Origin of the sequence: Rhodococcus sp. Eu-32 (assembly GCF_003336925.1) — a bacterium.
Lineage (GTDB): Bacteria > Actinomycetota > Actinomycetes > Mycobacteriales > Mycobacteriaceae > Rhodococcoides > Rhodococcoides kyotonensis_B.
This window is the reverse complement of sequence record NZ_QGNK01000011.1, coordinates 1-56,797: the sequence shown is the minus strand read 5'-3', so window position 1 is coordinate 56,797 and position 56,797 is coordinate 1. Positions and strand designations below refer to the sequence as shown.

56 protein-coding genes, 1 pseudogene and 1 riboswitch (1 of these 58 cut by a window edge) are annotated in these 56,797 nt (G+C 65.6%); of the genes and pseudogenes, 29 read left to right on the top strand and 28 right to left on the bottom strand.

Translation table 11 applies throughout. From position 1 onward, the window contains the following. The 3 genes in view from DK926_RS14845 to DK926_RS14835 are tightly spaced (at most 14 nt apart) and all read right to left on the bottom strand, a layout consistent with a single transcriptional unit that may run on beyond the window. Positions 1-188, bottom strand: partial view of a class I SAM-dependent methyltransferase gene (locus DK926_RS14845; protein ID WP_114331063.1) — the 5' end (the start) only. Its footprint begins 547 nt before the window's first position; 188 of the gene's 735 nt are visible here — the first part of the coding sequence; the start codon lies at positions 186-188; the stop codon falls past the left edge of the window. Beyond that, positions 185-418, bottom strand: coding sequence for an RNA-binding S4 domain-containing protein (locus DK926_RS14840; protein WP_068429806.1), 234 nt, complete (start codon positions 416-418; stop codon positions 185-187). The genes DK926_RS14845 and DK926_RS14840 overlap by 4 nt, the downstream gene beginning before the upstream one ends. A gap of 14 nt (positions 419-432) precedes the next feature. Then, positions 433-2,616, bottom strand: coding sequence for a heavy metal translocating P-type ATPase (locus DK926_RS14835; protein ID WP_114331062.1), 2,184 nt, complete (start codon positions 2,614-2,616; stop codon positions 433-435). Positions 2,617-2,924: 308 nt separating this feature from the next. Between DK926_RS14835 and DK926_RS14830 the strand changes: the two genes are divergently transcribed. The 5 genes from DK926_RS14830 (at position 2,925) to DK926_RS14810 (ending at position 6,271) form a co-directional block, all read left to right on the top strand. Continuing rightward, complete coding sequence (locus DK926_RS14830) at positions 2,925-4,607, top strand: cutinase family protein (protein ID WP_114331061.1); 1,683 nt, start codon at positions 2,925-2,927, stop codon at positions 4,605-4,607. A gap of 124 nt (positions 4,608-4,731) precedes the next feature. Then, positions 4,732-5,118: a helix-turn-helix transcriptional regulator gene (locus tag DK926_RS14825; protein WP_068430095.1), complete on the top strand. Its 387-nt coding sequence runs from the start codon at positions 4,732-4,734 to the stop codon at positions 5,116-5,118. A gap of 19 nt (positions 5,119-5,137) precedes the next feature. Beyond that, complete coding sequence (locus tag DK926_RS14820; RefSeq protein ID WP_114331150.1) at positions 5,138-5,545, top strand: VOC family protein; 408 nt, start codon at positions 5,138-5,140, stop codon at positions 5,543-5,545. Between the two features lie 40 nt (positions 5,546-5,585). Then, on the top strand, positions 5,586-5,885 hold the full coding sequence (locus tag DK926_RS14815; protein WP_114331060.1) for a helix-turn-helix domain-containing protein: 300 nt from the start codon (positions 5,586-5,588) through the stop codon (positions 5,883-5,885). After that, entirely contained in the window at positions 5,882-6,271 is a 390-nt protein-coding gene (locus tag DK926_RS14810; RefSeq protein ID WP_114331059.1) for a VOC family protein, read from the top strand. Before DK926_RS14815 ends, DK926_RS14810 begins: the two co-directional genes overlap by 4 nt. An 18-nt stretch (positions 6,272-6,289) precedes the next feature. Here DK926_RS14810 and dmpG read toward each other — a convergent pair whose 3' ends face one another. Genes dmpG through DK926_RS14795 form a run of 3 tightly spaced genes read right to left on the bottom strand, consistent with a single transcriptional unit; the run spans position 6,290 to position 9,106 of the window. After that, positions 6,290-7,348, bottom strand: a complete 1,059-nt coding sequence (gene dmpG / locus DK926_RS14805) for a 4-hydroxy-2-oxovalerate aldolase (RefSeq protein WP_114331058.1) — start codon at positions 7,346-7,348, stop codon at positions 6,290-6,292. Further along, positions 7,345-8,292 carry an acetaldehyde dehydrogenase (acetylating) gene (locus DK926_RS14800; protein WP_114331057.1) on the bottom strand — a complete coding sequence of 316 codons (948 nt, stop codon included), beginning with the start codon at positions 8,290-8,292 and terminating at the stop codon, positions 7,345-7,347. The genes dmpG and DK926_RS14800 overlap by 4 nt, the downstream gene beginning before the upstream one ends. 4 nt (positions 8,293-8,296) lie before the next feature. Continuing rightward, positions 8,297-9,106, bottom strand: coding sequence for a fumarylacetoacetate hydrolase family protein (locus DK926_RS14795; protein WP_114331149.1), 810 nt, complete (start codon positions 9,104-9,106; stop codon positions 8,297-8,299). A 137-nt stretch (positions 9,107-9,243) separates the two neighbouring features. Here DK926_RS14795 and DK926_RS14790 point away from each other — a divergent pair, with 137 nt between their 5' ends. From DK926_RS14790 to DK926_RS14780, 3 genes are read left to right on the top strand one after another with little or no spacing between them, the layout of a single operon-like run. Next, complete coding sequence (locus DK926_RS14790) at positions 9,244-11,589, top strand: CoA transferase (protein WP_114331056.1); 2,346 nt, start codon at positions 9,244-9,246, stop codon at positions 11,587-11,589. Positions 11,590-11,618: 29 nt separating this feature from the next. After that, positions 11,619-12,581 (top strand): zinc-binding dehydrogenase, encoded by a 963-nt coding sequence (locus DK926_RS14785; RefSeq protein ID WP_114331055.1) that lies wholly within the window; start codon positions 11,619-11,621, stop codon positions 12,579-12,581. A 16-nt stretch (positions 12,582-12,597) separates the two neighbouring features. Further along, positions 12,598-14,121, top strand: a complete 1,524-nt coding sequence (locus DK926_RS14780) for an AMP-binding protein (protein WP_243636820.1) — start codon at positions 12,598-12,600, stop codon at positions 14,119-14,121. On the opposite strand, the gene DK926_RS14775 is transcribed toward DK926_RS14780, so the two are convergent. The 12 genes from DK926_RS14775 to DK926_RS14720 all read right to left on the bottom strand — a co-directional run bounded on the left by DK926_RS14775 (position 14,102) and on the right by DK926_RS14720 (position 25,956). Beyond that, positions 14,102-15,010 carry an IclR family transcriptional regulator gene (locus DK926_RS14775; protein ID WP_114331053.1) on the bottom strand — a complete coding sequence of 303 codons (909 nt, stop codon included), beginning with the start codon at positions 15,008-15,010 and terminating at the stop codon, positions 14,102-14,104. The two genes, DK926_RS14780 and DK926_RS14775, sit on opposite strands and share 20 nt — an antisense overlap. A 137-nt stretch (positions 15,011-15,147) precedes the next feature. Beyond that, complete coding sequence (gene fdxA / locus DK926_RS14770; protein ID WP_068429785.1) at positions 15,148-15,477, bottom strand: ferredoxin; 330 nt, start codon at positions 15,475-15,477, stop codon at positions 15,148-15,150. 4 nt (positions 15,478-15,481) lie between these two features. Further along, complete coding sequence (locus tag DK926_RS14765) at positions 15,482-16,471, bottom strand: NAD(P)/FAD-dependent oxidoreductase (RefSeq protein ID WP_068429782.1); 990 nt, start codon at positions 16,469-16,471, stop codon at positions 15,482-15,484. A gap of 155 nt (positions 16,472-16,626) precedes the next feature. Further along, positions 16,627-17,415, bottom strand: coding sequence for a class II aldolase/adducin family protein (locus DK926_RS14760; RefSeq protein ID WP_114331052.1), 789 nt, complete (start codon positions 17,413-17,415; stop codon positions 16,627-16,629). After that, positions 17,412-18,245 carry an ABC transporter permease gene (locus DK926_RS14755; protein WP_068429778.1) on the bottom strand — a complete coding sequence of 278 codons (834 nt, stop codon included), beginning with the start codon at positions 18,243-18,245 and terminating at the stop codon, positions 17,412-17,414. Before DK926_RS14755 ends, DK926_RS14760 begins: the two co-directional genes overlap by 4 nt. Then, positions 18,242-19,048: an ABC transporter ATP-binding protein gene (locus DK926_RS14750; protein WP_114331051.1), complete on the bottom strand. Its 807-nt coding sequence runs from the start codon at positions 19,046-19,048 to the stop codon at positions 18,242-18,244. Before DK926_RS14750 ends, DK926_RS14755 begins: the two co-directional genes overlap by 4 nt. Further along, the gene (locus DK926_RS14745; RefSeq protein ID WP_114331050.1) at positions 19,045-20,028 is read right to left on the bottom strand and encodes an ABC transporter substrate-binding protein; all 984 of its coding nucleotides are present in this window, start codon (positions 20,026-20,028) and stop codon (positions 19,045-19,047) included. Before DK926_RS14745 ends, DK926_RS14750 begins: the two co-directional genes overlap by 4 nt. Before the next feature lie 205 nt (positions 20,029-20,233). After that, entirely contained in the window at positions 20,234-21,229 is a 996-nt protein-coding gene (locus DK926_RS14740; RefSeq protein ID WP_243636819.1) for an NAD(P)-dependent oxidoreductase, read from the bottom strand. Positions 21,230-21,354: 125 nt separating this feature from the next. Then, positions 21,355-22,227: an alpha/beta fold hydrolase gene (locus DK926_RS14735; protein WP_114331049.1), complete on the bottom strand. Its 873-nt coding sequence runs from the start codon at positions 22,225-22,227 to the stop codon at positions 21,355-21,357. After that, on the bottom strand, positions 22,224-23,207 hold the full coding sequence (locus tag DK926_RS14730; protein WP_114331048.1) for a catechol 1,2-dioxygenase: 984 nt from the start codon (positions 23,205-23,207) through the stop codon (positions 22,224-22,226). Before DK926_RS14730 ends, DK926_RS14735 begins: the two co-directional genes overlap by 4 nt. Positions 23,208-23,211: 4 nt before the next feature. Continuing rightward, entirely contained in the window at positions 23,212-24,531 is a 1,320-nt protein-coding gene (locus DK926_RS14725; protein ID WP_114331047.1) for a peptidase dimerization domain-containing protein, read from the bottom strand. A gap of 126 nt (positions 24,532-24,657) precedes the next feature. Beyond that, a complete protein-coding gene (locus DK926_RS14720; RefSeq protein WP_068429764.1) occupies positions 24,658-25,956 on the bottom strand; it encodes a Rieske 2Fe-2S domain-containing protein in 1,299 nt (432 codons plus the stop codon). A 180-nt stretch (positions 25,957-26,136) separates the two neighbouring features. Between DK926_RS14720 and DK926_RS14715 the strand changes: the two genes are divergently transcribed. Further along, entirely contained in the window at positions 26,137-26,907 is a 771-nt protein-coding gene (locus DK926_RS14715) for an enoyl-CoA hydratase-related protein (protein WP_114331046.1), read from the top strand. Positions 26,908-26,941: 34 nt separating this feature from the next. Then, positions 26,942-27,910, top strand: coding sequence for an ABC transporter substrate-binding protein (locus DK926_RS14710; RefSeq protein ID WP_114331146.1), 969 nt, complete (start codon positions 26,942-26,944; stop codon positions 27,908-27,910). Between the two features lie 51 nt (positions 27,911-27,961). Here the strand turns inward: DK926_RS14710 and DK926_RS14705 are convergent, their stop codons facing one another. Continuing rightward, on the bottom strand, positions 27,962-28,354 hold the full coding sequence (locus DK926_RS14705; RefSeq protein WP_068429760.1) for a hotdog domain-containing protein: 393 nt from the start codon (positions 28,352-28,354) through the stop codon (positions 27,962-27,964). Next, positions 28,351-28,836 (bottom strand): hypothetical protein, encoded by a 486-nt coding sequence (locus DK926_RS14700; RefSeq protein ID WP_114331045.1) that lies wholly within the window; start codon positions 28,834-28,836, stop codon positions 28,351-28,353. The genes DK926_RS14705 and DK926_RS14700 overlap by 4 nt, the downstream gene beginning before the upstream one ends. Before the next feature lie 101 nt (positions 28,837-28,937). Here DK926_RS14700 and DK926_RS14695 point away from each other — a divergent pair, with 101 nt between their 5' ends. The 4 genes from DK926_RS14695 to DK926_RS14680 all read left to right on the top strand — a co-directional run bounded on the left by DK926_RS14695 (position 28,938) and on the right by DK926_RS14680 (position 33,096). Then, on the top strand, positions 28,938-29,786 hold the full coding sequence (locus DK926_RS14695) for an alpha/beta hydrolase (protein WP_068429756.1): 849 nt from the start codon (positions 28,938-28,940) through the stop codon (positions 29,784-29,786). After that, positions 29,740-30,993: a multidrug effflux MFS transporter gene (locus tag DK926_RS14690; protein ID WP_114331044.1), complete on the top strand. Its 1,254-nt coding sequence runs from the start codon at positions 29,740-29,742 to the stop codon at positions 30,991-30,993. The genes DK926_RS14695 and DK926_RS14690 overlap by 47 nt, the downstream gene beginning before the upstream one ends. A gap of 5 nt (positions 30,994-30,998) precedes the next feature. Then, positions 30,999-31,847 carry an alpha/beta hydrolase gene (locus DK926_RS14685; protein ID WP_114331145.1) on the top strand — a complete coding sequence of 283 codons (849 nt, stop codon included), beginning with the start codon at positions 30,999-31,001 and terminating at the stop codon, positions 31,845-31,847. Between the two features lie 82 nt (positions 31,848-31,929). Further along, the gene (locus tag DK926_RS14680; RefSeq protein WP_243636818.1) at positions 31,930-33,096 is read left to right on the top strand and encodes a hypothetical protein; all 1,167 of its coding nucleotides are present in this window, start codon (positions 31,930-31,932) and stop codon (positions 33,094-33,096) included. On the opposite strand, the gene DK926_RS14675 is transcribed toward DK926_RS14680, so the two are convergent. Then, positions 33,097-33,669: a dihydrofolate reductase family protein gene (locus tag DK926_RS14675; RefSeq protein WP_114331043.1), complete on the bottom strand. Its 573-nt coding sequence runs from the start codon at positions 33,667-33,669 to the stop codon at positions 33,097-33,099. 78 nt (positions 33,670-33,747) lie between these two features. On the opposite strand from DK926_RS14675, the gene DK926_RS14670 reads away from it, so the two are divergent. Next, entirely contained in the window at positions 33,748-34,314 is a 567-nt protein-coding gene (locus tag DK926_RS14670; RefSeq protein WP_114331042.1) for a TetR/AcrR family transcriptional regulator, read from the top strand. A gap of 72 nt (positions 34,315-34,386) precedes the next feature. On the opposite strand, the gene DK926_RS14665 is transcribed toward DK926_RS14670, so the two are convergent. Then, positions 34,387-35,952, bottom strand: coding sequence for an aldehyde dehydrogenase family protein (locus DK926_RS14665; RefSeq protein WP_114331041.1), 1,566 nt, complete (start codon positions 35,950-35,952; stop codon positions 34,387-34,389). Between the two features lie 142 nt (positions 35,953-36,094). On the opposite strand from DK926_RS14665, the gene lat reads away from it, so the two are divergent. Further along, complete coding sequence (gene lat, locus DK926_RS14660; protein ID WP_243636836.1) at positions 36,095-37,426, top strand: L-lysine 6-transaminase; 1,332 nt, start codon at positions 36,095-36,097, stop codon at positions 37,424-37,426. Here the strand turns inward: lat and DK926_RS14655 are convergent. Beyond that, a complete protein-coding gene (locus DK926_RS14655; RefSeq protein WP_114331039.1) occupies positions 37,414-38,031 on the bottom strand; it encodes a class I SAM-dependent methyltransferase in 618 nt (205 codons plus the stop codon). The genes lat and DK926_RS14655 overlap by 13 nt on opposite strands. A 137-nt stretch (positions 38,032-38,168) precedes the next feature. Here DK926_RS14655 and DK926_RS14650 point away from each other — a divergent pair, with 137 nt between their 5' ends. Beyond that, a complete protein-coding gene (locus DK926_RS14650; RefSeq protein ID WP_114331038.1) occupies positions 38,169-38,510 on the top strand; it encodes a PLD nuclease N-terminal domain-containing protein in 342 nt (113 codons plus the stop codon). A gap of 30 nt (positions 38,511-38,540) precedes the next feature. On the opposite strand, the gene DK926_RS14645 is transcribed toward DK926_RS14650, so the two are convergent. Genes DK926_RS14645 through DK926_RS14635 form a run of 3 tightly spaced genes read right to left on the bottom strand, consistent with a single transcriptional unit; the run spans position 38,541 to position 41,400 of the window. After that, positions 38,541-39,329: an ABC transporter ATP-binding protein gene (locus DK926_RS14645; protein ID WP_114331037.1), complete on the bottom strand. Its 789-nt coding sequence runs from the start codon at positions 39,327-39,329 to the stop codon at positions 38,541-38,543. Beyond that, entirely contained in the window at positions 39,326-40,360 is a 1,035-nt protein-coding gene (locus tag DK926_RS14640; RefSeq protein ID WP_114331143.1) for an iron chelate uptake ABC transporter family permease subunit, read from the bottom strand. The genes DK926_RS14645 and DK926_RS14640 overlap by 4 nt, the downstream gene beginning before the upstream one ends. Positions 40,361-40,365: 5 nt before the next feature. Beyond that, the gene (locus tag DK926_RS14635; RefSeq protein WP_114331036.1) at positions 40,366-41,400 is read right to left on the bottom strand and encodes an ABC transporter substrate-binding protein; all 1,035 of its coding nucleotides are present in this window, start codon (positions 41,398-41,400) and stop codon (positions 40,366-40,368) included. Between the two features lie 43 nt (positions 41,401-41,443). Continuing rightward, a riboswitch (cobalamin riboswitch) is annotated at positions 41,444-41,582 on the bottom strand. A 171-nt stretch (positions 41,583-41,753) separates the two neighbouring features. On the opposite strand from DK926_RS14635, the gene DK926_RS14630 reads away from it, so the two are divergent. After that, positions 41,754-43,610, top strand: a complete 1,857-nt coding sequence (locus DK926_RS14630; protein ID WP_114331035.1) for an anthranilate synthase family protein — start codon at positions 41,754-41,756, stop codon at positions 43,608-43,610. Here DK926_RS14630 and DK926_RS14625 read toward each other — a convergent pair. Then, complete coding sequence (locus DK926_RS14625; RefSeq protein WP_114331034.1) at positions 43,598-44,791, bottom strand: MFS transporter; 1,194 nt, start codon at positions 44,789-44,791, stop codon at positions 43,598-43,600. The genes DK926_RS14630 and DK926_RS14625 overlap by 13 nt on opposite strands. Before the next feature lie 47 nt (positions 44,792-44,838). Here DK926_RS14625 and DK926_RS14620 point away from each other — a divergent pair, with 47 nt between their 5' ends. The 4 genes and pseudogenes from DK926_RS14620 to DK926_RS14605 form a co-directional block, all read left to right on the top strand. Next, positions 44,839-45,846, top strand: coding sequence for a LacI family DNA-binding transcriptional regulator (locus DK926_RS14620; RefSeq protein WP_114331033.1), 1,008 nt, complete (start codon positions 44,839-44,841; stop codon positions 45,844-45,846). A gap of 123 nt (positions 45,847-45,969) precedes the next feature. Further along, positions 45,970-46,851 (top strand): EAL domain-containing protein, encoded by an 882-nt coding sequence (locus tag DK926_RS14615; protein WP_114331032.1) that lies wholly within the window; start codon positions 45,970-45,972, stop codon positions 46,849-46,851. Positions 46,852-46,864: 13 nt separating this feature from the next. Beyond that, on the top strand, positions 46,865-47,278 hold the full coding sequence (locus DK926_RS14610) for a TIGR03668 family PPOX class F420-dependent oxidoreductase (protein WP_114331142.1): 414 nt from the start codon (positions 46,865-46,867) through the stop codon (positions 47,276-47,278). A 119-nt stretch (positions 47,279-47,397) separates the two neighbouring features. Further along, positions 47,398-47,691: pseudogene (locus DK926_RS14605) on the top strand (GNAT family N-acetyltransferase); the annotation flags it as partial. Here DK926_RS14605 and DK926_RS14600 read toward each other — a convergent pair. Continuing rightward, positions 47,676-48,656, bottom strand: coding sequence for a hypothetical protein (locus tag DK926_RS14600; RefSeq protein ID WP_114331141.1), 981 nt, complete (start codon positions 48,654-48,656; stop codon positions 47,676-47,678). The pseudogene DK926_RS14605 and the gene DK926_RS14600 overlap by 16 nt on opposite strands. Positions 48,657-48,947: 291 nt before the next feature. Here DK926_RS14600 and DK926_RS14595 point away from each other — a divergent pair, with 291 nt between their 5' ends. The 7 genes from DK926_RS14595 to DK926_RS14565 all read left to right on the top strand — a co-directional run bounded on the left by DK926_RS14595 (position 48,948) and on the right by DK926_RS14565 (position 56,655). Next, complete coding sequence (locus DK926_RS14595; RefSeq protein WP_114331031.1) at positions 48,948-50,189, top strand: fatty acid desaturase; 1,242 nt, start codon at positions 48,948-48,950, stop codon at positions 50,187-50,189. Between the two features lie 157 nt (positions 50,190-50,346). Continuing rightward, a complete protein-coding gene (lysX, locus tag DK926_RS14590) occupies positions 50,347-53,604 on the top strand; it encodes a bifunctional lysylphosphatidylglycerol synthetase/lysine--tRNA ligase LysX (RefSeq protein ID WP_243636835.1) in 3,258 nt (1,085 codons plus the stop codon). Between the two features lie 16 nt (positions 53,605-53,620). Further along, the gene (locus DK926_RS14585) at positions 53,621-54,508 is read left to right on the top strand and encodes an alpha/beta hydrolase (protein WP_114331029.1); all 888 of its coding nucleotides are present in this window, start codon (positions 53,621-53,623) and stop codon (positions 54,506-54,508) included. 75 nt (positions 54,509-54,583) lie between these two features. Further along, positions 54,584-55,591, top strand: coding sequence for a beta-ketoacyl-ACP synthase III (locus DK926_RS14580; protein ID WP_068429714.1), 1,008 nt, complete (start codon positions 54,584-54,586; stop codon positions 55,589-55,591). 136 nt (positions 55,592-55,727) lie between these two features. Beyond that, entirely contained in the window at positions 55,728-56,129 is a 402-nt protein-coding gene (locus DK926_RS14575) for a PPOX class F420-dependent oxidoreductase (RefSeq protein ID WP_068429711.1), read from the top strand. Positions 56,130-56,136: 7 nt separating this feature from the next. After that, positions 56,137-56,319, top strand: coding sequence for a hypothetical protein (locus DK926_RS14570; RefSeq protein ID WP_068429709.1), 183 nt, complete (start codon positions 56,137-56,139; stop codon positions 56,317-56,319). 45 nt (positions 56,320-56,364) lie between these two features. Further along, positions 56,365-56,655: a DUF4190 domain-containing protein gene (locus DK926_RS14565; RefSeq protein ID WP_114331028.1), complete on the top strand. Its 291-nt coding sequence runs from the start codon at positions 56,365-56,367 to the stop codon at positions 56,653-56,655. The last annotated feature ends 142 nt before the right edge of the window (positions 56,656-56,797 follow it).

Genomic DNA, 56,797 nt, shown 5'->3' with positions numbered 1-56,797 from the left:
GTGCCACAGCCGATGTCGAGCAAGGTAAGCCCGTCGCCCAGCCCGGGCAGCCGTAGTCGCTCGGCGGACTTGGCGAGGTGCTCGTGATATCCGGGGTTGGCGCCGACGAGCCTGTCGTACGCCCGCGCGCCGACGTCGAACGCGCCTGGAACTTGCTCTCTGGGTAGACCGCGCTCGCCGACGCTCACCAGCCGCCACCGTTCACGACGCGGGCGGAAGGCCCACCGTCGATGGAGACGACGTCTCCTTGATGGAGCTGCCTGCCGCGTCGCACATCGACTTCCCCGTTGACGCTGACCAGGCCGTCGGCGATGATTTCCTTCGCCTCGGACCCGGACTCGATGAGATTCGCGAGCTTCAGGAATTGCCCGAGCCGTATCGACTCGTCACGGATAGGGACATCTACTGCGTCGGCCATTCCTCCATCTTGTACTACGAGGCAGAAAATCTCCGCAAACGCAGACTGTTACTGACCACGAACACCGAAGAGAAGGCCATCGCCGCCCCCGCGAGCATCGGATTCAGCAGGCCCGCTGCCGCGAGCGGAATCGCCGCGACGTTGTACGCGAACGCCCAGAACAGGTTGCCCTTGATGGTCGTCAACGTGCGCCGCGACAACCGAATGGCGTCGCCGACGGCCCGTAGATCCCCACGCACGAGCGTCAAGTCGCTCGCTTCGATCGCGACGTCGGTGCCCGTCCCCATCGACAGGCCGAGATCGGCCGTGGCCAAGGCGGCCGCGTCGTTGACGCCGTCGCCCACCATCGCGACGACCTTGCCCTCGGACTGAAGCCGAGCAACCGCGTCGACCTTTCCTTCCGGCATGACGCCCGCGATGACGTGGTCGATTCCGACCTCGGCGGCGATCTTCTTCGCCGCCGCTTCGTTGTCGCCGGTCAGCATGACGGGCGTCAGGCCGAGCTCGCGTAGTTCGGCGACGGCCTGTGTCGACGTGGGTTTGATCGCGTCGGCGACGACGAGAACGCCGCGTGCCGTGCCGTCCCACCCGATCGCGACCGCGGTACGGCCGTCGTGTTCGGCGTCGGCCATCGCCATCTCGAGCTCCGGCGGGAGCGGCTGAGCCCACTCCGTCAGCAGCGCAGCACGTCCCAGCACGACGGCTCGGCCGTCGACGATTCCGGTGACCCCCGCGCCCGCCACGTTCGAGAACTCGTCGACGGGCCACTTGTCCTCGGCCGCATCGGCTATCGCACGCGCGATCGGATGCTCGGAGCCTGCCTCGATCGAACCGGCAACGCGCAGAACCTCGTCCGCATCCTCGCCGGGCGCGGCATGGACGGCGAGCAGCGTCATGACGCCGGTGGTGACGGTTCCGGTCTTGTCGAGCACGACGGTGTCGATGCGACGCGTCGACTCGAGCATCTCAGGGCCCTTGATCAGAATGCCGAGCTGCGCGGCCCGTCCGGTGCCGACCATCAAGGCCGTCGGCGTCGCCAATCCCAGTGCGCACGGGCACGCGATGATGAGCACCGCCACCGCGGCGGTGAAGGCAGCGGCGACGGAACCGCCTGTGCCGAGCCAGAACCCGAGCGTTCCCACCGAGATGGCGATGACGATCGGCACGAAGATACCGGAGATGCGGTCGGCGAGCTTCTGCGCCTGCGCTTTTCCGGTCTGTGCGTCCTCGACGAGCTTGGCCATCTGCGCGAGCTGGGTGTCCGATCCGATCCGCGTCGCCCGCACGACGAGCTTGCCGCCGACGTTGACCGTCGCACCGACCACGGTGTCGCCCACGGCTACCTCGACGGGCACGGATTCACCGGTGAGCATGGACGCGTCGACCGCGGACGCACCGGAATCGACGACGCCGTCCGTCGCGATCTTCTCTCCCGGTCGCACGAGGAACAGGTCTCCGACAGCGAGATCGGCCACGGGAACTTGATATTCGACGCCGTCGCGCAGCACCGTCACGTCCTTGGCACCGAGATCGAGCAACGCCCGCAGCGCCGACCCGGCCCGACGCTTGGACCGCGACTCGAAGTAGCGACCCGCCAGGATGAACGTCGTGACGCCTGCCGCGGCCTCGAAGTAGATGTTCGACGACCCGTCCATTCGAGCGATCGTCAGCTCGAACGGGTGCTTCATGCCCGGCGTGCCCGCGGTTCCGAAGAACAGCGCGTACACCGACCAGCCGAGCGCGGCGAGCGTGCCCATCGAGACGAGCGTGTCCATCGTCGACGTGCCGTGCCGCAGATTGGTCCACGCAGCCTTGTGGAACGGCCACGCACCCCACACGACGACGGGTGCAGCCAAGGTCAGCGACAACCACTGCCAGTTCGTGAACTGCAGCGCAGGCACCATCGCCATCGCGATCACCGGGACCGACAGAACCGCCGAGACCAGCAATCGCTGTTTCAGCGGATCCGTCTCCGGAGCCTCTTCGGGTTCCGCGGCCGGGAGCGTCGCGGTGTACCCCGCGGCTTCGACGGCCTTGATCAGGTCCTCGGCGGGGACGCCGTCACTCGTGACACGCGCCTTCTCGGTGGCGTAGTTGACCGTCGCGGTGACGCCGTCGAGTTTGTTGAGTTTGCGTTCGATCCGATTGGCGCACGACGCACACGTCATGCCGCCCAGAACCAACTCGACCTGGGTCATTCCTCCCGCCATTCTTTCACTGGCCATCGACTACCTGCGCATGTTCGTGCTGAGCCGGAGCTTCTCCGACCGGTCCAACGGCGGTACCGAGTGCGTAAGTTGCGAAGAACACCAATGTAATTCCGACTACGTACCCCGCGAGCTTCACCGTCGTGTTCATCACTCCGTTCTACCATACCCCCCTAGGGTATGGTAGAACGGAGTTCCCGACGCCCTGTAACGCGAATGACAGGAGAGACGAATTCCGTGTAGCCCGCCCGCGCCGCACGCCCCTCGGATGCAGCGCGACGAACTGATTGGGATGGAACATGGGTATTCGCTCGCCTCGCAAGACCCGACGGCTGATCACCAGCGCCGTCGCCTTCGTGTCCCTGGGAGCCCTGGCCGTCGGTGCAGCGGTTCTCACCACCGACACGCTGTCGTCGTCCGATGCCGAGGTAGAACTCGCGTCGACCGCGACCTGCTACGACATGGTCAGCATCGCGATCGGTGGACGCGGCGACACTCCGAGCAACAGCGCGACGAAGTTTCTGACGACGCCCGACGGCAAAGCCCTCCCGGCCGCGCTCGCAGGCGATTTCGAGAGCGATTGGATCGACCAGATGGTCGGCGCTCCGAACGACGCCGTGAAGCAGGGTTCGTACGCAGCCGTGTACATCGACTACCCGGCCAACCTCGCCACCTACGAGACCGCCGTCGACACCGGTGTCCAGAACGCCCAGACCGTCATGAAGGCCATCGTCGCGTCGTGCCCGAAGACCCGTTTCGCCATCGTCGGCTACAGCGAGGGCGCCGACGTCACGCGTCGCACCGCGATGGAGATCGGCAACCAGGTCGCCGACGACAACGGCAAGTACGGCATCGTGGACCCGGCGCAGGTCGTCGGCGTCGTGATTCTGGCCGACGCGGGGCGCGAGGACGGCGACAATCCGTTCCCCGGCTCGAAGACCGGCACCAACCCGGACAACTTCGACACCAAGTACCAGAACAACGCGTCGGGTCCCGCAGGCGCGGGCGCGCTGCCGGGCACGGCAGGCAGCTTCGGAGCACTCGATGGCAAGGTCGCGTCGTTCTGTTCGCAGAAGGACCTGACCTGTGCGATGCCGCAGAACACGTCGCTGCTGCACCTGGCCGCCAACGTCGGCCGTCAGCTCGACGTCGACGCCATCCAGCGCGACAACACGGTCACCCCTGCCACCGGCGCCGACATGGCCATGGTCATCGGACGCATCGCCGGGCTTGCCTTCATGGACATCGCGTCGCAGGACAACTGGCTCGCCGGTGACGAGACCTTCCTCCAGGTTCTGATCAAGGTCTCCGAGCCCGGGTACACACCTCCTGACCCGACCACCAAGGTATCCGCGAAGACGGACACCGAGGAAGGAACGGACCCGACCGAGGAGCCGTTGCCCGCAGACAAGGCCGTCAACCTGGCCTACCTGCCGTCGAAGATCGTCAAGGAGATCGTCGGCCTCATCGGATCGAACACCGACACCGTTCCCGTGCTGATGAACGACCCGTACGGTCAGACGCTCGGCCCCGGCTCGGGAGCGCACTTCGACTATTGGCGTGACGCGGACGCGTCGAACGGACGCCCGCTGACGTCGGCACAGTACGCCGCGGCGTGGCTGACCCAGCTCGCCAAGGATGCCGAGGCGGGCAAGCCGATAAAGTCGGCCGAGGTTCAGCAGAAGGCGCTCCTGGTCGCGCAGTCGGCAACCCCGGCTCCGACGACGACATCCGCTGCACCGGTCGCGTCCGGCGCCTCGGTTCAGCCTGTCGCACCGGCCGCGCCTGCCCCTCTCGCAGCAGTTCCTGCCGCTCCCGCCGAGGTCGCTCCCGTCGCCCCGGTCGAGGGTGCCCCGGCTCCTGGTCTCCCCGTCGAGAGCGTTCCGGCCGTTGTCACGGAGACCCCGGCCGCCCCGTCGACGACGGAAGCACCGGTCACCACATCGGTCGCGCCGACCACGACGGCGACGCCGACACCCTGACGGTCGCACCCCTCGGCCCCCAATCCGTACTCGGGTTGGGGGCCGATCTGCGTTCCGGGCGTGGAACGATGCGTGGGTGACACCGGAACGTGCGGAAGAACAGCGCTTGCGCGACATCACCGCCATGCGACGCGTTCGCGACCGGATCGACCGCGAGTACGCGAAACCTCTCGACGTCGACGCACTCGCGCGCGGTGCGCACATGTCCGCCGGTCATCTGAGCCGCGAATTCCGCCGCGTCTACGGCGAATCCCCGTACTCGTACCTGATGACGCGACGGATCGAGCGGGCGATGACGCTGCTGAGGCGCGGGGACATGAGTGTCACCGAGATCTGCTTCGCCGTCGGCTCGTCGTCGCTCGGCACGTTCAGTACTCGGTTCACGGAGCTGGTCGGCGTGCCGCCGAGCGTCTATCGACGCGACCACTCACAGCACGGCGAGGGCATTCCGCCGTGCCTGGCCAAACAGGTGACGAGACCGGTCAGGAATCGAGAAGCGCGGCAGCAGTAGCCCCTTTAGCGTGATGGACATGAACATCACCATTCACTACACGTTCCTCCCGCACACCGATGCCGACGCGGCACTGGGCTTCTACCGCGACACACTGGGTTTCGAGGTCCGCAAGGACGTCGGCTACGAAGACATGCGGTGGATCACCGTCGGGCCCGTCGGACAGCCGGGCACCTCGATCGTGCTTCACCCGCCTGCCGTCGACCCCGGAATCACCGACGACGAACGTCGCACCATTCTCGACCTCATCGCCAAGGGTTCGTACGGCGCCGTGACGCTGGCCACCGACGACCTGGACGGTCTTTTCGAGCGTCTGCAGGCGGCGGGGGCGGACGTACTGCAGGAACCGATCGATCAGGACTACGGCGTGCGCGACTGCGCCTTCCGCGATCCCGCCGGCAACCTGATTCGCGTCAATCAGCTCTGATCCGTTGACAGGCAAGTCATCGCTTGCCTATGGTGAGGGCGTGACCGAACAGCCGGACGACTCCGAACTGTTCAAGGCGCTCGCAGACCCGACTCGCCGAATCATCCTCGACGAGCTGGTGGAGCGCGACGGTCAGACATTGTTCGAACTGTGCACGAGATTGATCATGAATCACGGCAATTCGTCGTCGCGGCAAGCAATTTCGCAGCATCTCGACGTCCTGGCCTCGGCGCAGCTGGTCCGCGCCGAGCGCCAGGGCCGCTACAAGTTCCTCTATGTCGACACACGCCCACTCGCCCGGATCCAGCAACGCTGGCCCATCGCTCAGGAGTTCACGTGAAGATCTACATCTCGTCCCTGTTCGTCCCCGACCAGGACAAGGCACTCGAGTTCTACACCACGACACTGGGTTTTCTCGTCAAGCACGAGATCCCGCTCGGTGAGCACAAATGGCTCACCATCGTCAGCGCCGAGAATCCGGACGGCCCGGAAGTGTCCCTCGAGCCCGACGTGCACCCGGCCGTGAAGCCGTTCAAGACCGCGTTGATGGACGACGGTATTCCGGCGACGTCGTTCATGGTCGACGACGTGAACGCCGAGTACGAGCGGCTCACGAAGCTCGGCGTCGTGTTCACGCAGCAGCCCACCGAGATGGGCTCGATGACCCTCGCGACGTTCGACGACACCTGCGGCAATCTGATCCAGATCGTCAGCGGCGCAGAGTAGGCGCGAGGGCATCGGCGGTCAGGATCGGACGCGTCGCTCGGACGACAGATCCAACGCGATGTCGGCGATCAGGTCCTCCTGACCTCCCACGAGTCCGCGCTCACCGACGGCGAGCAGAATCGAGCGCGTGTCCAATCCGTACTGCGCGGCAGCGGATTCGGCGTGCCGAAGGAAGCTCGAGTAGACGCCCGCATAGCCCAGGGTGAGCGTTTCGCGATCGACCTGCACCGGTCGATCCTGAAGAGGACGCACGATGTCGTCGGCCGCATCCTGCAACCCGAACAGGTCGCAGCTGTGCTTCCACCCGTACAGCTCTGCGACGGCCACGAACGGCTCGAGCGGACAGTTACCGGCGCCTGCGCCGTGCCCGGCCAGCGACGCGTCGACACGCGTCACGCCTTCCTCCACGGCCACAACGGAATTGGCCACGGACAACGACAGGTTCTGGTGAGCGTGAATTCCGATCTGCGTCTCGGGATCGAGCACGTCCCGATAGGCGCGCACGCGGTCGCGCACCCCATCCATGGTCAGACGCCCACCCGAGTCGGTGACGTAGACGCACTGGGCGCCGTAGGACTCCATCTTCTTCGCCTGCTCCGCGAGAAGAGCCGGCTCCGCGAGATGGGACATCATCAGGAACCCGGAGACGTCCATGCCGAGTTCTCGTGCCGTCGAGATATGTTGCGCGGACACGTCCGCCTCGGTGCAATGGGTGGCGACGCGGACCGACGTCACTCCCATCTCGAACGCCCGCTTCAGCTCCTTGACCGTCCCGACACCGGGAAGCAACAGCGTCGTGAGCCGGGCCCGATGAACCTGAGCCGCAGCAGCTTCGATCCATTCCCAGTCGGTGTTGCTGCCAGGGCCGTACGTGAGGCTGTGGCCTGCGAGGCCGTCCCCGTGCGTCACCTCGATGGCGTCGACGCCGGCACGGTCGAGCGCGCCCGCGATTCGCCCCACGTTCTCGGGGCTGATGCGATGCCGCAACGCGTGCATACCGTCGCGCAGCGTCACGTCCTGGATGTACAACGCCGCGCCGTGGGGCACGGTCGAACGGTTGTCGGTCGAGATGCTCATCGTGCTGCCACCTTTGCCCTGTCGCCCGCGATCGTCTCCGCGACCTGCAGTGCCGCCGACGTCATGATGTCGAGATTTCCCGCGTACGCCGGGAGGTAATGTGCAGCCCCCTCGACCTCGAGGAAGACCGAGACCTTCCACAGTCCGGGGCCCTTGTCGACCCCACCGGTCAGCGTGGTCATCGAGTCGCCGTCGTCCACACGCGTGAACTGCACGTCCTGCTTGAGGCGATATCCCGGTACGTACGCCGACACCGTGTCGATCATGTCGAGGATCGACCGGCGGATCGCATCCTCGTCCGGATCGGACACCAGTGCCAGGACGGTGTCTCGCATGATGAGAGGCGGATCTGCCGGGTTCAACACGATGATGGCCTTGCCGTGCGCCGCACCGCCCACCTGTTCGATCGCGGCGGCCGTCGTCTCGGTGAACTCGTCGATGTTGGCCCGGGTACCGGGACCTGCGGACTTCGACGCGATCGACGCGACGATCTCCGCGTAGTGAACCGGGGTGACGGACGAGATCGCTGCCACGACGGGGATGGTCGCCTGTCCGCCGCACGTCACCATGTTGACCACCGGCGCGTCGAGGTGTTCGTCCAGGTTGACCGCGGGGACGACGAACGGGCCGATCGCGGCGGGCGTCAGGTCGATAAGGCGTTTGCCGTACGGACGCAACGCCTCCTCGTTCGCCTTGTGGGCGGCAGCCGACGTGGAGTCGAAGACGATCTCGATGTCGTCGAAGTCCGGGTGTTCGATCAGACCCTGGACGCCGGTGGCGACGGTGTCGATGCCCATCCGGGCGGCGCGGGCGAGGCCGTCGGATGCCGGGTCGATTCCGACGAGGACGGCGATCTCGACGTTCTTCGCGATCCGCTTCAATTTGATGACCAGATCGGTTCCGATGTTTCCGGACCCGATGACTGCGGCCTTCGTGGTGGCCATGGTGCTACCTGTCCTCTTCCGGTCGATGCGTGAATGTGGCTGTGGCGGTGCCGATTCCCGAGATCGTCGTCGTGTACGTGCTTCCCGGTGCGACGGGGACCATCGGGCCGAGCGCTCCGGTCAGCACGATGTCGCCTGCGCGGAGCGGGGCACCGAACTCGATGCAGGTGTTCGCCAACCACACCAGTGCGTTCCACGGACTGCCCAAGCAGTCCGAACCACGACCGGTGGACACCTCGACTCCGTCCGCGGTCAGCGTCATCGCGACCGAGGCGAGATCTGGTGCATCGACACGTGGCACCGAATCGCCGAGCACGAACAGGCCGGACGACGCGTTGTCCGCCACCGTGTCGGCCAGCGAGATGTCCCAGTCTGCAATTCGGCTGTCGACGATCTCGAAGGCCGCGAACACGGTCGAGACCACATCGGGCGCCCGTTCTGCGGTCAACTCTTCGGTGACGTCGACATCGAGGATCACGGCGATCTCCGCCTCGATCTTCGGTTGCAGGACACGGGTGATGTCGAGCGGGCCCGCTCCCGTGCAGTCCATGTCGTCGAGCAACACTCCGAAATCGGGTCGGTCGACGCCGAGTTGACGCTGGACGGCGGGCGACGTCAACCCGATCTTGCGACCCACGACAGTCCGCCCCGACGCGAGCAGCGCATCGATGTTGCGTGACTGAATCCAGTACGCGGACGCGATGTCGTCGCGGCCGATGAGATCACGCACCGGTGAACACGGCTGCCCGGTGCGCGCCGCTGCGGCGAGACGATCCGCGGCTTCGCCGATCGTGTGTGGCTCCAACGTTGTCATGAGGCACAGAGTAGGAACGGCGACGGTCACTGCATACGAGATCGGTCCGGTCAGCGGTCCCGCACCGTTCGCACGACAACCGATGCGCATCTAGTGTCGACGACATCCAGCAACCGCGACGATCGGAGAGATCCACCTTGAGTGACAACGACATCCGAGTTGTCGAGCTGTCGGGGCCCTTCGTGCGGTCCGCCGGGCGGATGCTGGTCGGAATCGGCTGCGACGTCGTACTCGTCGAGCCACCGGAGGGTGACGAGACGCGTCGCGACCTCGACGGGTGCACGTTCGCGCACTGGCACGCGGGTAAGCGATCGGTCGTCGTCGAGACGGGCACCGCGAGCGGGTCGACGTCACTGACCACTCTGCTGCAGTGGGCCGACATCGTGCTCGACGGAAGGCAGCCCGGCGCAACGCCTTTGCCCGACGTCGACGGTCTCGTCCGCGTCCGCGTCACCCCGTTCGGCAGCGACGGCGTCCACAGTGGTTGGGAGGGAACGGATCTGACCGTCGCCGCACGCGGCGGCGCCATGGCACAGGTCGGGGATCCGGACGGACCCCCGTTGCTTTTGCCCGAGGGTCAAGCCGAACAACTCGCCGGCGTCAACGCTGCCATCGGCGCTCTGCTCGGCCTGTCGGCCCGACGTCGCGGACACGGCGGGCAGGACATCGACATCTCGGCACAGGAATGCGTCGCGGCGGCGCTCGAAGCAGGAACGCTGGCGTACCTGCACGAAGACCGAGTTCCACCGCGTCCGGGCCGTGTTCATCCTCTCGTGCCGCACGGCTTGTTCGACGCCGCGGACGGACACCTCGGAGGAGGCCTCGGCGGCAGCCCGCGCATGTGGGACAACCTCGTCGCATGGCTCACCGAGATGGGTGTGGAGGAGGATCTGGGCGATCCGAAGTGGGCCGACGCCCGCACCCGAAAGTCGGGGCAGCAGCACATCTTCGACGTCCTGAACCGCATTCTCTCGTCGTGGACGAAGGAAGAGTTCGCCGCCGCGGCCCAGGACCACCGACTGCCGTGGGCGGCCGTGGACAGGCCGGACGAAACGATCCGCAACCCTCAACTCAACGATCGCGACTTCTTCGTCGATCTGGAACGTGAGACGGGAACCGTGCGCGACCTCGGCTTCGGCTTCGCGTTCCCCGAGGGCCGTCGGCCGACGCGTCTGGACGTGCAGGCGCTGGGAGCGGATCAACAGCTGCTGACGTCGTTGCCCGATGGACGGCTCCCCGCCCACAGCAGCGAACAGGCCGGTCCGCTCGCGCTGTCCGGGATACGCGTGCTCGATCTGACCTGGGTTCTCGCGGGTCCGTACTGCACGCGCATTCTGGCCGACCACGGCGCGGAGGTGATCAAGGTCGAGTCGCTCGGACGACCGGACCCGACGCGCTTCGCCCCGTTCATGCACCTGTCGCGGGACGGCGGCGACGACCCGAACACCAGCGGCTACTTCAACGACGTCAACCGCAACAAACGCAGCATCACACTCGACACCAGATCGCCGGAAGGGCTTGCGGTCCTGCGGGATCTGATCGCCACGTGCGACGTCGTCGTCGAGAACTTCAGTTCGTCGGTGATGGAACGAATGGGTCTCGGTTACGCCGAACTCGACAGCATTCGTCCCGGTATCGTCTACACCTCCATGTCCGGCATGGGCCATACCGGACCTCGCAAGGACTGGGTCTCGTACGCCGACATCGTCTCTGCCAGCAGCGGTCTCACGGCTCTGACCGGCTGGTCCGTCGACGACGTCGTCGGAGTCATCTACGGCCACGGTGACATCGTCGCCGGGTTGCAGGCGGCGCTGGCGACGCTCGCGGCTCTCGAACATCGCAGCCGCACCGGCCGCGGGCAACACATCGACCTCTCGCAACTCGAAGCGATGGCGTCGCACATGGGTACGTCGGTCGTCAGCGCCAACGGCGCGGGCATCACTCCGACCCCGATCGGCAACGCGCACAGACTGTATGCGCCGCACGGGGTGTATCGATGCCTCGGCGCCGACTCGTGGTGCGCCGTGGCGGTACGCGATCATGCCGAGTGGGCGGCCCTGTGCCGTGTCGTGGGCCGAACCGACTGGGTCGACGACCCCCTTCTGCAGACGGCCGATGCTCGACGCGCCCGAGACAAGGACATACGCGATGCCGTGGAGGCTTGGACCCGCGTACGTCCGGTCGCAGTGGTTCAGGACGCGCTGCAGCAGGCGGGCGTTCCCGCGGGCGCGGTGCAGAACGGCAGGGATCTCGTGGAATATGATGTGCACCTGCGTGATCGACAGTTCTACGTCCCCGTCGACCATCCCGTGGCGGGCACCTTCCTGCACGAGGGAACGCCCATCCGTATGTCGGCCACCAGGGGCGGTGTTCGTCGCGCCGCCCCCGTTCTCGGTTCCGACACCGACGACGTGTTGAGCACGATTCTCGGCTACACACCCGACCAGATCGAATCCCTACGGTCCGCGCAGACACTCCGCTGACCACCCCGCTCACTATTTCAGGAGGCCACATGCGCGCCGCGCTACTGCACACCTACGGCGAGAGCCCCGTCGTCGAGGACATCGATGTACCGGTGCGGGAACCGGGTCGTTCCCTCGTTCGGGTCGACGCGGCCGCCCTCGGCCATCTCGACCTCACCGTCGCCAGCGGAACGTTCGGGGTCAAGCCCACGCTGCCGCACATCGGCGGTACGGACGGGTCCGGCACCGTGGTGGAGTCCGACACCCTGCCCATCGGCTCACGAGTCCTCGTGCGCGGCAAAGGGATCGGATTGTTCAAGAACGGCTGCTGGGCCGACTACGTCGTCGTCGACGACCGCGCTCTCACTCCGGTGAACGCCGAGCTCGATCCGGCCGTCGCCGCGACGTTCTTCCTGCCGAGCACCACCGGATACGTATCGGTCAACGACGTGGCTCGGGTCGCGCCGGGTGAACGCGTCGTCGTCTCCGGCGCGTCCGGCGCCGTCGGCGCGATGGCCGCACAGTTCGCCCTGCTGGCCGGAGCGGCCGAGGTCATCGGGGTCGTACCGCGCGAGGACCAGGTCGAGTTGGTGCCCGCAGGCGTACGGCCGGTGGTGGGGCGCGGGGACACGTTGCTCGAGGCGCTCGGATCGGAGCCCGTCGCCGACGTACTGATCGACACCCTGGGCGGCGACGTCCTCGCGCCGTTGCTGCGGGCGGTGGTGCCGGGTGGTCGGGCCGCGCTGATCGGCTACACCCTGGGTACGGAACTGACCGTCGATCTGCCGAACTGGTTGCTCAGCGACGTGTCGCTGCTTCCGGTCAACATGATGCGCAAGACCGATCGACAGGCCGAACTCGCACCCGTCATGATCGACCGACTGCTGTCCGGTGATCTGGTCCTGACCGTCCAGCGATTCGATCTGGAAGACATCGCCGACGCTCTGATCGCATTGCGGGAAGGCAAAGTGGCCGGCCGAGCAGTCGTCGTTCCCGGGCTCCGGAATCGCTGAACCCTTGGATCGACGCGTGAGAACCATACCGGCGCTGATCGCGGCGCGCGCTGCCGAGCGTCCCGACGCATCGGCGCTTCGCGGGTCCGGTACGACGCGCTCGTACGGACTCCTCGGGGAGCGCGTCGCGTCGATGGGCGGCGCCTTACTGGATCACGGGGTGGTGCAGGGTGATTCGGTCCTCGTGCTGTCGTCGAACCGCATCGAGATGGTCGAGGCCATGCTGGGGTGCGTCTGGATCGGCGCAGTGGCCGTTCCCGTGAACCCCGAGTTGCGAGGCGACGGGTTGACCTTCGTCCTCGCAGCCTCGGGGGCACGCCACGTGTTCACCGAACCCGTCCATACGCAGCGGATTCGATCCGCCGGTTTCCGAGGGGCTCTGTGGGAGTTCGGTTCCGACGCGCCCTCACCCGAGACAGGCCGATCGGTTCCCGCCGCGGACGTCGATTCGCTCGACACCGCCATGGTGCTGTTCACATCGGGAACCACCGGACCTCCCAAGGGCGTGCGGTGTCCGCACGCGCAGTTCGTGTACTGGGGACTCGGTGTCGGTGACGCACTCGCGGTGACACAGGACGACGTGCTGTACAACTGCTTGCCGTTCTTCCACACCAATGCGATCAACGCCATGTTCCAGGCCTTCGTCGCGGGTGCGACGTTCGTTCTGGGACAACGGTTCTCCGCCCGTGCCCATTGGGCCGACGTCGCCGACGCGCAGGCGACGGTGACCTATCTCCTCGGCGCGATGGTCGCCATGTTGTCGTCGCTATCGCCATCCGAGGCCGACCGCGCACATTCCGTCACCCGATCGCTCGCGCCGGCGACGCCGCCGCACCTGTACACCCCGTTCCGGGAACGGTTCGGCGTGGACCTGATCGACGGGTTCGGATCGACGGAAACCAATCTCGTGCTCGGAAACGACTGGGCGACAGCCCGCCCGGGTTACCTGGGCACCGTACGTCCCGGATACGACGCGGTCGTACTCGACGCCGACAACGCTGTCGCCGACGGCGACCCGGGCGAACTGGTCGTGCGTACTCACCTGCCCGGCGCCTTCGCGACCGGGTATCTGGACGAGCCGATTCCCGCGACGGACTCCTGGCGTCGTACCGGCGACAGGGTCGTCCGTGAACCCGACGGCTGGTTCCGCTTCGTGGACCGCATCAAGGACGTCATTCGTCGACGAGGAGAGAACGTGTCGTCCGTCGAGGTCGAGGCGGTTCTCGGCCGGCATCCGGCCGTCGCACAGGTGGTGGCGTTTCCTGTCCCGTCATCGCTGGCCGAGGACGACGTCATGGTGGCCGTCGTTCCTCGGACCGGGCACGTCGTCGATCCGCTCGACCTGCTGCGCCGGTCGGAACCGCATCTGCCGTACTTCGCACTGCCCCGTTACGTCGACGTCGTGAGCGAGCTGCCACTGACCGACACGGGCAAGGTGCGGAAAGCCGAATTGTCCGGCCGTGGGGTCGGACCGAACACCTGGGATGCCGAACGCTACGGGTACGTACCGACGCGGGTGGTCACCGACCGCACCCGTTGAACGAGCACACCGTCGGGTGGCACGTGGACTCGCGATTCGCGAGGCCGTCGGGTCGGTGGCACTTCATCGCCTGCAGCGTGCGGGAGATCCCCATGCCCGCGGTGCGCAGTGCACCGGTGACGCGACTGACGTTCAACCGGGAGGTCGGTGCCGTCACCGACAGCGCGCCTGCCAGGACGTCGTGGCCGCTGAACACCGGCACCGCGACACTCATGTACCCCAGCCGCGTCTCCTCGACCTCGACCGCGAGCTTGTCGCGTCGCATCCGCTCGAGTTGGTGCGCCAGAACCGACACCGACATCGTCGTACGTGCCGTCAGCGCGGTGAAGCCCTGGGCCGCGACCTCGTCGAACACCGAGCGAGGCGAGAAGGCCATGATGATCTTGCCGGTGGCCGTGCAGTACAGCGGCAATCGACCGGCGACGCGGGAGTTCTCGTTCAGTCCCCGGTGCCCGACGATCTTCTCGATGTAGAGAACGTCGAGGCCCTCGCGGACCGCGAAGTGCACGGTCTCCTGCGTGGCGAGCAGGAGATCCTCCATGTACGGCAGAGCGGCGTCGCGCAGGATCCGCTGCCGCGGTACGAGCTGACCGAGTTCGAAGAGCCGGAGGCCGAGTCGGTATTTCGTTCCCGCACGTTCGAGCAGCCCCCACTCGACCAGCTCACCCGCCAACCGATGCACACTCGCCTTGGCCACACCGCTGCGGCGGGTGAGCTCGGTCAAGGACAGATCGGCGTTCTCACGGTCGAACGCGTCGAGGATGAGTCGCGCTTTCCCCAGGACGGACGCGAGATCCGCCGAAGGAGCAGGCGGCGCGGACGGGCGTGCATCGATGCGCAGCAGCGGAGCCGACGAAGGACCTGGGGATGCGGGAACTGCGGAACTCATTCTTCACCTCGTGTTCGACTGTTGGCTTCCCCCGACAGAACGGTAAGGGTTTTCGGTCGGCTCGGTCACCGAAACGGGTTCATTGGGCGAACTGGACTCATGTTCGTTACATGCCGGGCCGTTTCGTCCGGTTCTGGTCAGGCTTCCTCGAATTCGTCGACGATGGGAGTGTCGACACCGATCGGCCCGATCTTCGCGGCCCCGCCCGGTGTTCCCACCGGTTCGGATCTTCCGTCCAGCACCTCGAGGAAGAACCGCTTGTTGTCCTCGCGGAACTCCGGATCCGCCTTGCGGTCGACCGTGATGGCCTCGACCGGGCACGCCAATTCGCATGCCCCGCAATCGATGCACTCGGCCGGGTTGATGTACAGCTTGCGATTGCCCTCGTAGATGCAATCGACCGGGCATTCTTCCATGCACGATCGATCCATGTAATCGATGCACGCTTCTCCGATGACGAACGGCATGACGTCAGTTCTCCTGCTCTGTGGAATGACCCGGGAAGATTTCCGCGTCGGGGTCGAGGACGGCGGCCGCGTTGTTGACTGCGGTGGCGGCTTCACCGAAACCGACGGCGATCAGCCGCACCTTGCCGGGGTAGTCGGTGATGTCGCCCGCTGCGTACACGCGCGGGGCCGTGGTCTGCATTCGGGTGTCGACGAGTACGTGCCGGTTCTCGATCGCGATGCCCCAGTCGTTCAGCGGACCGAGGTCGGCGGTGAAGCCGAGAGCCGCGATGACCGACTGCGCCGACAGGGTGTCCTGGTGACCTGCCTTGTGCGCGATGTCGACCTCGGAGATCCACTCCTCACCGCGCACCGCCGAGACGTCGGCGTTGACGACGACCTGCACCGAGCTGTCGAACACCTTGGCCACCGATGCCTTGTGCGCACGGAACTTGTCACGCCGGTGCACGAGAGTCACCGATTTCGCGATCGGCTCCAGATGGGCTGCCCAGTCGAACGCGCTGTCACCACCGCCCACGATGACGACGTCGCGATCGGCATGCGCGGACAGGTCGGGCACGAAGTAGCTCAGCCCGCGACCGAGGAACCCGTGCCCCTTCGGCAGAGGCCGCGGCGTGAACGCGCCGATGCCACCGCAGATGACGACTGCACCCGCGAAGATGGTGCGGTCCTTGTCCGTCGAAATCGCAACGGATCCGTCCGGAAGGTGCCGCAGATTCGACGCGCGCTCGCCCAGTACGTATTCGGGTGAGTACGGAGCAGCCTGCGCCAGAAGGCCGTCGATCAGGTCGCGTCCCTTGACCGACGGGAACCCTGCGATGTCGAGAATGGCCTTTTCCGGGTACATCGCGCTGATCTGGCCGCCGGGCTCGTCCAGTGCGTCGAGTACGGCGACCCGCAGTCCGCGGAATCCGGCGTAGTACGCGGCGTACAGCCCGGCCGGGCCGGCGCCGATGATCAGAATGTCGACCGACAGGTCCACCGATGAAGTCATGATCGAACCGTAAACACACTGCGGCGCAGAGGAAATGGAAACGGTTCGCTCACCGGAACACTCCCGTCGGCCCGTGAAGGCGGCGGTGCACGACGAAAACCGGGTACGTGCGACAAGTCGTCGCGCGTACCCGGTGCCCGAGGTGCAGAAGGAAATCAGTGACCGAAGATGTCGGGCTCCTCGGCCGCGATCTTCTGGATGATGGTCGAGTAGGCGAACCACCCCACCTTCTCGGTCCCCACGGCGTCGTACGTCGTGGCAGCGATCTTGTCGTGCAACACCACTGGCGTTCCCGCCGCACGTGCCGCGAGCTCCGCCTGCATCGAGCGCTCCATCGACACGTACCACCAGACGGCCGACTCGACGGATTCCCCGACCGTGAGGTGGCCGTGATTGGTCAGGATGACCGCCTTCTTCGAACCCAGTGCGGCCGCGATCCGTTCGCCCTCCTCGTCGTCGAGAACCACACCGTGGTACTCCTCGTACATCGAGTGATCGTCGTAGAAAGCGCACGCGTCCTGCGTGATCGGTGAAAGCAGTTGGTGCAGCGACGAGAACGCCTTGCCCTGCAGGCCGTGTGCGTGGACCGCGCCGATCACGTCCGGGCGTGCGTGGTGGATCTTGGAGTGGATGACGAAGGCCGCCCGGTTCAGTGGCCCGGAACCGGACAGAATCGTTCCGTCCGACCCGACGTGCAGTAGTTCTTCGGGTCGCACCTGCGAGAAGTGTCGACCGAACGGGGCCGTCCAGAAGGTTTCCGGGTCCTCTGGGTCACGGGCCGTGATGTGGCCCGAGATTCCCTCGTCCAGTCCGAAGCGAGACAGGATTCGGTAGCCTCCGACCACCGCGACCTTGCGGCGGTGACGTTCCTGCTCGACTGTCAGACCTGTTGGGGCGCCGGGGATTCCGGCCTTCTCTGCGATGGTGGCGGTGTCGTTCGTCATTTCACTCCGTACTTTCCGAGGAACCTGGTGGAGACCGTTCGGAGAATGCGGTCGAAGAGGAATCCCATGATTCCCAACGTGATGATTCCGACGAAGGTCCAGTCGATGCGTCCGTAGTTACGAGCCTGCCAGATCATCGAGCCGATACCGGCGTTGGCGGCGACGATCTCGGCCGAGACGATCGTCAGGAAGCTGTTTCCCATCGCCAGACGCGCACCGGTCACGATTCCCGGGACGGTCGACGGCAACACGACCGTCTTCATGATCTGGAAGCGACCGGCACCGAGATTGGCCGCTGCCTGCAGCTTGTTGTCGCTGATCGCGACGGTCGCCGCGATCGTACTGACGGTCACGATGAACACCGACGTGTAGAAGATCAGAACGATCTTGGACGTCTCACCGATGCCGAACCAGACGACGGCGAGTGTCACGAACGCGATCGGTGGGATGAATCGGAAGAATTCGATGTACGGGTCGAGGAGTTGTCGAACGATGTCGATGCGGCCCATGAGAATTCCGACGGGGGCACCGACCACGACGCCGAGTGCCCAGCCGATGAGAATTCGTCCCGCCGACGCCTGGATCGAGCTCCACAGGACGCCGCTGTCGGACAGTTCCTTGGCAGCGGACACCACTGCCGTGGGCGACGCCATCGTGGTCGGCCCGTACCACCATGCGAGGAAGGACCACACGGCCAGTCCGAGCACGACGGACGCCGACCAGAGTGCTGCCGTGCGTAGGACCGATCCGCTCATGGAGCGCGCTCGGCTTGCCTTCCGACGGCTGGGTGCTGATGCGGTCGCGGGACGACCGGCGACGACTGCGGTCACAGCTCGTCCTCCTCGATTCCTTGATTTCTCAGTGAGGCAACGACTTCGGCACGGATGTCGTCGCGAAGACGTTCGTAGAGATCCGCCACGGCCGGGTTCTTCCGGTCACGTGGGCGGGGCGCGTCGACGGTGTAGACGCTCTTGATGCGTGCGCTCGGCCCTGCGCTCATGACCACGACCCGATCGGCGAGCGTGATCGCCTCGTCGATGTCGTGGGTCACGAACACGACGGTGCAGCCGGTGTTCCGCCAGATCGTGTCGAGTTCCGTCTGCAGCACCTGACGCGTCTGCGCGTCGAGGGCTCCGAAAGGCTCGTCCATCAGGACCAGGCGCGGCTGGTTGGCGAGAACGCGAGCGATCTGCACACGTTGCTTCATGCCGCCGGACAGCTGGGTCGGGTACTTGGCGCCTGCGTGACGGAGACCGACCATGGCCAGGTACTCGGCGGCGATCCGGGCCTGTTCGGCCTTGTCGGCCCCGCGCATCCGCGGACCGTAGGCCACGTTCTGGCTCACGGTCATCCACTCGAACAGCGCTTCCGAGCTCTGGAAGACCATGCCGGCGTGCGTGTTGTTGCCGTCGACGCGGACGTCGTTGCAGACCACCTCACCCTCGGCGGTGTCGACGAAACCGGCGAGTGCCGACAGCAAGGTCGACTTGCCGCATCCACTCGGTCCGAGCAGGCAGACGAACTCGCCCGGTTGGATGTCGAGATCGATTCCGGACACGACCTCCAGTTCGCCGAAGCGAATGGCTACGTCGCGTACGTGAACCGGGACTCCCTCGATGGTGCTCGCGGTCATGCCTGCCCTCCTTCGGACCAGTCGACGAGAATCGACGCGTTCAGATCCGGCTGTGCGTTCATCGCTCCCACCTTCAGATAGAAGTCGACGACCGACTGTGCGTCCTCGATGCTCTTCTCGGTGAGGTCCTCGACGACGAAGTCGATCTCGTCGATCGCGGTCAGCGTCTGCTGCTCGTCGGAGTTGACCGCGGCCATCGTCGCTGCGGTGGCGGCTGCAGGGTCGGCTTCGACCTTCTCGGTGGCCTCCTGCAGGACGTCGCGCACGGTGCGTGCGGTCTCCTCGTTCGCGCTCAGCCAGGAGTCCGTCGTGATCGCCCAGTGGTGGTAGAACCAGTCGTAGTCACCGGTGGTCGCCACGACCTTGCCGGTTCCCTGGTCGAGGGCCGCCGTCGGCCACGGCTCCCAGAGCACGTAACCGTCGATGTCACCTCGGCTCAGCAGAGCGGGCATGTCGGTCGGGGTCGCGGTGATCTCCTCGATCGAATCCGCGGCGATGCCGTTGGCCTCGAGGTACTTGTCCGTCGAGATCTGGCTGAGCCCGGGAACGATGCCCAGCTTCCTGATGGCCTGCGGGGAATCGATCCCGTTACGCAGAACCACCTTGATGTACTCCCCCGAGGTCTCGTAGGAGTACATCGCACGCAGCCCCGGGTTCTGCTGCAGCTGCGCGATCGTGGTGGTGTCCGAGCTACCGGCCATCTGAACCTGCCCGGTCGACAGCGCATCGACCGCTTCACCGCCGCGCCCGAACTGGACCAGTTCGACGTCGAGTCCGGCGGCGTCGAACATGCCTTCGTCCTTCGCGAGGAAGAACGGTGCGTAGGACGCGTCGATGCCGACCGCGATGCGGATGCTCCCTCCCGCCGAGGTGGATTCCGCTGCCTCGGTCGCGGGACGGCTGCAGGCTCCGAGAAACAGTGCGGCCAGCGTCGCCGTCGCGAGAACACTCGTCGTTCCGAGCTTGAATCGTTGTGCCATGGGCTGAAGCTTTCCTTTGTGTGATCTGCGTCGCATACGCGGGCTCATGTCCGAAAACGTAATTGCGGTAGTCGTGAGCGCCCACCAACTGGGTCCACCGTGCGGACCGGGACGAACAACTTACGGCGACGCAACGTCCGGCCACCGGGCCGGAACGAGGACGCAACGCGGGCGAAACATTCCCCGCGCCGAGGTGAGAAGCCGATTATCGGGACGAGAGCGACGTCGGCTGCTGCTCGGCGACGCCGTTGACGACCCACAACGGGTCGTGGTCGCTCAGTACTCGCTCGACGTTCCTGGCCACCATGTCGGCGATCGCACGCATTGCCGTCGAGGAACCGCCCGCCACATGAGGACTGAGCAGCACGTTGTCGAACTCGCGTAAGGGTGAGCCCGCCGGCAGTGGTTCGGTCTCGACGACGTCGAGCGCCGCGCCTCCCAGCCGGCCGCGCCGCAGAGCGTCGATCAGCGCGGCCTCGTCGACGACGCCTCCGCGCGCGACGTTCACCAGCACCGCGCCGTCGGGCATGGCGTCGAACTGCGCGCGACCGATTGCGCCCCTCGTGTCGTCCGTGAGCGGTACCGACAGCACGAGGACGTCCGACTCCGCGACGAGCACGTCGATCGGTACGCGTTCGAAGTTCGCGTCCCGTTTGTCGCTCCGCGCGGCATAGCGCACCGTGCACCCGTACGCGCCGAACAACGACGCGGCGCGACGCCCGACCTCGCCGAAACCGACCACGCCGACGCGACACTCGGCCAGATCGCGGCATCCACGACGAACGATCGACTCCTGCGGCCACCGGCCCGCGCGGACTTCGGCATCGGCCCATCCGACGGATCGGTTCAGGTACGACGCGGCCGTGACGGCCCACTCGGCAACGGAACTGGCATTACCGCCCGGCGCGTTGCTGACCGGCACTCCGGCGTCGGCCCATGCACCGAGATGGATGAAGTTGACGCCTGCACCGGGCTGCTGGACGAGGCGCACGTTCGACCCGGCCAGGGCCTCGTCACGTCCGAGTGGCAGTTCGCCGCTCCAGTCTCCGATGACCACCGTCGCGTCGGGAAGCAGTGCCGACACCGCTCGTCGCGTCCTCTCCGGTGGGCGAACGACGTGCCCCCTTTGTCCGATCCGGTCGGTCACGGTGCGTTCGATCACACCGTATTCGTCCGTAGCCAACATCAAGATCGTTTCCACGCCTTCACCTTTCACGTCGAGCAGCATCGGCCGAAAACGCACGCGGCCGACGGCACCATTGTGGGTCCCGTCGGCCGCGTCCGCGAGTTGTGTGCACCGAGGCTCACTCGCCCTCGGTTAGATGGTCAAGCAGTCGTCTTCGCCGCCGCCGACGCTTCCGCGAGGAAGTCGAGACTGAGCGGGTTGTAGAGCGCCGCCTGCTCGTGCTGCGGCCAGTGTCCGCACTCCTCGAAGAGTTCGAGGCGTGCACCGGGGATGTCGGCGGCCATCTTTCGGGCCTCCGGCACGTCACCGAACGGGTTCTCGTGACCCCACACGACGAGCGTCGGCGCCGTGATGGACGCAAGCCGCTCCGGCCGCAGCAGGTTTCGCTGCCGGGTCTCCATCTCCTGCAGGGTCAGCAGATTGTGGATGTTGTCGACGAATTCCTGGCGGTGATAGATGCGGTGACGCACGTTCACCAGTTCTTCGGTCGCGTTGGCCGGATCGTGCATCAGCAGATGCATCCGCGAACGCGTCAGGCCGATGTCGTCGGTGGTGACCGCACGCATGGTGGACGTCTTGATACGTTCCATCACCTCCGGGTTGGCCACGGTGCCGCCCGCCGCCAGAAGTTGCAGCGACAGAACGCGTTCGGGCTGCTCACTTGCCAGATGTGCGGCAACCCAACCGCCGAGGGACTCACCGACCAGATGGGCGCGCGACAGGCCGACGGCATCCATGTAGGCGACGAGATGCTCGACGTAACGCGGGATTTCGTACGGGTAGTCCGGCTTTCCGGTGTACCCGTGTCCCAGCATGTCGATGGCGTGGCATTCGTAGCGTTCCGCGTGCGAGGCGATGTTGCGCGCGAACGCCTCGAGATGGCCGCTCGTGCCGTGGAGGAAGATGACGGCCTCGTCACCGGATCCGGCTTGCAGCGAACGCGTCGGAACTCCCGCGGCGTCCACCGTCTTCACGCAGAAGTCCAGCCCCGCCAGTTCGGTCCAGATGGTCATTGTCTCTCCGATTTCGTCGTCGTAGCGTTCTGTAGGTCCTGCTGTGCTGCGGGATCGAGCACCGTGATGCCCATGCCCGTGAGCCATTCGGGGATCGCCTCGTACGCGAGCCGTTCGCCCGCGACGTCGCGCAGGAGGGTCGACATCATCAGCCAGGTGCGCAGCTCCTGGGCGCCGTTGCCCGCTTCCTTCTCCATAGATTCGGTCGTGTAGTCGACCAGTTCGGACGCACTGCCCTTCTCGAACAGGCGAAGCACGTAGTCGTCGAAGGCCGGCGTGATCGCGGCCTCGGCCGCTCGGATGATCTCGCGACGTCGAACGTCGTACTGAGACCAGTTGGCGCGTCCGTCCAGCCAGGCCTGGACCATGAAGTCCTCGTCCTCGCCGTGCGGATCCCGCCAGTCCGGCCACGGCAACCGGTGGGACATTCCACCGGACGCGATGACCACGACTCGCTTGTCGGAGGCTTCCCGCTCGATCGAATCACGCAGCGCGACAGCGAAATCCCTGCACCGCTCGAACGTCGGGAGGGGAGGCGCGAACACGTTGACCACGATCGGGACGATCGGCACGTCTATACCGTCGAGAAGATACTGAATGGCGTGCGACTGGCCGTGATCGATCTGAATGCGTGCCGAGAACGCCGGATCGAACTTGCCGTTCTCGATCAGGTCGTTCGCGAGATGACGGGCGAACTCGACGTCGACCCGCTGCGGCCCCTTGGGCGTACCCGACTCACCGCTCGCGACGCATTCGCCGACGCCGATGGTGAACGCGGGTATGAGATCGAGCCAGAATCCTCGAAAGTGGTTGGAGCCCAACAGAACGACGACGTCCGGCCTCGAGTCCGCGATGCGATCGCGGGCCGCGCGAAGTCCGTCACGGAACCGCTCCGCCTCGTCCTTGTGGGTGGTCTCCTCCCAGTGGGTGTTCATCAGGGTGCTGTGCGAAGCACCTACACCCAACGTCACGATAGCCATGTCGTCACAGTCCTACTTCCTCGAGTGTGCGGGTGACCGTGTCGAGTGCGACGTCGACGAGGTAGTGCGTCAACTCCTCGGCCCGGCGCAGATCCACGGTGTTCATTCCCATCGCGAAATCCACCTCGAACGGCGCGTCCACTACCTTCGGCATGCCGACCCGAACGGTGGGAATTCCTCTGCTACGCAATATGTTCGCGTCTGTTGCGCCACTGGCGTCGTACGCGGGTTCGTGCGGTCTTCCTTCCCTCGCCTCCCACGCGGCGATCGCGCTACGGCACAACCACATGTCCTCGTCCGACGATTCGCCCGCGATGGCCAACACCTGCTCGACCTCGAGCTCCAGTCCGCCCAGGTCGTCCGCGATTCGCCGCACGGCCGCCAGGAGCTGTCGTTTGGCGTCGCTGGGTGTGGTGCGCGGACTCAATCGCAGATCCACCGTCATCGTCACCTGCTCGGGGGTGAACGACGCGGTGCGTTCCCACCCGCCGCGGATGTTGGCGACGATCCCCTGTGGCGCCACCAGACCCGAGGTGTTCGCCGCCGAGTACTTCGGGAACCACTCCTCGAGTCGCGCAGCGACCGCCCCCGCCGCCGCAATGGGGTTCGCGTAGGGCAGGCGATGTCTCGACCCGACGTAGGTGTGTGTCCCGTGGACCGTGACGGTGAACCAGGCGAGGCCCACTTCTTCCCACGAGACGGTCCACCCCGGTTTCGCGATCAACGCGAAGTCCGCCCAGACCCCCTGTTCGAGAAGGAACGAGCACCCCACGCCCTGTCCGGTGTTCAGACGCGGATTGCCGACTCCCGCACGCGCATTGGTCGGCATGCCTCCTGCGCCGAATCCGACGATCAGATCGCCCTTCAGCGGTACCTCGGCTGCGGCGATCGCCTCGACCGCGGCGATGACGCACGCCGCGTGCCCCTTGGGGTTGGACGCGCCGAGGCCGATCAGGTAGTCCCCGTCGACTCTGGCCTTCGCCACCATGTCCGGGCGCAGCGCGGGGCCAAGTGCAGGCAGGTCCTCTGCGGGGTCGCCGGTGGTGACGGTGTCGATCGGCGCGTAGAGAAGCAGGTCGGGACCTGTGCCGTCCCCACGCAGGCGACCCCACGAGTTGGCCTGCCGATCGTCCAACGCCATGGTGTGCGCGTCGACCCCCGCACGGTCGAGCGTGTCGGTGACGACACGGGCGAGCGGAGCTTCGTCACCGGTCGGGCTCGCGACGTCGACGAGGTCGATCAATATGTCCCGCAAACGGTCTCGACTCACGTGCCGATGTGCCTGCGCCGAACGATCGGTGCGGTCGTCGGGCGACGACGTCACGGGCGGACCTGATGGACTTGCGTGTTCGAGTGACGGGCGACGAACTGCCACAGCAGCTGGGAGCCCACGAGCGTACCTGCGCCTGCGAGTGCTGCGATCACGATTCTGGTCATGTCTTCTCCTGGACTATTCGGCGGACTGCCCGTTGACGGGCGTCGAGGCAGGTTCGGTTCCCGCGGACGCGGCGGGTACACGGCGCTTGCGTGCTGGCCGCGCCTCCTTCTGCGGAGCGAATTGCGCAGCGGCCGAAAGCTTTTCCGCATACTCCTCTTCCGCGAGGTTCCGCCATGACGTCAACGAGACGTCGGGCCGGTACAGCTTCTCCGGCGGCGCGTCCGTGACCTCGACCATCCAGGCGTCCTGTCCGGAGAACTGACCGTGGAACAGCCATCGGATGGCGCCCAGGTACTTGACGTAGAACTTGGCCTTGCCCAACCCGGACACGAAGTTCACCATCAGACCGACGTAGCGGTGGTTCTCTTCGTCGACGGGCACGTAGAACTCGTAGTGGATGAACGTCGGGTAGGCGATCCTGAGGACCCCCGGCATGGACAACGACGCGAAGCCCGGGAACTTCTGGGCCGCGATGACCGGATTCACTTCCTTACCCGCACCGGTGTTTCCGATGTTGGAGATCTTCGATTCGTCCGGCTTCTTCTTCCACCACCGCTTGTTCGTCCACTTGCCGACACCGGGGAACGTGGCCTCCCAGTAGACCTCGTCCTGGACGCGGTAGATCCACCGTCCCTCGGGAATGATTCGCGTGATGTTCCACGTCGGCATGGGCTTGAACAGACGCCACAGCGCGGTGCGATGCAGGTACTTGGCGTGGCCCTCGTCGAAACCGTTCTCGCACGCGAAGCGCCAATCACCCTGGCGCGGTTGGATGCGCCCGCCGATGATTCCGGTGTTCTCGGTCAGCTCGCGGGGCAGCTGGTCGTCGATGGGGTGAGGCGGCTCGTCGGCGATGGGCAGGTACACCCAGACCAGTCCGAGGCGTTCCTCGACCGCATAGGTTCGGACCGACAGCTTGCCGCAGATCTTCGAGTCGGGACCGTCGGTGATGACCGCGGCCAGCTTTCCGGTGTCGAGCTTGAAGGTCCATCCGTGGTACGGGCAGCTGACCGTGCCCGGGAACTGCTGGTCGCCTTCGGAGAGGGGAACGCCACGATGCGGGCAGCGATCGTGCAACGCGTAGATCTTTCCGCCATCTCGCATCAGCATGAGCTTGTCCCCGCCGAGCATATAGCTCTTCGGGTCCTTCGTGATGTGACTGGCCCACACCACCGGGTACCAATAGCCGCGGTAGCCACTGCTGGCAGCGTTGTACAGCGGCCAGGCCGTCCAGTCCTGCCGTCCTGCCGCACGGGGGCGCTGTGGCTCGCTGGCGGCGACCGAAGCGTCGGTCACGTCTGTTGTCGTCATGAATTTCCCTTCGAAACGGCGAGCTCGATATCCGAATCCTGAAGCACGACAGATCACTGCCCAATGGATTCGGTTCATTCAGCAAACCGCCGCAGCGAGAGTTCGCCTGTCGGACCGAGGCCCTGTGGTCCGCGCAGCACCTCACGAATGATGAGGCGACCGATTACCGAAGGGACGCTCATGACCTCGTACCTACGTACCACCGTCGCGGACGCGGTCGCGACCGTCGTCGTCGACCGGCCACCGGCGAACGCATTCGACCCGGACCTGATCGACGAGTTGCTGACGGCGTTGCCGCCGCTCGCCGACGACCCGTCGGTGCGCTGCATCGTCGTACGCGGGACCGGTCGCTTCTTCGTGGCCGGCGCCGACATCTCGGTGATGCGCAATCTCACCGAGGAGACACAACGCGCGATGCGTCCGTGGGTCGACGTACAGCACATTCTGACGTCGGCGCCCAAACCCGTCATCGCGGCGATGAACGGTCACGCACTCGGCGGCGGAGCGGAATTGGCACTGGCGTGCGACCTCCGGGTGATGAGCGACGCCGCGACCGTCGGCTTCCCGGAGATCGCGTTGGGACTGTTCCCGGGTGCCGGTGGTAGTCAACGACTTCCGCGCCTGATCGGCGCTCACCGCGCCGTCCTGCTGATGATGGAGGGTCGCAAGCTGACGGCCGCCGAGGCGCTGGACATCGGACTCGTCGACCGAGTGGTGGCAGACGATCGTTTCGACGACACCGTTGCCGAGCTGGCCGCGGTGTACGCCGCGAAACCGACCGCGGCGATCGGTCTGATCAAGCAGGTGGTGACCGACGGTCTGCCGCTACCCATGCACGAGGCGCTCGACGTCGAGTTCGACGCCGTTCTGAAACTGATCACGACCAGCGACACCGCCGAGGGACTGCAGGCGTTTCTCGACAAACGCCCTGCCGTCTTCACCGGCAAATGACGGAACCGACAACCCCGAGAGGACGCACATGTCGATGATTTCAACCAGGAAGCGGTGGGCGACCGGAGCCACGGTCGCCGCGTTGTCCGTGCTCGTCGTCGCCACCGGATGTACTCGCCCAGCCACCCAGGAAGCGACCGGTACCTCGCTCGTCCGCATCGCCGTCGGCGTCGACCCGTCGTATGCGCCGCTGTTTCTCGCCGACCACGAAGGCATGTTCGACGCGGCGGGCCTCGACGTCGAGATCGTCCAGACCGAAGGGGGTGCCGCGGGCGCCCAGAACGTGGTCGCCGGGACGTCGGAGATGTCCGGTAATGCGGATTCGACCGCGCTGACCGTCATGGCGGCGAACCCGCAGCTGCGGGCGCTCGGCGTGTTCCAGGACTCGGATCGGTACTTCCAGGTCGTTCTCCGAGACGGTGTGCAGCCGAAGGACATCAAGACCATGGGTGTCTTTCCGGGCATCGGCGTCTACTTCACCGATCTCTATCTGAGAAGCCTGGGACTCGACCCCGCGACCATCGACATCGTCTCGACGAGCCCGCCCGAGCAGCCTGCACTGTTGGCACGCGGTGACATCGACGGATTCGTCTCGTTCGACCCGTGGGTGGCGCAAGCAGAAGCCGATGGATCCAGCGTGGTGGCCACGACCGGTGACTTCGGAGCCGAGTACTCGCAGTGGATCCTCGCCCGAGAGGATTGGCTCGACGCCAACGACGAACTCGCGGGGAAGGTGTTCGCAGTCATCGCCGACGCGTCGGAGATCATCCAGGAAGATCCCGATCGCGCGGCAGCCGCCATTGCGGCCGAGATCCAGATGGATCCAGCGGAGGCACGCGATCGCGTCACTCAGATCGACTTCACCGGCCGTGATTTCGGCGAAGATGACCTCACCCGCTCGAGGAGTCTCGTCGATTTCTTCACGCAGCAGGGTTCCATGGCAGGACCGGTGGATCCCGACGAGGTTCTGTTGACCGGTTGGGTCTCCGACCACCGCGAGTGACATCTCGACTCAGGTCGGCCGGACAGTACCGTGACGTCCGGCCGACCGGAGTCAGGGCAGCCGAACGACGGCGGACCCTGTGGCACACAGTCTTCCGTCCTCCGTGTGCTCCTCCAGCTCGAGGTGGGCGACACCGTCCTGCACGTCGATCACCCGACCCGACACCGTGAGGGTCTCACCGACGTATGCGGGAGCGCGGTTCTGCCACGACAGTGCGGTCACCGTACCGCCCTGCCCGGCCGCCCGAGCAGCGGCACGATGGAACAACGTCCCCTGCAACTGGGCCATCACGACCGGCCTCTCCAAGCCGTCCGAGGCGGCGTGGACCGCGTCGTAGTGAATGCGGTGCGCATTGTGCGTCGTCGCCCCGAAACGGAGGACACGGACGGGATCGGTTGCGAGAACCACCGTTTCGATGGCGCCCCCGGCCTGAATCGCATTCATCGGACGATGAAGGTCTCGCGAACACGCGCCAGCGTGCCCGCACCGGACGAGACGTAGTCCTTGACCGTCTCGAGGAGCAGAAACTGCGAACCGGTTCGACCTTTGACGGTGACCGCATCGAGATTCCGTACTGCGTTGACGGTTTCACCCACCACCGGCTCTGCAAGAAACTCGATCGCCTGACCGCCTGCCATCAACCGCACGTCGAGTCCAGCAGTACCGGGCACCTCGTCCGCGAACATTCCGTCGGGACGGTAGTCGTCGTCGACGCCCCCCTGGTGACCGCGCAGCATGCTCAGCAGGTACATCGGGTGCACGGCGAAATCCGCGCGCGTCGGGTCCAGGTATCGGGGCTCGTCGACGGCGGATGCACGCGCGAAGGCCACCGCATGATCGGCGGACAGCGTTCCCAGCGAACGCGATTCGCGCACACCGACCACGGCGCGTGCCCGTTCCTCGGCAGTGTGTAGGTCAGGATTCATAGCTCGACGGTAGGTCACGTCCGCGGCCACGGAACGAACCCCGGCCCGGAGAGTGGACCCGTTCCCTTTCCGTCGATCACCCGACGCGGTGGAATGACGCCATGGCACAACGACCCCCGAGCCAGTACGCCACGGCGGACGGCGTCAAGTTTCACTATCACGATCTCGGATCCGGCGATCCGGTCATCTTTCTTCACGGAGGTGGTCCTGGCTGCACGGCCTGGTCGGACTTCGGCCCGGTGGCCCCGATGTTCGCGTCGACGCGGCGCGCGATTCTCGTCGACATCCCGCAGTACGGGCTGTCCGACAAGTGCACCATCGAAGGGCCGATGTGGGATTTCCACGCGGCCAAGATGGTGGCCCTTCTCGACGAACTGGGAATCGACCGTGCCGATTTCGTCTGCAACTCGTGGGGAGGCACCATTGCCCTCAACCTCGCAGCGAAGTACCCGACCCGCGTTCGCTCGCTCGTCGTCACCGGCAGCATGCCCGTCTTCTACGGCCCGCTCGCTCCGCTTCCCGAGGGTGGCCGACGCGGTAGGAACGCGCGGGACGTCTACTACGGCGGCACCGGCCCCTCCCGCGAGAAGATGCGCGAACTGATCACCCGCCTCGAATGGTTCGACGGCGATGCGCTCCCGGACGAGACCGTCGACATGCGCTACGAGCAGAGCCTCGACCCCGACGAGATGGCCTTGGCGGCCGCGTCGGACAACCCACGAGGCGAATGGCAGGACCTCACAGCCGAATTGGGGCAGATCGAAGCCCCGGTGCTGTTCGCGTGGGGAATGTACGACGACTTCCTGACGCCCGACTACCCGCTGATGCTCGCGCGCATGGTTCCGCGAGGCCAGCTCTACGTCATGGATCGGGCATCACATCATCTTCAGGAAGAACGGCCACATGACTACCACGCCGTCGTCGCAGGATTCCTCGACCAACAGCACTGACACCACCACACCGACACCACAGGGCTGGACGCGCTTTCGGCTCGTCCTCGTCCTGGGTGCGGTGACCGCCCTCGGTCCGTTCACCATCGACATGTATCTGTCGGCGTTTCCGTTCATCGCCCACGACCTGGGTACGTCGGACGAGCTGGTGCAGTTCACACTCACCGGCTCGCTCGTCGGTTTCGCGTTGGGGCAGTTGATCATCGGACCGCTGTCCGACGCGTTGGGCCGGCGTCGTCCGCTGATCGCCGGTTCCGCGATGCATGTCGTCGCATCCGTGGGATGCGCTGTCGCGCCGACGATCGAGACGCTGGCGGCGCTGCGCGTGCTGCAGGGTCTCGGCGCAGCTGCAGGTACCGTGCTGGCGCTCGCGGTGGTGCGTGACCTGTTCGACGGGCACGCTGCGGCCGTCGTCATCTCCCGTTTGATGCTGGTGATGGGAGTTGCGCCGGTGTTGGCGCCCACTATCGGCGGACTCGTCGTCTCCCTCGCGTCGTGGAGATCGATCTTCTTCGTGCTGGCGCTCCTCGGGCTGATCTCCGTCGCGCTCGGAGTGTGGGCGATGCCGGAGACGCTGCCGCCTGTCAAGAGGCATCGACCTCGGATGCGCGTCATGGCGAGGAACTATCGAACGTTGTTCTCTGATTCGCCGTACGTGCGGATGGTGATCGTGTGCGGATGCGGTCGCATCCTCATGTTCTCGTACATCGCATCGTCTCCGTTCGTGCTGCAGAATCAGTTCGAGCTCACCCCGGGACAGTTCGGAGTGTTCTTCGCCTGCGGCGCAGCGGTGTTGATCGGATCGTCGCAACTGAACGTGGTACTGCTGCGGCGGTGGAGCCCGTACGGAATACTCCGGGCGTCACTCGCGGCGGGAACGCTGGTCGGCGGCGTCTTCGTCGTTCTCGCTGCAACGGAGACAGGTGGCCTCGCGGGGTTCGGGGTTCCCGTCCTCCTTCTGCTCGCCGTGATGGGGTCCGTCATGCCGAACGCTCCCGCGCTCGCACTCGCCCGCCATCCCGACACCGCAGGCACGGCATCGGCACTGATCGGCGGATTCCAGTTCCTGTGCGCCGCCGCCGCCGCGCCGGTCGTCGGGCTCCTGGGTAACAATGCACAGGCAACAGCGTCGATGATGGGCGTAGCGGCAGCCGTCGCTCTCGGTCTCGTCGTCACGGCCCGTCCCCTCGCCGGGGCTGAAAGGTGACAAGGTTGAACACGCGTTCGCGTTACGTCGATTGCCCGATCGGACAGATCCACGTGGTCGAAGCCGGCGACGGCCCCGCCCTGCTGCTGCTGCATCAGGCGCCGCGCTCGGGCGACGAGTTCCGCGAATTCATACCGCTGATGGCCCGTGAGCATCGCGTGATCGCCATGGACATGGTCGGCTTCGGGGCCAGCGTCAAAGTGCCTGCACCGCAATCCATCGAGCTGTACGCACGCGGCGTCCACGAGCTCCTGCACGAGATCGGGATCGACGAGGTAAGCCTTCTCGGTCACCACACCGGCGGACTGGTCGCACTCGAGGTCGCCTCCGCGGCCGGGAACGGCGAAGTGAGTACCGACGTGACCGCGCTGGTGCTGTCGTCGTGCCCGTTCACCGGCCCGGAGCGTCGTGCACGTCCCGAGAATCCCGACGGCGTCGACAAGGCGAACATCTCCGACGACGGCACGCATCTGAACACGTTGTGGAACAAGCGGCGTCCGTACTACCCGCAGCCGTCCGCGGATCTGTTGAACCGCTTCGTGCACGACGCGCTGGCGTACGGCGTCGACCCGGCAGAGGGACATCGGGCGTGCGACCGCTATCGCATCGAGGACCGAATCGGTCTCGTCACGGCGCCGACACTCCTGCTCGGCGCGTCGGACGATCCGTTCGCGATGCCGAACATCGCGCCGCTCGAGTCCGCTCTGTCGCAGGTGACGAGGGTGGAGACGACCATCGTGGAGCACGGGACGGTCGCCCTGTTCGAACGCAAGGCCGACGAGATCTCCGCCGTCGTGCAGCCGTTCCTCCGCCGCGCGGCCGCCGACCGCGTAGGGGTGCATTTCGCTCCCTGATTCGACGATATTCGCGAAGATCCCGCATATCCGGGCGAGTAAGGGAGCGAAATACTCGGGGCGCCCGGTTACCATCTCCCGCGTGGCGGCAAACGGCGTGGACCCGAGGGCACGGCTGGCATACCTCGTGCTCGAACGCATCCGGGTCGAGGGCGGCGCCGACCCGATGTACGACTCCGAGAATTTCGCCGTCTACTACGGCCGCGACGCGGTGCTCTACCTGGACAATCTGTTCGCCGAGACCGCCGCGTACGGGGAAGCCGAGCTGTCGGCCCACATCGAACACTTCGTCGCCACGATGATCGAAGCGAACGACGCCCCCGGCAGCTGGGACGTCGCGCTCCCCCGTCTGCGCCCAGTGTTGAAACCGTCGACGTACACGATCGGCGCGCCCCCACCCGGCCTCCTCGTGTCGCGACGCGTGTTCCCCCTCGTCGACGAGCTCGTGGCCGTCGACACCCCGGGCCGGCGCACCATCGTGTCCTGGGAGACCATCTCCGAGTGGGGCGTCGATCCCGCCACCGTGTTCTCCGCAGCCCGGTCCAATCTCGCGACGATCACGGTGCACGCCGATCCGACGAAGGGCCGCGCGATACAACGTCTCGTCGACAGCGGCAGCAACTACTTCACGTCCTGGCTGCTCGACCCGGGTTGGCTCGCGTCGCATCGATCGCGATTCGGTTGTGCACCTGTGGCTTTCGTTCCCGACGTCGACACGATCTACGTCGTTCCCGGTGACGACGAGGACATCCTCGCCCGGCACTTCTCGATGATCGAACATCAGTACACCCACACCGCACGCGGACTCTCGCCGCAGGCGTACACGGTCGACGACGACGGACACATCGTCACCTTCGACACCGTGCGGCCCGACAGCGCCGAGGCCGCGCGGGCACGGTGTGTGCACATCGCGAGAGAGTACGACGCTCAATCCGTTTGGCTGCGCGGACAATACGATCTCGACGGCACCACCATCACGATCCGGTCCGCAGCGGTGATCACGACGCCGTTCGGTCCACGCACCGTCACCATCTGGGACGAGGGCGTCGACTGCACGCTCCCGCGAACGGATCTCGTCGCATTCGCCGGTCGCGCGTCGGACATGTTCTACGTGCAGTTCGAGGACGTCGCACGCATCACCGGAATCGAGCCCATGCCGGGTATGGAACCCGCCCGCTTCCGTGCTGCGGAATGGCCGTCGCACGACGTCGTCGAACAGCTTCGGGCGCACAGCATCTCGGTGGAGTGATCACCGTTCGATCGTGTACTCGTTGATCACGACGCCGGACTCGTACGGTGTGCTCGCGACCAACCGCGCGGTAGTGACGTCGTACTCTCGCTCCGCGAACAGCTTCTTGCCCGACCCGAGCAACACCGGATTGACCTTCAGAATCAGCCGATCGATCTCGTCGATCAGCGACGACGCGAGTTCCCCGCCACCGCACAGGTAGATACCGCTTCCCTCCTCCATCTTCAGCTTCCGCACGACGGTCACCGGATCGTCCGACGTCACCGTGACACCCGGCTCGTCGATCGAATGGTTGCGCGTGAACACGTACTGCCGCAGGTGCGCATAAGGATCGGTGGCGCCCGCGGGCAGCCCGGCGGCGTACGTGTTCCACCCCATCAGCACGGTGTCGAACCGTGTCAGCGGTGCCGTGAGACCGAGCGCCTGCAGCCCCAGCGTCGGGACGGTGTCGGTGTATTCGCGCACGATCATGTCGATGTGATCGCCCTGTACCGGAAATGCGTCGAAGGTGTCGTCGGGTGCCGCGATGTACCCGTCGAGACTGACGGCGACGTAGTAGACCAGTTCTCGCATGGGTTCTCCATTCACGACGTCTGTAGTGGTTCGAGGAGCAGACTACGACATCTGTCGTGGTTGCGCTAGCCTTTTCCCGTGGCACGCAATCCGCAGAGACGATCGGAGCTCGCCGACGCCGGCCTGCGCGTCCTCGCACGTGAGGGCGCCCGCGGTCTGACGCATCGCGCGATCGACGTCGAGGCCGCCGTCCCCCGGGGCACGGCGTCGAACTACTTCAAGACGCGCGAGGACGTCATCGCGGGCTTGATCGAGCGCATCGGGGAACGCCTCGCACCCGACCCGACGGTGCACGCGCCGCTCGCCGAGCGAGTGCCGAGCGCCGAGTTGTTCGCCGACTACGTCCGCGACATCGTCGCGCGTCTGATCGACAATCGCGACGTGACGCTCGCGCTGTTCGAGCTGCGGCTGGAGGCGTCGAGACGACCCGAGGTCAGAGAGCTGCTCGGCGACTGGCAGCGATCGGGTTTCCGCGCGGACGTCGAATTCAACCGTGCGGCAGGCCTCCCGGGCGGCGCGAAGGAGGTTGCGCTGTTCCACTACGCGATCGACGGGTTGTTGCTCGACCGACTGACGATGCCGATCGACCCGGAGACGTCGACCGACGAGATCGTCGACGCACTGGTGCAGGGACTAATGCGCTGACGCGCACCCCTTGTATGGGTCGTTCCTGCAGGCTCCACTCCCGGGTGCGTGGTTGGTTGCCCTGTGGTCCGACTACCCACGCACGGGTGCGAAGCGCACTCCCTGCGCGAGCGGCAGTTCGTTCGAGTAGTTGACCGTGTTGGTCGCCCGGCGCATGTAGGACTTCCATGCGTCCGAACCGGATTCGCGCCCGCCGCCGGTCTCCTTCTCACCGCCGAACGCGCCACCGATCTCCGCGCCGGACGGGCCGATGTTGACGTTCGCTATGCCGCAGTCCGATCCGGTGACCGACAGGAACCGCTCGGCTTCTCGGAGATCCGTCGTGAAGATCGACGACGAAAGCCCCTGCGGCACATCGTTGTGCAGCGCGATGGCCTCGTCGAGGGTGTCGTAGGTGAGCACGTACAGAATCGGAGCGAACGTCTCGTGCCGCACGATCTCCGCCTGGTCCGGCATCGAAATGATGGTCGGCTGAACGTAGTACGCGTTCTCACCGAATTCGTCGACGCGCTGTCCGCCCGCTCGGATCTCGCCACCCGCCGCGACTGCCGCGTCGATCGCCTTCTGGAACCCCGCGAACGCGGGTGCATCGATCAGCGGCCCGACGAGTGTGTCCGACTCCAAAGGCGAACCGATGGAGAGTGATTCGTAGGCCTGTGCGATGCGATCCACCAGGTCGTCGGCGATCGACGAATGCACGATGACGCGTCGCAGCGACGTACACCGTTGTCCGGCAGTGCCTGCCGCCGAGAAGACGATGCCGCGCGTCGTGAGATCCAGATCCGCCGACGGCGTCACGACGGCCGCATTGTTGCCACCGAGTTCGAGCAGAACGCGCCCGAAGCGCTGGGCGACGCGAGGGGCCACCTCACGTCCCATTCGGGTCGACCCCGTCGCGGACAGCAGCGCGACACGCGAATCGTCCACGAGCGCTTGCCCTGCGACGCGATCGCCGATGAGCAGTTGCGCGACCTTCGGGTCCACACCGGCCTTGGCTGCCGCACGCTGGAACAACGCGTGGACGCCGAGTGCGGTCAACGGCGTCTTCTCCGACGGCTTCCAGACGACGGTGTCACCGGCGACCAACGCCAGCACCGCATTCCAGGACCACACGGCCACCGGAAAGTTGAACGCCGTGACGACGCCGACGACGCCGAGCGGGTGCCACTGTTCCATCATGCGGTGGCCGGGTCGCTCGGTCGCGATGGTGTTGCCGTAGAGCTGACGGGACAGTCCGACGCCGAAGTCACAGATGTCGATCATCTCCTGGACCTCGCCGAGGCCCTCGGACACGATCTTTCCGGCTTCGATCGACACCAGTGCGCCCAGATCGTCCTTGTGCTCGCGCAGCAGTTCACCGAGTTCGCGAATCAGCCCGCCGCGCACCGGGGCAGGGACCGTCGACCATCCGGCGAAGGCGGTCCTTGCGTCGGCCAGCACCGCGTCCACGTCCGACGCGTGGGCCGCGCGAAGCGACGCGAGATTTCCGCCCGTGATAGGCGATCGCGCCACGATCGTCTCGTGCGAGCGCGGAACGTCGAGATCCGCGTCGACGCCGAGACGCTCCAGGATGGCGCGAGTCCTGACACTCAGTTCGTCGTGGCTGACGGTCGAAGACTGGTCGCCGAGGACAGACATGGCACTACCTTTCGGTGGGGAACGACGTCTACGAACGTAGTCGACGCGGTGTTCTACCGGATATTTTCCTGAAGAAAGCCGTTGATTACGAAATTTCGGCGCGTATCTTGGTTTCATGACGCAGGTATTACATCGCCAGAAGATCCGCGCCGACGACGTGCACGACACTCTTCGTCGCCACATGCTCGCCGACGGTTTCGAGGTGGTGCTCGACCTCGATGCGTCGCGCGGATGCACGCTCGTCGACGCGCGCGACGGCACCGAGTACCTCGACCTGTTCACCTTCTTCGCGTCGTCGGCGCTGGGAATGAACCATCCCGGCCTGGTCGACGACGCAGCGTTCCGCGCCGATCTGATGCAGGCCGCCGTCAACAAGCCCAGTAATTCCGACATCTACACCGTCGCGATGGCTCGGTTCGTCGACACCTTCTCGCGCGTTCTCGGCGATGCGCGTCTGCCGCATCTGTTCTTCGTCGAGGGCGGCGGCCTGGCCGTGGAGAACGCGCTGAAAGTCTGCTTCGACTGGAAGTCACGCTGGAACGAGGCGCACGGAATCGGTTCCCCAGCTCACTCCGCAGGGTCCGCTCCTGCCCCGGAGCTGGGCACCCAGGTGTTGCATCTCGAACACGCGTTCCACGGGCGTACGGGATACACGATGTCGCTCACCAACACCGACCCGAACAAGGTCGCCCGCTTCCCCAAGTTCGACTGGCCCCGAATTCCGTCCCCGTTCATCGGATCCGGCGCCGACATGGACGCCGTCGAGGCCGACGCCCTCGCAGCGGCCCGCGTCGCGTTCGAGGCCAATCCGCACGACATCGCCTGCGCCATCGTCGAACCCATCCAGGGCGAAGGCGGCGACAATCACTTCCGCCCGCAGTTCCTACAGCAGCTACAGGACCTGTGCCACGAGTTCGACGCACTGTTCGTCGTCGACGAGGTGCAGACGGGCGCCGGAACGACCGGAACCAACTGGGCCTTCCAGCAACTCGGCCTGACCCCCGACGTCGTGGCCTTCGGCAAGAAAGTCCAGGTCTGCGGGATCATGGCCGGCGGTCGCGTCGACGAGATCGCCGACAACGTGTTCGCCGTGTCGTCACGTCTGAACTCCACGTGGGGCGGCAACCTCACGGACATGGTGCGTGCGCGTCGAATCCTGGAGGTCATGGAATCGGAGAAGCTCGTCGCGCGAGCCGCGGTGCTGGGCGAGCATCTGCTGACCAGGTTGCAGGGTGCGGCCTTGCGGCATTCCGCGATCACCGAGGTCCGTGGCCGCGGTCTGATGTGCGCCTTCACGATGCCCGACGCGGCCTCGCGCGACCGGCTTCTCGACGATCTACGCGTCGTCGAACATGTTCTCGTCCTCGGTTGCGGGGAGCGAGCCGTACGGTTCCGGCCGGCGCTGACGGTCACCGAGGACGAACTGGATCGGGGTGTGGACGCGATCGAGCGGTGTCTGACTCAGGCCGGGTAGTACCCCTCGGCCCAGGCACGGCTGGCAGGCGGCTCGACGACGTCGACCGGAACGCCGTCGCGGTAGTAGCTCCGGTGGACGACGGACCCGGCCTCGACGGCTTCCTGCCACGCCTGTGTCGGCCCTTCGCCGAACCACAGCCACGGGGTGATGTCGTCCATGACGACGACGGTCTCCGGAGTGGCCAGCGCACGCAGGTCGGCGAGGTCGGCGCGGGCACCGTCGAGCGAATGGTCCCCGTCGACGAAGATGACGTCGAACCGCATGTCGGGATACTTGGCCGCGAATTCCTTGATCGTGGAATGCGAGTCACCCTGAATCAAGGTGTGACGGCCGGGAAACAGTTCGTCGATGTGTTCCTTCGCGGCCGCACTGTAGGCGTAACCGGCCAGGTCGAACGAGTACACGACCGTCGACGAGGACGCCGACAGGAACGCCCAGCTGGAGAAGCCCGCATTGAATCCCACTTCGCACACGAGCTGCGTACCGGGCCTGGCCGCCAGGGAAGCCAGGTAGTTCAGCTCCGACTCGTCCGCTCCGTACTCGAAAGGCTCCCCCGCGGTCACCGTTTCCTTCACCATCGCCTCGAGCTGTTGCAGACCCACGGACGCCTCCTGTCGTCGATTTCTCGAAGCGGTCGATACCGCAAACCCGGCGTCGGTAAACCGAGGCCTGTCCTTCCCGACGATTCCCTGTATGGTTCTCCTGGCTAAATACCGCCTGGTCTGTAGGAGGACGAACGGTGCCGTACCTGGGCTTGCTGATCATGATCCTGTGGGTGTTCTGTCTGATCGACGTGATCACGGCCGACGAGGGCGGCGTCCGGCACCTGCCGAAGATGATGTGGCTGCTGCTGGTGATCTTCATCCCGCTCGCGGGATCGATCGTATGGCTGCTCGTCGGCAGGCCCATCGGTGGCGGTATCTGGGGTGGGGCAGGCGTGCCGCAGCGACGCAGCAACTCCGCGTATCCCGAGTACGACACCCGGCCCGGCCGCGCCGTCGGAACCACACCCGAGGCCGACGAGGAATTCCTGCGTCAGTGCCGGGCCCGCGCCGAAGAGCAGCGACGAGCAGGCGGCTGACGCCGCACGTGCGCGCGAATGTACAGCCCGCTATACATTCGCGCGCACGTGCCCGGTGCGCCGACGATACGTGACCTGCGGATACGTCCCCGACTCGTCGAGTTCGACGTCGGCGTGCACGTTGTAGACCTCCCGCACCAAGTCTGCGGTGATGACGTCCACCGGGGTTCCCGTCGCCACCACCCGACCGTCGCGCAGCACCACGATCCGGTCGCAGAACATCGCCGCCAGATTGAGATCGTGCAGGGCGATGAAGCTGGTCAGCGGCAGTTCGGCAACCAACGCCAGTATGTCGAGCTGATGTTGGATGTCGAGGTGATTGGTCGGTTCGTCGAGCAACAACTCCGTCGGCTCCTGCGCCAACGCCCGTGCGATCTGCACACGTTGACGCTCACCGCCGGACAACGTGTGCCACAACCGGTCCGACTTCGACGTCATCCCGGTGTTCTCGAGGGCGCGTGCGATGGCACGATCGTCGGCGGCCGCGTCGCCACCGAGCAGTCCCTGATGCGGAATGCGACCGAGCCGCACGACGTCCCGCACGGAGATGTCGACGTCGGTGGTCGCATGCTGATCCACCATCGCCACGCGCCGCGCTATCTGCTTGCGTCGCAACGACTCCATCGCGTCGCCGTCGAGTGTCACCGAGCCGTGGTCGGGCGTCACGATGCCGGCGAGGATGCGCAGGAGCGACGACTTGCCGGACCCGTTGGGGCCGATCAAGCCCACGGTCTCCCCCACCGTGGGCTCGAAATCGACGCCGTCCAGGATCGTGTGCCCCGAGCGAGCCCACCGAATTGCTTTGCCACGAATGGTCATCGAGCCCTCCGCATCCGAAACAGAATGACCGCGAACGCAGGAACACCGATCAGCGCGGTCACCACGCCGACCGGAATCTCCTGCGGTTCGAACAACGTGCGTGCGACGGCGTCGACCCACACCATGAAGATGGCGCCGACGAGAACCGTCGTCGGCAACAGACGCCGATGTCGCGAGCCGACGAGGAACCTGGCCGCGTGCGGCAGCACGAGGCCGACGAATCCGATCGCCCCCGCCGCGCTGACGAGCATCGCCGTGATCAACGCCGTGATGACGAGCAGCAGAATCCGAATCCATTTGACGGACACACCGAGCGACGCGGCCGCGTCGTTGCCGAACGTGAAGGCGTCGAGCGCCGACGCGTACAGCAAGCAGACGACGATGCCGACCGCGCAGACGGTGCCGCACAGGACGACGTCGTCCCAGTCGGCACCGCCGAGCGAGCCGAGCAGCCAGAACAGAACCCCTCGTGTCTGTTCTGCGTCTGCCGACGAGATCACGATGAACGACGTCAGTGCCGAGAACAATTGCGTCCCAGCAACTCCTGCGAGTACGACGCGATCGGTGCCACCTCCCGCACCCGCGGCGAGCAGCATCACCAACACGAACGACAGCGCCGCCCCGACGAACGCGCCCGACGACAGCGACAGCATGCCGCCGCCGACGCCGAGCACTGCCACCAGCACCGCCCCCGTCGACGCTCCGGACGAGATACCGAGAACGAACGGATCCGCCAACGGGTTTCGCAGCAACGATTGCATGATCGCGCCGCACAACGCGAGCCCCGCGCCGCAGATCGCCGCCAGCAACGTCCGAGGAAGCCGTAGTTCCCAGACGATGCCGTCCTTGATCCTACTGACGCCCGAATCACCGAAACCTATGTGCTGCAACACTACTCGGTATACGTCCGAAATGGACAGATCGGCGGGACCGATGGTGATCGCCAGGGCGATCGACAGTGCGAGAACGACCACCCCACCGAGCAGAAGCGGGGCGAGTACGCTCCGCTTCTGCCTCGGCCGCTCCAGCACCGACGTCACTTCGCCAGGCCCCAGTCCTGCAGCGCAGCAGCAACTTTCTCGACGCCGTCGACCGTTCTGATCGACGGATTCAGATCGGCGCCGTTCACGACGATGTACCGTCTGTTCGCCACCGCGGGCAGGCGCTGCGTCACCGGATTGGTTTCGAGGAACTCGATCTTGGAATCCAACGCGTCTCCGGCCAATGTGCGACGGCTCAGATCGGCGAGGACGAAGGCCGTCGGATTCCTGTCCGCGACGGATTCCCAACTGACCTGCGGCCATTCGTCGGTCGTGTCGGCGTAGATGTTGTCGGCTCCGACGGAGTTCGTGATGATGCCCGACGACCCGCAGCAACCGGCCATGTAGGGCGTCGCGGTGTCGGCGAACCAGTAGACGAGCGACGTGCCCGACGCATTCACCGTCGACGATGCCTTCTCGAACCGATCCTGCAGCTCGGCGACGAACTTCTCACCGCGCTCCCGGACGTCGAAGATCGCGGCGAGTTCGCGCACCTCCTGGTACACGGTCTCGATCTGGAGCGGCTCGGTGCGCGCGCCGTCGGAGTTGACGCTGTCGTCGGTCTTGCCGTTGCAGTCCGTCGGCGACAGATAGTTCGGGACGCCGAGCTGCTCGAACTGGCTGCGTTCGGCGACGCCGCCCGGACCGAGGGTTCCACCGAACGACGCCGTCACGAAATCCGGTTCGGTGTCGAGCACCGTCTCGAACGACGGATTGTTGTCGGACAGGCGCGGTACCTTCTCGTTCTCGGACGCGAGGTTGCTGCGCACGGGGTCGGTCCACGTCGCCGTGCCGACCATGCGATCCGCGAGACCGAGGCTGAGCAGAATCTCCGTCGAACCTTGGTTCAGAGAGACAGCGCGCTGCGGTGGTGCGTCGACGACGACGTCCTGGCCGCAGTTGGAGATGGTGAGGGGGTAGCTGGAGTTGCCGTCGGGGGCCTGGCTGGGCGCGTCGGTGTCGGTGGAGGCGCACCCGGCGAGAACGAGCATCGCCAGCATGGCCGACGCCACAGGCTTACGGAGTGTCATAGGGAGCCGAACTTCCTACTAGGGGCTCGTGTCGCGGAGCCGCGGGACGTACGTCGTGCGGAGCAAGCGATCGGACTCCTGCTCGGGCTGAGCAGTCACCGTTGCGCGTCAGTCCCGGATTCGCACCGGGTTCCCTTGCACCTCACGCGGCCGCAGGTGCGGCCTCGGTGACCATATCCTGCTGACGATGTGTACAGTGACCCGACATGTACGCATCGATGTCCGTCGCAGGATCCTGGTGGTGGCGCTCCTAGGCGCCCACACTTCGCGTATTTCATGCCGTGGCCGCCTCTCGAGGCGGCCATTTTCATGTCTTTCTCGAGAGTCCGCACAACTTTCGAGAGAGGCAACCCGTGAACGAACTACTGTCCGACGCTCTCCGCGGCGACGAGCCGTTCGCCGTCATCAGCCGCGAGGGCGGGGTCGACGTCCTGGTCGGCGACGTCGTATCGGTGGACTCGCTGGCCGACATCCCCATCGATGGCAACTCGGACATACTCGCCCTCGTACCGTTTCGGCAGATTCGGGAGCGTGGGTTCGTCTGCCACGACGACGGCGCGCCGCTGGAATGTCTGCACGTCCGCTCGCGGTTCGCCGTCACCGTCGACGAGGTCGTGGAGACAATCGGCCCTGGTGAGCTGACGCTGGCCGACGGCCGTTTCGAACCGGGCGACGACGAGTACGCCTCGATCGTCGCGAGGGTTCTGGCCGACGAGATCGGCACCGGCGCCGGCGCCAACTTCGTCATCCGACGGGACTTCCGCGCCCAGCTCGACGATTCCGTCGGGTCCGGCCTCGAGATCTTCCGACGATTGTTGCTCGGCGAATCCGGTTCGTACTGGACGTTCTTCGTGCACACGCCGTCGGTGACGTTGGTCGGTGCGACGCCCGAGCGGCATGTCGGTTTCGACGGACGCTCGGCATTCATGAATCCGATCAGCGGAACGTACCGGCATCCCGTCGAAGGACCCTCCGGCGCGGGAGTACTCGCGTTCCTGGACGACGCGAAGGAGAACGCCGAACTGTTCATGGTGGTCGACGAAGAACTCAAGATGATGAGTCGAATCTGCGATCACGGCGGACGCGTCGTCGGGCCGCGACTCAAGCAGATGGGCCATCTGACGCACACCGAGTACGTCCTCGTCGGCGAGAGCGATCTCGATCCACGAGACATCCTGCGTGACACCATGTTTGCGCCGACGGTCACCGGATCACCGATCGAGAACGCGTCGCGCGTCATCGAACGGTACGAGACATCCGGGCGTGGCTACTATTCCGGTGTCCTCGCGTTGTTCGAGGGTCGCGACGGCGTCACGACGGTCGACGCACCCATCCTGATTCGTACCTGTGAAATATCGCCGACCGGTGCACTGAAGATCTCCGCCGGAGCCACGTTGGTGCGCAACTCCGTCCCGGAACACGAAGTCGCCGAGACGCGTTCGAAGCTCGGCGGCGTGCTGGCGGCGTTGGGAGTGGAGGCTCGGCGGCCTTCGGGTGAGAATGCCGTTCGGCTCACCGAGTTTCCAGGCGTCGCCGACGCGTTGGCGCGGCGCAACGAGAAGCTCGCGTCGTTCTGGATGGATGTGCAGCCCGAGGCCTCGGGTCCTTCGCGTGGGACAGCCGTCGTCGTCGACTTCGAAGACCAGTGGACTGCGATGCTCGCGCACCAGCTGCGGCACCTCGGGATGGCTGTGACGGTCGTGCGGTGGGAGGAGTTCACGTCGTCGACCGCAGATCTGCTGGTGTGCGGACCCGGGCCGGGCGATCCCTCGGACATGTCGGATCCGCGCATCGCCCGCGCGGGAGAGATCGTGCGGGAACGACTGTCGACGGGTGAAGCCTTGCTCGCGATCTGCTTGAGCCATCAGGTCCTCGCGCGCGAACTGGGGTTGGAGCTAGCTGCATTGCCCCAGCCGCAGCAGGGTGTGCAGAAGACCGTCCGCGTGTTCGGCGAGGAGCGGACCGTGGGGTTCTACAACACCTTCGTCGCCCGGCCCGGCAACATCGCGGGGGTGGACGTGTCGGTGGACGAAGGGCACGTCAACGCCCTGCGGGGTCCGGGTTTCGAGTCCATCCAGTTCCACCCGGAGTCCGTGCTCTCGACCGACGGGATCGCACTGCTGTCCGGGTTGATGGACAGGTTGGTGGGTGCGCGGGTGGGGCTGGCCTTCGCCGCCGGAGCGAGGGTGACATCCGGTCACTCGGAGTGAGCAAGGGACGCCTTCGGTCGATCCGGGGCGGCGAACGTACCCCGCCCCAGCACCACCGTCACGAGGGCGGCGACGACCAGCACGCATGCTGCTGCCGTCACCACCGCGATACTGCTCCGATCGATGATCACGCCCCCGATCAGCGCTCCCGACGCGATGGCGACCTGGAACGACACGACATAGATCGCCGACGCCCGATCCGGATCCGGGCGTGGGGCGTTCAGCACCGAGGACTGCAGGCAGACCGGGACGGTCGTGAAGGCCAGCCCCCACAGGCCGATCGCCAGAACAGCAAGTGCCGCGAGCGAACCCGGCGCCGACTGCAGAGTCGTCCACAGAATCAGCAGAGCTGCGGCGACGACGCTCAACGACACGATCGTCGAGTGCCGCGGCCACCGGTCGAACGTCTTGCCGATGATCCAGATTCCGATGACGCCGCACAACCCGTACAGCAGCAGCATCAGTGTGAGGGTCGTGCCGATCGACCCGAGACCACGATCGACGAGCAACGAGAAGTACGTGTACGCGACGAAATGCCCGAGGACCGCGAGAAATGTTGCGACACAGATCAGTACGAGAGATCGGTCGACGACCTTTCCGCGACTCGATCCGGCGTCGACGGCCTCCATTCTCGGAAGCACGGCGAACAGGGTCACGGCGATGACCGCGGACACCACCCCGATACATGCTGCGGCCGTGCGCCATCCGAGCCACTGCCCCAACGCCGCGGTCAGCGGATTGCCGGCGACGAGCGCGAGTGACGTTCCCGCGTACACCGTCGCAATTGCTTTGCCCCGCATGGTCGGCGCAACGAGTGAGGCCGCGACGGGCGCGACGACCGCCCAGAACACGCCGTGCGTCGCCGCGCAGATCATGCGTGCGATCACGAGCATCGGATAGCCGACGGCGACCGCGGACAGCAGTTGCGACAACGCCAGCGCCGCAACGGTCACGACCACGACTCGCCGACGCGGCCATCGGCGAACGAACGTGATGAGCGGCATCGTCATGACCGCGACACCGTAGGCATAGAAGGTCAGAAGCAGGCCGACGCTGGACTCGCTGACGCCCATGTCCGACGAGATCTCCGGGAGCAGGCCTATCGGCAGCGTCTCCGCGGTCACGTAGACGAACGCGGCTGCGGCGAGCACCACGAGTCGGAGAACAGTCGAGCCAGGCATGCTGTGTATCGTTACACATCAGCCTCGCCAGCCGCTAGTCTGACCCCATGAGCACCCGCCCGACCATGGCCGATGTCGCCCGCGCCGCCGGGGTGTCGACCATGAGCGTCTCCTACACCTACAACCAGCCCGGGCGGGTGTCCGGATCGACCAGGGACCGCGTCCTCGCCGCCGCGTCCGAACTCGGCTACACCGGACCGCACCGAGCGGCGAGTTCACTGCGGAGCGGAAAGACGAACAACCTGGGCGTCGTCTTGACCGAGAAGCTCACCTACTCGTTCGAGAACCCCGAAGCCCGCGCATTCCTGTCCGGTATCGCCGAAGCCTGCCTCGACACCGACACCGGACTCGTCCTGCTCCCCAACTCGCGCATCGGCGTCGACCTCGACAGAATTCGCGACGCCCACGTCGACGGTTTCGTACTGTGGACGACGGTCGCCGACGACCCTGTCCTCGACATCATCACGGCCACAGGGAAACCCGCGTGCATTCAGGGCGGACCGCGACATCCCGGCATCGAATTCATCGGAATCGACGACGCATCAGCCGCACACGCCATCGGCACCATCGGACTCGACGGCGCCCGGCGACCCGCGATCATCAGCTTCCCGCGCGACCGCGATCGGATAGCCGAGACAGTCCTCGGACCCGAACCCGAGAACGCCACCTTCCCGGTGACGGCTGCCCGCCTTGCCGGGTACCGGCGAGCGGTCGTCGAATATGGGTTGGGGTGGGAGCAGATACCGGTGGCGTTCGTGCCGACGAACGCACGTGCGGAGGGCGCGGCTGCGGCGCGGACTCTGCTCGACGACTACCGTGCCGACGCAATTCTGTGCACCAGTGACGATCTGGCGCTGGGTGTGCTCGACGCGGGCGCATCGGGCGTTGCGGTGACCGGGTGGGACGACTCGGAGGCGGCTGGGGCGGCGGGGCTGACGACGGTCGCACAATCCCTGTACGACCAGGGCCGGAACGCTGCGCGCTGGGTACTCGGGTCGCTGTCGGCACTCCCGCAGGCCGAATGGTCCGTGGTGGTGCGAGGTTCGACGAGGTAGCGAATTCGGGGAGCCCCGATCGGAGGGCCGACGACGCAAAACGGGGAAAGAGTTTTGTTTGTAGCGTCAAAGCAGACTTTGGGGTTATTCTCTTCCACGGCCGACCGGCCATTAGGGGGGAGCATGAGCAGAGAGCGTGCCGAGCCCCGCTCTGCGCCCGGCCGCCACGGCTTCGCCGAGGATCTGAGCGACGACCACCGTGCGCGTCTCGACATTCTGGAGCGACTGCGCGGCGCCGCGATGACCGAGCACGAGCTGCAGATGCTCTATCAGCCCATCGTCGATCTGGCGTCGGACACGATCGTGGGCGCCGAGGCACTGATCCGCTGGAACCACCCCGAGCTCGGATTGCTGCTGCCCGGCAACTTCATTCCTCTCGCGGAACAGTCCGACCTCATCATCCCGCTCACCGATTGGGTGCTCGACGAGGTCGGCCGGACGATGTCGGCCTGGCAGCACCGGGACATCTCGGTCCAGGTCGGCATCAACGTCAGCCCGCTGCACTTCGCGGCCGGCACACTTGCAACGGACGTCATCGGTGTCGTCGACCGCTTCGGTATTCCGCCCGGCCGGTTCGTGATCGAGCTCGCCGAGTCGACGTCGCTGCACGACATAGACGCCGTGGTCGAGCAACTCACCGACGTTCGCGATCATGGAGTCCTGGTCGCCATCGACGACTTCGGCTCCGGATTCTCCTCGCTCGAACGGCTCGCGACGCTGCCCGTCGACATCCTCAAGATCGACAAATCGCTGACGCAGCACCTGGACAGCCACGACGGCGAGCGACGACGGACGATGTCCGCCCTGTGCTCCGCGGTCATCCACGTCGCGCACGAGCTGGGGATGGACACTGTCGTGGAAGGCATCGAAACCTCCGCGCAACTCGACGTGTGCATCGACATGGAGGTGACCTCAGGACAGGGTCACCTGCTCGGACGTCCCATGGTCGCCTCGAAGTTCGAAGCGGCAAGGCTGCGCAGCGGTGCACGCAGCGAATCGGCGTGACAGTGTCGTCGGTATGAAGATCGACGACGAAATCGGGCGGTTCGGTGAGGCCCGACGAGCACAGCTGTCCACCGTCAACGCCGACGGCACGCCACACCTCGTACCCGTCGTCTTCGCCGTAGTCGACGAGCGAATCGTCACCGCGATCGACTGGAAGCCCAAGACCACCCAGAAGCTTCGGCGGCTCGAGAACATCCGCGCCGACCCTGCCGTGAGCCTCATCGTCGACCACTACGACGAGGACTGGACCAAGCTGTGGTGGATCAGGGTCAGCGGTTCGGCGCGCATCGTCGACGCCGACACACCGGAAGGGTCCGCCGCCCTCGACGCGCTGGTCGGCAAGTACGAGCAGTACGCCTCCGCCAGACCCCAGGGTGCCGTCATCAGCGTCGGGAGTCTGACCTGGCGGTCGTGGCGGGCGTCGTGAGGGGTGGTCGGCGGCCCGGGCTCGTGGGCCGCCCCGGGCGCACGCGCCCATTCGGAGCGAGGGTGACATTCGGTCACTCAGAGTGAGCAAGGGGCGCCCTCGGTGCATCCGGGACGACGCTCGGCAAAGCGGGCCTTCACCGACGCGGACCCGACTGGTTCGAGCTCGGTTACTGGCTGACCGTCGACGCCGAGGGACGCGGCGTCATGACCGCGGTCGCATCGACACTCACGGACGTCGCACTGGGCATTCGACACGTCACACGCGTCGAAATTCATTGCGACGCAGCCGATTCACGAAGCCAAGCTGTCCCCCGACGCCTCGGATACCGGCTGGCTCGCGTCGTCGATCATCCGATCACGACGCCGAGCCAGACCGGTCGTCAGATGATCTGGGTCTACGACGCCTTCTGACGCCACTCGGCCAGCGGGATTGCGCGTAGGTTCGGACGTGGTCGCTGCTTGGCCTGCTCGTACGCGCGCTCGAGGTCGGCGATCACTCGATCCGGTTGTGTACGAATCGTCTTCGGTGTGTGCGCGAGCACGATGGCGCCGTGCCCCTGAATGTGAGCACGTCGTTCCAGTGTCTTCGCGAACTCCGCCGGCGCAGAGTGATGCAGGAAGGATTCGACCTCGAACGCGAGGTAGACGTTGTCCTCGAGCAGATCGACGATGGCGATGAACTCGCCCGACGCCGTCAGAAGCACCCAATTGGCCTTCATCGGCGGCAGTCCGCTTCTCTCACACAAGGCGCGGGCTTCGACCTCGGCCACCGAATGAGCACCCGACGCCAACTCACGCAGAACGCGTCGTGGCAGCGCACTTCCGCGACCATTACCTGCTTTCAACTCGACGAGCAGCGCCTCGATGTCGGCGTCACCCCGCTGTACGACCTCCGCGATGAGCGCCGTGATCCGTGCCGGGTCATGCATACGACGGACCGCGTCGAGAAGACAGCGATCGATGGGTGCGACGGGCAATCCGGACTTCGTCGCCACTTCCGGTATCCGCCAGGTGCGCTCGACGACTACGAATCCGGCGTCTTTACGGTGCTGCTCGTGCGGGATGAGCAGGCCGACGTCGTTGGCCTGGAACCCTGACGAGTATCCGTGAAGACCGAGCCCGGTGCGTCCGGTCAACAGGCAATCGGGTCCCCCGTACATCACCGCCGCCGTCTGCCGCTGAAGCACGCTCGGAGGACCGTTGTGCAGCAACACAAGCCCCGGCAGCATCCGTTGCCACGGACCACCTGAAGTTCTGTCGATGATCGTCTTCGCTCCCACCCCCATCCCCCGCAATACCGACGTGCGTATGACGCCGTTCTTCGATTTCGCGCGCAGTGCCGCGAAGTTGTCGTCTGCCCACTCCCCACGTTTCATGCGGGGATCGAACATGGCGGGTACGACACATTTCCGACTGATCGGGCGTATCTCACAGGTGCCTGTGGATAACTCGTCGAACTGTGGATAACTCGTGGGCTTCGACGGGTTGGTGGACCGAGGGCGCCCCTTGCTCACTCTGAGTGACCGTATGTCACCTTCGCTCGGCGAGACCGAAACCGGAGCCCCGCGAACCGGACCCCCACGAACCTCGACGCCACAGCCCACTGTCCGTACCGTTGGGTTGGCAACGGGGCGTCGGGGCCGACTCGGATTTCGCAAGGGGGAAGCATGGCGATAACGGACATCAAGGAGTACGCCCATCTGACCGAGGCCGATATCGAGGCACTCGGGAAGGAGCTCGACGCGATTCGACGCGACGTCGAGGATTCACGCGGCGAGCGGGACGCGAAGTACGTTCAGCGCACCATCACGTTCCAGCGCTCGCTGATGGTGGCGGGCAGGCTCGTGCTGTTCGCGAGCAGGAAGAAGCCGGCCTGGCTGTTGGGGTCGGCGTTGCTCGGTGTCGGCAAGATCATCGAGAACATGGAGTTGGGCCACAACGTCATTCACGGCCAGTGGGACTGGATGAACGACCCGGAGATTCATTCCAGTAACTGGGAGTGGGACAACACGTGCCCGTCGGCGGGGTGGAAGCATTCGCACAACTTCACCCATCACAAGTACACGAACATCGTCGGGCTCGACAACGACGTGGGCTACGGCATCCTGCGCATCACGCGCGACCAGGAGTGGCACCCGAAATACTTCGCGCAGCCGCTGGTCAACGCGCTCCTGGCGACGTTCTTCGAGTGGGGCGTCGCGCTGCATCACCTCGAGACGGACAAGCTTCGGACCGGCGAGGTGAAGTGGGAGGACAAGAAGGAGATGGCGGTCGACGTCGTCCGCAAGATCGGCAGGCAGGTCGGCAAGGACTACATCCTGTTTCCTCTGCTGACGGGTCCCGCGTGGAAGTCGACGTTGACGGCGAATGCGACGGCGAACTTCATCCGCAACTACTGGTCCTACGGCGTCATCTTCTGCGGTCACTTCCCGGACGGTGCCGAGAAGTTCACGCTGGCCGAGTACGAGAAGGAAACGCAGCCCGAGTGGTATCTGCGACAGATGCTGGGCAGCGCCAACTTTCACGCCGGACCGACGATGGCGTTCATGAGCGGTAACCTCTGCTACCAGATCGAACATCATCTGTTCCCGGATCTGCCGAGCAATCGGTACGCCGAGATCTCCGTCAGGATTCGCGCTCTGTGCGACAAGTACGACCTGCCGTACACGACGGGTTCGCTCGCGCATCAATACGGGCAGACACTGCGCACCATCATGAAACTGTCGCTGCCGAACCGGTTCCTGTCGGCGACGTCGGACGATGCACCGGAGACGTCGTCGGAGCTCAAGTTCCGTATTCGCGGCGGTATCAAGGAAGTGTTCGGCGTCGACCCGGCAACCGGCAAGCGCCGAGGTCTGAAGACGGCGCTCGCCATGATCGGAAAGCACACGCCGGTGCACACCGCTTGACGGAATGATCCGTGCTCGTCTGCCGTCAGCGCTACCGTTGCCAGGAGGTAGCAGGTAGCACTGACGGCAGGAGTGGGCAGTGACGAGCACATCGGTGTCACCGGAGGAGTCGGAACGCCACGGACGCGATACGGAGAAGTCGGCTCCGCGCGCATTCGTGCGTCCCGCGCACGGTCGGCTGACGGAAGTCCCGCACATCGCCGGGCTCGTGCTCGGGGTGTACGCGGTCTTCGTGTTCCTGTGGAGCCTGTCGCCTGCGTTGCGCGTCGTCATCCGGGTGCCACGTGAATACATCGATACCTACTATTTCGACGCCCCCGACACGTCGCTCTCGTGGGCGCTCGTCGTCGGCATTCTCGCGGCGGCGCTCGCGAGCCGCAAACGCATCGCCTGGTGGTTGTTGACGATCTACCTGGTGCTGCTGGCGCTCACGAACATCGCCGAAGGCATCGACACCGGAAAGGTCGATTCCTGGATCGCGCTCGGCGTCCATCTCGTCGTCATCGGAATACTCATCGCGTCCCGACGCGAGTTCTACACCCGCGTCAGGCGCGGCGCCGGCTGGAAAGCACTGGGGGTGCTGATTCTCGGTGCCGTCGTCGGCACCCTCGTCGGCTGGGCTCTCGTCGCGCTGTTCCCCGGCACTCTCCCGGAAAGCCAGACCTTCCTGTGGGCGTTCAACCGCGTCACCGCGCTGGCGACCGTCGACAACGAGCAATTCGACGGTCGGCCACACGGTTTCGTCAACACCCTGCTCGGGCTGTTCGGCGCGCTCGCACTGCTCGCCGCGACCATCACGCTGTTCCGCTCACAGCGCTCGAGCAACGCACTGACCGGAAGCGACGAGTCGGCGCTACGCGGGCTGCTCGACAAGTGGGGCGCCGACGACTCGCTCGGATACTTCGCGACGCGTCGCGACAAGGCCGTCATCTTCGCACCGAGCGGCAAGGCAGCGGTGACGTACCGCGTCGAAATCGGCGTCTGCCTCGCCAGCGGCGATCCGATCGGAAACCCGGAGGCGTGGCCGCACGCCATCGACGCGTGGCTCGGACTCGCCGAGAAGTACGGGTGGTCACCTGCCGTCATGGGCGCAAGCGAGACCGGTGCGACGGCGTTCAAACGCGCCGGACTCAACGTCCTCGAACTGGGCGACGAAGCGATTCTGTACACCAAGCAGTTCAATCTGAACGGCCGAGAGATGCGCCCGGTACGACAGGCCGTCAACCGCGCCCGCAAGGCCGGCGTCACCGTCGAGATTCGACGGCACCGCGACATCCCGGCGCCGGAGATGCAGGACATCATCGAGTGCGCCGACGCGTGGCGCGACACCGAGACCGAGCGCGGCTTCTCGATGGCATTGGGCCGCCTCGGGGATCCGCTCGACGGTGACTGCCTGCTCGTCCAGGCACGTCAGGGCGAGAAGACCGTCGCCGTTCTGTCGCTCGCGCCATGGGGTCGCACCGGTGTGTCGCTGGATCTGATGCGTCGCGACCCGCAGTCACCGAACGGCGTCATCGAACTGCTGGTGACCGAACTGGCTACCGGCGGCGATCAGTTCGGCGTCCAGAAGATCTCGCTCAACTTCGCGGTGTTCCGGTCGGTGTTCGAAGAAGGCAGCCGCATCGGCGCGGGTCCGGTACTGCGCATCTGGCGATCGGTGCTCGTCTTCTTCTCCCGGTGGTGGCAGCTGGAGGCCCTGTATCGCTCGAACGTGAAGTACCAACCGGAGTGGGAACCGCGCTACCTGTGCTTCGCCGACAATCGCGAACTCCCGAAGGTCGGGATCGCGTCGGCCATCGCCGAAGGCTTTCTGACGCTCCCCAGTTTCCGACGCGCGAGCAAGCACACCGGCAGTCACGTCGCTGTGCCTGCGGCGCTCGTCGGCAGCGAGCAGATCCACAGCGACGGCAGTGGGCCCGACACGGTCGACGACGAGCTCGTGTCGGTCGGCCCGAAGCGCCCCGACCAGGTGCGCGTCCGCATCGCAAAGCTGAACAGGCTCAGCGGAGACGGCATCGAGGGCTACCCCGTCGCATATCCGCCGACGCATACCGTCGCCGATGCACTCACGGCACCACAGGGAACATCGGTCCGAATTGCCGGACGTATCCTGCGAATTCGCGATTACGGCGGCGTCGCGTTCGCCGTCGTACGCGACTGGACCGACGACATCCAGGTGCTCTTCGACCGGATGCGAGTCGGCGACAAGCTCGACTCGTTCGACTCCGACTTCGATCTCGGTGATCTCATCGAGGTCAGTGGCGTCATCGGCCGTAGCAAGAAAGGCGAGTTCTCGCTGCTGGCGTCGGACTGGCGCATGAACGCCAAGTGCCTGCATCCGTTGCCGGACAAGTGGAAAGGACTGACCGACCCGGAATCCCGTGTGCGACAACGCTACGTGGACCTCGCGATCAATCCGTCCGCGCGCAAGCTCATGATCGCGCGCAGCAATGTCGTGAAGTCACTACGAGATTCGTTGTCCGACCGCGGGTACATGGAGGTCGAGACACCCATCCTGCAACAGGTGCACGGCGGCGCCAACGCTGCCCCGTTCGTCACCCACATCAACGCGTACAACCTCGACCTGTACCTGCGCATCGCACCCGAGCTCTATCTCAAACGACTGTGCGTCGGCGGCATGGACAAGGTCTTCGAGATCGGCCGTGTGTTCCGCAACGAAGGCGCCGACTTCAAACACAACCCGGAGTTCACGATCCTCGAGGCATACGAAGCGCACAGCGACTACGAGCGCGCAATGGTGTTGTGCCGCGAGCTGATTCAGAAGGCGGCCGTTGCTGCGCACGGCCGCGAGATCGTACTGCGCCCCGACGGCCCGAACGGCGAGATGATCGAGATCGACATCTCCGGCGAATGGCCCGTCAAGACACTGCATGGAGCCGTCGCCGAGAAACTCGGAGTCGACGTCGCACCGGACACCCCGCTGCAGGAGCTGCAGCGACTGTGCGACGAGAACGACATTCCGTACGAAAAGGATTGGGACGCAGGCGCCGTCGCACAGGGCATGTACGAGCACCTCGTCGAGGACTACACCGAATTCCCGACGTTCTACAAGGACTTCCCGACGTCGATGTCACCGCTGACGCGTCCGCACCGCTCGATTCCCGGCGTCGCCGAGAAGTGGGATCTCGTCGCGTGGGGCGTCGAACTCGGGACCGCGTACAGCGAGCTGACCGATCCGGTCGACCAGCGTCAGCGACTGACCGAGCAGTCACTGCTCGCGGCAGGCGGGGACGAGGAGGCGATGTCTCTCGACGAGGACTTCCTGCAGGCACTCGAGTACGGCATGCCGCCCACCGGCGGACTCGGTATGGGCGTCGACCGCGTCGTCATGCTCATCACCGGCGGCAGCATCCGCGAGACCCTCGCGTTCCCTCTGGCGAAGCCACGACAGTGACGGCGTCGACGCTGGAATGTTTCACATGAAACCACCCGGCGAGTTCGTGACAGTGCACGGTCTGCGTACCCACGTACTGGTCACGGGCGGCGGTCCGACGGTCGTGCTGTGCGGCGGACTCGGAGGTAACTGGTTCGATTGGGACGACTGTGTGGACATCCTGTCGCCGTTCCACACCGTCGTCGTGTTCGACCGCCCGGGCTTCGGGCTCAGCGAACCACTACCGCGCGGCACGACGCCGACGGCCGCCGGGGAGGCCGACCGCATCCTCGCGGTACTCGACGCGGTGGGACTTACCGAGCAAACGTACGTCGTCGGTCACTCGATCGCCGGGTTCTACGCCGAGGCGTTCGCCCGGCTGCACCCGAGCCGAACGGCGGGCATTCTGCTGCTCGACTCCAGTGCCGAACGCGACCCGTGGGCGCTGATCCCGAAGCCGATACGCATATCGGCGGCCTACGGCCTCGCCACGGCGTCGAGCGCGAGCGGTGTGCAGTACGTGCTCGGACCGACGGTGCGCAGAATTCTCAACCACTCGATCCCACCCGACGGCATCCCGATCGAGACGTACGACTGGATCCGACAGATCTACCGCACCCCGTCGTACCTGGAAGCCGCGATGATCGAGAACTTCGTCTACCCCGACATGGCGAGCGAGTTGAATGCGATCCGTCGTCGAACACTCATTCCGGACGTGCCCGTCACGGTCGCCGCCGCCCACACCGGGCGCCCGACGCCGTGGGGGCGCGCGTGGATCCGCAAACAACGTCGGCTCGCGCAGTATCTGAACGCCGAGTTCGCCGTCGTCGACGACGCCCATCATCACGCGATGATCGACCAGCCGGAGGTCGTGTCGGGCCTGATAGCGAGGTTGGTGTCACATCACGAAGGCGTCGACACGTAACGTGTTCCCCGAGCCCGCAGCCCAAGACCCGAGCCCAAGCCCGGCGATGGCGCGGTAGCACGAAGGGAACCAGAGATGGGTACGCCGATCAGCACGACCCAGGGTCGTCAGTCCAAGCTTCTCGGTTTGGGCGTCTACAGGCCCGAACGAGTCGTGACCAACGACGAGATCTGTGAGTTCATCGACTCGAGCGACGAGTGGATTCAGACGCGGTCCGGGATCAAGAACCGACGTTTCGCCGAGCCCGAGGACAACGTCGTCAAGATGTCCATCGAGGCAGGTAAGAAGGCACTCGAGGCCAGCGGCGTCTCCGCCGACCAGATCGACACCGTCATCGTGGCGACGTCGACGCATCTCGAACTCACTCCGCAGGCCGCCGCGAAGGTCGCGCACGGTCTCGGCACCAAGGGCCCGGCCGCATTCGACATCTGCGCCGGATGTGCTGGATTCTGCTACGCACTGGCCGTCGCATCCGACCTGGTCAAGGCGGGCACCGCCCAGCACGTGCTGGTCATCGGTGCCGAACAGCTCAGCCTCACCACCGACCCGTACGACCGCACGACGCGATTCATCTTCGCCGACGGCGCGGGTGCCGTCGTGGTCGGAGCCAGCGACGAAACCGAGATCGGACCCGTCGTCTGGGGTTCGGACGGATCGCAGTCCGACGCCATCGTCCAGACGATCGACTGGTACGACTACATCACCACTGCGGACGCCGAGCGTCCGTGGATCAAGATGAACGGCATCTCCGTCTTCCGCTGGGCCGCGTTCGAGATGGGCAAGGCCGCACAGAAGGTTCTCGACGTCGCGGGCATGAAAGCCGACGAGGTCCATGCCTTCGTCCCGCACCAGGCCAACAGCCGCATCACCGAGCTGCTCGCGAAGAGCCTGAACCTGCCCGACGAGACGCCCGTCGCCAACGACATCGCCGAGACCGGCAACACGTCGGCCGCGTCGATCCCGCTGGCGATGGAAGAGCTGCTGCGCACTGGCAAGGTCAAGCCGGGCGATTCCGCGCTGCTGCTCGCATTCGGCGCCGGCCTCTCCTACGCGGGCCAGGTCGTCAAGCTTCCGAAGCTGTAAGCCCGTCGTCGAGATCGAGGTTGTGCCCACATCGTGCGAGCACGGCCTCGATCTCGGGCGGGAGTGGAGCCTGCGGAATGACCCGGGTCGGGCGGGAGTGGAGTAGGTTTTCGCCGCGCTGGGTACCTTTGGCTACATGCCGAAGCCACCGTTGCCTGCAGATGCCGTCGAACTCCTGAAGAAGCCGAACCCGGCCGTCATGGCCGTCGTGCGCGCCGACGGAACGCCCATCACCGCTCCCACCTGGTACCTGTGGGAAGACGACAAGATCGTCCTCAACTTCCAGGCCGACCGTAAGCGCCTCGAACACATCAAGGCCAACCCCAAGGTCTCCATCTCCGTGCTCGACGAGGCCAGCTGGTACACCCACGTCACCGTCCACGGCACCATCACGCTGCAGGACGACCCGAACCTCGTCGACATCGACCGCATCTCGACTCACTACACGGGTGAGCCGTATCCCGTGCGCGACCAGGCGCGTGTCACCGGGTATCTCGAGGTCGACGCCTACGTCGGGTGGGGCAAAGTCAGCTCGTGACCTCCGCATGATCTCCTGGCCGGTCGCCGTCACCATCGCGTCGGTGTGCGTCGGATTCGTCTTGTTCGTGTCTGCAGCCGCAGGCGCTCAGCAACGATGGAATCGCCGACGCGTCATCGCCCTTCTGGTGGCGGCGATCTGCTGTCTCAGCGTCGTGCCGTTGACGGTGGCGCTGGCAGCGGCGGTCTGACACGACCGAATTGCCCGATATTCGGGCCGATGCGAGACTTTGCTGATGTCCTATCAGCAGGGACCGTATCCGGGCTACCAATTTCAGCCTCCCCGTCGAACGAACACGATGGCGATCGGTGCGCTGATCTGCGGCGTCTTCGGGCTGTTCACCGGCATTGCGGGCGTCGTCGCCGTCGTTCTCGGCCATATCGCGCGCAACCAGATCAAACGAACCGGTGAGCAGGGTGCCGGGATCGCGCTGGCCGGGCTGATTCTCGGCTACCTGAGCGTGGTCCTACTGGCGGTCGCGGTCACGGTGTACGCCCTGGTCGTGATCGCGTTCGTCACCGCGTGAATGCGCTTCGCACCCGTGATGCTCCTATGAGTGTCAACTTCCGATTTTTTGTGTGAGTAGCTGGAACATTTCGCGGGCGACGGCTCGTTTGAGGCAGCGGATGATGTCGCGTTTGCTTTTGCCTTGGGCGAGTCGTTTGTCG

Excerpts from the sequence above, each read along its gene's own strand:
- DK926_RS14840 (WP_068429806.1), bottom strand. The coding sequence starts at position 418 with ATGGCCGACGCAGTAGATGTCCCTATCCGTGACGAGTCGATACGGCTC.
- DK926_RS14835 (WP_114331062.1), bottom strand. The coding sequence starts at position 2,616 with ATGACCCAGGTCGAGTTGGTTCTGGGCGGCATGACGTGTGCGTCGTGC.
- DK926_RS14830 (WP_114331061.1), top strand. The coding sequence starts at position 2,925 with ATGGGTATTCGCTCGCCTCGCAAGACCCGACGGCTGATCACCAGCGCC.
- DK926_RS14825 (WP_068430095.1), top strand. The coding sequence starts at position 4,732 with ATGCGACGCGTTCGCGACCGGATCGACCGCGAGTACGCGAAACCTCTC.
- DK926_RS14820 (WP_114331150.1), top strand. The coding sequence starts at position 5,138 with ATGAACATCACCATTCACTACACGTTCCTCCCGCACACCGATGCCGAC.
- dmpG (WP_114331058.1), bottom strand. The coding sequence starts at position 7,348 with ATGAGCATCTCGACCGACAACCGTTCGACCGTGCCCCACGGCGCGGCG.
- DK926_RS14800 (WP_114331057.1), bottom strand. The coding sequence starts at position 8,292 with ATGGCCACCACGAAGGCCGCAGTCATCGGGTCCGGAAACATCGGAACC.
- DK926_RS14795 (WP_114331149.1), bottom strand. The coding sequence starts at position 9,106 with ATGACAACGTTGGAGCCACACACGATCGGCGAAGCCGCGGATCGTCTC.
- DK926_RS14785 (WP_114331055.1), top strand. The coding sequence starts at position 11,619 with ATGCGCGCCGCGCTACTGCACACCTACGGCGAGAGCCCCGTCGTCGAG.
- DK926_RS14775 (WP_114331053.1), bottom strand. The coding sequence starts at position 15,010 with ATGAGTTCCGCAGTTCCCGCATCCCCAGGTCCTTCGTCGGCTCCGCTG.
- fdxA (WP_068429785.1), bottom strand. The coding sequence starts at position 15,477 with ATGCCGTTCGTCATCGGAGAAGCGTGCATCGATTACATGGATCGATCG.
- DK926_RS14765 (WP_068429782.1), bottom strand. The coding sequence starts at position 16,471 with ATGACTTCATCGGTGGACCTGTCGGTCGACATTCTGATCATCGGCGCC.
- DK926_RS14760 (WP_114331052.1), bottom strand. The coding sequence starts at position 17,415 with ATGACGAACGACACCGCCACCATCGCAGAGAAGGCCGGAATCCCCGGC.
- DK926_RS14750 (WP_114331051.1), bottom strand. The coding sequence starts at position 19,048 with ATGACCGCGAGCACCATCGAGGGAGTCCCGGTTCACGTACGCGACGTA.
- DK926_RS14745 (WP_114331050.1), bottom strand. The coding sequence starts at position 20,028 with ATGGCACAACGATTCAAGCTCGGAACGACGAGTGTTCTCGCGACGGCG.
- DK926_RS14735 (WP_114331049.1), bottom strand. The coding sequence starts at position 22,227 with ATGACCATCTGGACCGAACTGGCGGGGCTGGACTTCTGCGTGAAGACG.
- DK926_RS14730 (WP_114331048.1), bottom strand. The coding sequence starts at position 23,207 with ATGGCTATCGTGACGTTGGGTGTAGGTGCTTCGCACAGCACCCTGATG.
- DK926_RS14720 (WP_068429764.1), bottom strand. The coding sequence starts at position 25,956 with ATGACGACAACAGACGTGACCGACGCTTCGGTCGCCGCCAGCGAGCCA.
- DK926_RS14715 (WP_114331046.1), top strand. The coding sequence starts at position 26,137 with ATGACCTCGTACCTACGTACCACCGTCGCGGACGCGGTCGCGACCGTC.
- DK926_RS14710 (WP_114331146.1), top strand. The coding sequence starts at position 26,942 with ATGATTTCAACCAGGAAGCGGTGGGCGACCGGAGCCACGGTCGCCGCG.
- DK926_RS14705 (WP_068429760.1), bottom strand. The coding sequence starts at position 28,354 with ATGAATGCGATTCAGGCCGGGGGCGCCATCGAAACGGTGGTTCTCGCA.
- DK926_RS14700 (WP_114331045.1), bottom strand. The coding sequence starts at position 28,836 with ATGAATCCTGACCTACACACTGCCGAGGAACGGGCACGCGCCGTGGTC.
- DK926_RS14695 (WP_068429756.1), top strand. The coding sequence starts at position 28,938 with ATGGCACAACGACCCCCGAGCCAGTACGCCACGGCGGACGGCGTCAAG.
- DK926_RS14690 (WP_114331044.1), top strand. The coding sequence starts at position 29,740 with ATGACTACCACGCCGTCGTCGCAGGATTCCTCGACCAACAGCACTGAC.
- DK926_RS14675 (WP_114331043.1), bottom strand. The coding sequence starts at position 33,669 with ATGCGAGAACTGGTCTACTACGTCGCCGTCAGTCTCGACGGGTACATC.
- DK926_RS14665 (WP_114331041.1), bottom strand. The coding sequence starts at position 35,952 with ATGTCTGTCCTCGGCGACCAGTCTTCGACCGTCAGCCACGACGAACTG.
- DK926_RS14645 (WP_114331037.1), bottom strand. The coding sequence starts at position 39,329 with ATGACCATTCGTGGCAAAGCAATTCGGTGGGCTCGCTCGGGGCACACG.
- DK926_RS14635 (WP_114331036.1), bottom strand. The coding sequence starts at position 41,400 with ATGACACTCCGTAAGCCTGTGGCGTCGGCCATGCTGGCGATGCTCGTT.
- DK926_RS14625 (WP_114331034.1), bottom strand. The coding sequence starts at position 44,791 with ATGCCTGGCTCGACTGTTCTCCGACTCGTGGTGCTCGCCGCAGCCGCG.
- DK926_RS14620 (WP_114331033.1), top strand. The coding sequence starts at position 44,839 with ATGAGCACCCGCCCGACCATGGCCGATGTCGCCCGCGCCGCCGGGGTG.
- DK926_RS14615 (WP_114331032.1), top strand. The coding sequence starts at position 45,970 with ATGAGCAGAGAGCGTGCCGAGCCCCGCTCTGCGCCCGGCCGCCACGGC.
- DK926_RS14610 (WP_114331142.1), top strand. The coding sequence starts at position 46,865 with ATGAAGATCGACGACGAAATCGGGCGGTTCGGTGAGGCCCGACGAGCA.
- DK926_RS14600 (WP_114331141.1), bottom strand. The coding sequence starts at position 48,656 with ATGAAACGTGGGGAGTGGGCAGACGACAACTTCGCGGCACTGCGCGCG.
- DK926_RS14595 (WP_114331031.1), top strand. The coding sequence starts at position 48,948 with ATGGCGATAACGGACATCAAGGAGTACGCCCATCTGACCGAGGCCGAT.
- DK926_RS14585 (WP_114331029.1), top strand. The coding sequence starts at position 53,621 with ATGTTTCACATGAAACCACCCGGCGAGTTCGTGACAGTGCACGGTCTG.
- DK926_RS14580 (WP_068429714.1), top strand. The coding sequence starts at position 54,584 with ATGGGTACGCCGATCAGCACGACCCAGGGTCGTCAGTCCAAGCTTCTC.
- DK926_RS14575 (WP_068429711.1), top strand. The coding sequence starts at position 55,728 with ATGCCGAAGCCACCGTTGCCTGCAGATGCCGTCGAACTCCTGAAGAAG.
- DK926_RS14570 (WP_068429709.1), top strand. The coding sequence starts at position 56,137 with ATGATCTCCTGGCCGGTCGCCGTCACCATCGCGTCGGTGTGCGTCGGA.
- DK926_RS14565 (WP_114331028.1), top strand. The coding sequence starts at position 56,365 with ATGTCCTATCAGCAGGGACCGTATCCGGGCTACCAATTTCAGCCTCCC.